Here is a 56,938-nt window from a genome sequence, read left to right on the forward strand (position 1 = left end):
CCTACGCGTACAGCGTCGTGGCCACGCTGGCGCCGGGGATCTTCCCCCACGCGATGCGCCACGGCGGCGCGGTCCCGGTCTACTTCGAGGCGGCCAGCGTCATCGTCTCGCTCGTGCTGCTCGGCCAGGTACTCGAGCTCCGCGCCCGCAGCCGGACGAGCAGCGCGCTCAAGGCGCTCCTCGGCCTCGCCCCCAAGACCGCCAGGCGCATCGGCGCGGACGGCCGCGAAGAGGACGTCTCTCTCGAGCTCGTGCAGCCAGGCGACCGGCTGCGCGTGCGGCCGGGGGAGAAGGTGCCGGTCGACGGCGAGGTCCTCGAGGGGAGCAGCGCGGTCGACGAGTCGATGGTCACGGGCGAGCCCATCCCGGTCGAGAAGACGCCCGGCACCCGCGTGGTCGGCGGCACCGTCAACGGCACGGGCGGCTTCGTGATGCGGGCCGATCGCGTCGGGCGCGACACCCTGCTCGCCCGGATCGTCCAGATGGTGGGCGAGGCCCAGCGCAGCCGCGCCCCCATCCAGCGCCTCGCGGACGCCGTCGCCGCGTACTTCGTGCCCGCCGTGATCGCGATTGCGGCGCTGACCTTCGTGGTCTGGCTGCTCGTCGGGCCGGAGCCCAGGCTCTCCCACGCGCTCGTCAACGCGGTGGCCGTGCTCATCATCGCGTGCCCGTGCGCGCTCGGCCTCGCCACGCCCATCTCGATCATGGTCGGTACGGGGCGCGGCGCGACGGCCGGTATCCTGATCAAGAACGCCGAGGCGCTCGAGACGTTCGAGAAGGTCGACACCCTCGTCGTCGACAAGACCGGCACCCTCACCGAGGGCAAGCCGATGCTCGCCTCCGTGGCGACGCTGGGCGACCTCCCGACGAACGAGATCCTCAGGCTCGCGGCGAGCCTGGAGCGCGGGAGCGAGCACCCGCTCGCGAGCGCGATCGTCGCCGGGGCCCTCGAGCAGAAGCTCGAGCTCCTGCCGGCAGAAGGGTTCCGGTCGATCACGGGCAAGGGCGTGGTGGGCACGGTGGCCGGGCGCTCGGTCGCGCTCGGCAACCTCAAGCTCTTCGAGGAGCTCGGTATCCCGCCGGATGATCTCCCGCGTCGAGCCGAGGAGCGCCGGCAAGAAGGCCAGACGGCGATGCTCGTGGCGGTGGATGGCAAGGCGGCCGGCATCGTCGGCGTGGCCGACCCGGTGCGCGCCTCGACCAGCGAGGCCGTCCGTCTCCTCCGCGAGGAGGGCATTCACCTGATCATGCTCACCGGCGACAGCCGCACGACGGCGGAGGCGGTCGCCCGGAAGCTCGGCATCGAGCACGTCGAGGCCGAGGTGTTGCCCGATCAGAAGGCCGCGGTTGTGAAGCGCCTCCAGGCCGAAGGCCGCATCGTGGCGATGACGGGCGACGGCATCAACGACGCGCCCGCGCTCGCGCAGGCGCACGTCGGCGTCGCCATGGGCACCGGGACTGACGTCGCCATCGAGAGCGCCGGGATCACGCTCGTGCGCGGCGACCTCCGCGGGCTGCTACGCGCGCGGAAGCTCAGCCGGGCGACGATGCGCAACATCCGACAGAACCTGTTCTTTGCGTTCGTCTACAACGCGCTCGGCGTGCCGGTCGCGGCGGGCGTTCTTTACCCGGTCCTCGGGGTGCTGCTCAGCCCGATGCTCGCCAGCGCCGCGATGAGCCTGAGCTCGGTGTCCGTCATCGGCAACGCCCTCCGGCTGCGCCGGGTCGAGCTCTGATCGAACCGCCGACGTCAGCGTTCCCGCACCTCACAGAACCCGGCGTCGGCCGAGCCCTTGCAGAGCAGGCATGCACCCGTGTGACGCGCACCCGCCCGAGTTGCGGCCGGTCGGCGGACGGACAGGGTGTGCGCGGACGCCGCGCTCGCGCCGACTGCGACTCGACCTCCGCCTCCCGCGCTGCGGCACGGGCCGCGCCGAGCTCGCGCTCGATCTGTAATCCGGCGCCGGGACGCTCGATCCACCCGCCCGTCCGGATCGCTGCGTTCATCAAGCCCGCCCAGAACTCGGCTTCATCCTCCGGGAAGCCAAAGAGCTGCTGAATCTGCGCAGCGCCGGGCCTCTCAGCGCCCTGTAATGCCCGCCGACCGGCAACGTCTTCAAGTACAAGATGCCCGCCGCGAGTCGCCCTCAAGAGAGGCGGCGACTGCACGGTGGAAGGGTACGCCTGCAACAAAGAGCCACGATGTTGGCTGTCCCCAGGGGATGCTCGTCCTGAGCTCGCAACCTCCATGGGGATACCTACACAACCGAATCGACGAAGGAGTGATGACCATGTGCAGCGGTGCATGCAATTGTAATCATGGAACCGAGATGAACGCGCAGAGCGGCGGCGGACGAGTTCAAGCGCTCATCGACGCGGCCGAGGGGCAAGCTGGGGCGCAACCCGACGCCTCGCCGGTCAAGGCGGAGTCGCCTGCGGACTGGCACCTCAGAGGCGAGTGGTTTGACATCTGCAGCTGCTCGTTGCCCTGCCCATGCACGTTCGCGCAGACCCCCACGCACGGGGATTGCCTCTTCACGCTCGTCTGGCAGATCCACGAGGGGCGATACGCGGGCGTCGACCTTTCGGGGCTCGGGGTCGTCAGCATCGGCGAGTTCGCGGGAAACATGTGGGTAGGCGACCCGAACGCCATGATGAAGCTGATGTTCTACATCGACGCCAAGGCCGACTCCGACCAGCGGCGTGCGTTGGAACGCATCTTCATCGGCAAGGAAGGCGGCTGGCCCGGGAAGTTCGGCTCCCTGATCAGCGAGGTGCGCAGCATCGAGTACGCACCCATCAGGTTCGAAGCCCCCGCCGACCTGGCACACTGGAGGGCCGAGATCCCGGGGCGGGTCAAGGTGGGGGCGCGAGCGCTCACCGGACCGACCGCGGACCCGAACCGCCGGGTGCAGCTGATCAACGCCCCCGGCGCCGAAGTCGGCCCCGGCCAGGTGGCCACCTGGGGCGTGGTCGAGGACGACCTCGCCACCGGCTTCGACTTCTCCCACGCCTACAAGGGCGGTTCCAGCAAGCACTTCCCCTTCGACTGGCGTCCGTAGTGACGCCTCTGAACGTGGTGTAGAGCGGCGCTCCACTGGATCCGGCGCCGTCGTCGTTGGCCGCGATCGTCGCTCGATACCTGCTACAGCGGCGGTGGGCGAGCGTCGAGAGCTGCCACCTGGGCGCGCAACCGCGCCAGGTGCTGCTTGACCGTCTGGGGCAGGTCGGGGCGCCGCAGCAGCTCGAGCAGACGCGGCATGCTGGAGACTCCCTCGCGCAGGCAGCCGGTCAGCACCAGAACGTCGGTGCCGTCGAGATCGCGGAGAAAGCGCTCGACCTCGGCCCAGTTGGCCTCGTGCAGCGCAGCCGCGGGCGCCACCGCGTGCTCGCGCCGGATCGTCACGAACCCGCGGGACCGCCCGGAGGTGGGGTCGACAGGCAGCATGGCGCGACGAAGCGCTTCGAGCGGGACCCAGTGAGGCGGGTACTTGAAGCGCGCCACGTCGAGCAGGAGCGCGAGGTCGCGGTCCGGGTGCATTCCACCGACCGGCGAGAAGTGGCCGCTCCCGGTTTGGTCCAGCGTCCGGCGGTCATAGGCGACGACCACGTGGTTGTCCTTGGCGCGCGAGGTGGCTTCTCGGACCGCGGCGCGGAGCGCCTCCAGCGAGGAGGTCTCCGCGAAGCTCACGTCGGCCCGGGCGCCATTGCACCGGGCCAAGCACGCAAACTGCGTCAGCGTGATGCCGTCGCGAGCAACGTCGTCGAGGGAGCGGCAACAGTCGAGTTGCTCCTCCGAGAACCAGCGCCAGGGTCCCTTCCAGACGCGCCCCGGATCGATCTCCAGCGCGTTGAGGACCATGACCAGCGTCCCCAGGCCGCAGAAGGCAGGCTCAGCCTGAGTGTGGAACTGCTCGATGAGAGGGAAGAAACTCTCCATCGTCCCCAGGGCGAGCGCTTCGCGAAAGACCGCGCGCCCCTCCTCGGAGGAGAACGCGATGCAGCCCGGTGGTAAGGGGCGCTTGTGATACGAGGGCATGGCGGAGGGGACGCGTTGCATGGTCCAGCGCAGCGTATCAGAGTGCCCCCTCGCCGTGCTGGCCCGCACGGCCTGTTCCATGAGGCATGGTGCGGTCGCCTTCCTGGAACGTGACCGGTCGCCACGCAGGCTGTGGGGTGAAGGCGGCCCCTTCGAACCATAGATAAGTTATCGATAACGTATTAGCTGCGGGCCCCGATCTGTCCCCGGTCCATCCATGCGCGCGCCAGGTTGGCCGCGACGACACCTGCCACGAGTCCACCGATCAGCCCGGCCGCCTCCCCGAACAACAGCGCACTGCATCGAAGCGCGGCGACCGAGCCCACGCCAAGCACCATCCCGATGGCTGTCGTGGCCCGGTGCTCGCCTGGCACGCGCGGTACGAGCAAGGCCAGCGACAGACCGAGCATCGCGCCCACGGCGACGCACGCCCCCGGCATCGTGCAGCATGTCCCCGAGCTCATGTCCGCATCCAGACGGCAGCACGGCCGCAGGACGGAGAGCGGAAGAGCGAGCGTCGCGAGCCCCGCCAGAAGCCCACGCCGCGCGCCGCGCAGAAGCCATGTACCGCGCCACTCCATGAAGACCCAGACCAGCAGGGTGACGGGCACCCATGCGAGCGCTTCCGGCCCGACGGCGACCACCGCGACCGCGGCAGATGCCGCGGCGACCACCGCCGCTCGCGGGGCGGAGCTGCGCAACCGCCCGAGCTCGTACGCGCGTCTTGCCGCGCGGCGCGCTGCATCAAAGTCACTCCCCATCGGACCCTCCTAGCAGGAGTCGAAGGCGCGCATAGGCGCGCGAGACCCGCTTGCGAAACGCCGGTGCATCGATCGCCGGGCGCGCGGTCTGGCCGAGCAGCGCGCCTATCGCCTCGGCCGACGGCGCATCGAGCGAGGCGATCACCTCCTGCCCCTTCTAGCCGCGACGGCGCGAAGCGTGACAGCCGGCGCGTCGATTTTATGGCTGGCGACGCGTTCACATCGCCTCCACGTCGAGCAGCGACATCATGCCGGCCTCGGCGTGCTCCAGGATGTGGCAATGGAGCATCCAGCGCCCCTCGTCGAGCGGAACCAGGCCGACGTCGACGGTCTCACGCGGGTGGACCAGCACGGTGTCGCGGAAGAACGGCTCGTCGGCTGGTCGGCCGTTGCGGCTCAGGACCTTGAAGAACATCCCGTGAAGGTGGATCGGGTGCAGCCGGCCGGATTCATTGACGAACCGGAGCTTGCTCCACTCCCGCCGCGGCAGCACCGACACCTCGCGGACGACTCCGGTCGGTTCCGGTGTCGTTCCAGCGGCCGGTTGCGTAGCACATGATGGGTTCTCCTTTCATCCCTGCTTGGACGACGCGCGAGTCTCCGCCCCATTACATGTCGAGCACCGAGGCTCAGCTCGCCTGCCTCGGGAGCGAGCCCACCACCGCGCGATCCCGCGACAGGCTCGGAGGCCAGCCCGTCCGTGCGCCTTGCCCGTGAGCGGACGGATCGAAGAACGTGGCGGGCATCCGCCTCTGGGCGCCGCGGGCGAAAAAAACGTGTCCGCGCGTCACGCCTGGCCCGCTGGTGCCTAGAACGAGCGGCGGCATCCCGCTGCACCTCGCCGCTGTGACCAAATGGGTTACATTCTGGGGACACCAGGAACCAGCAAGGAGACACAGTCATGGCTTACTCTCGACTCATCGGCCTCGCCGCTGTCAGCCTCGCCCTCGCTGCCTGCGGAAGCTCGGAGACGGGACCCTCTCCTGTCGAGGGGACGGGAGGGGGCGGCGGTGCGGGAGCGGCGGGCGGCGCGGGGGGGCACGGCGGCACTGGAGAGGGCGGCGGGAGCGGCGGCGGGCCTGCGGCGACGGCGCCCGGAGCGCCGGTGCTGTCGTTCGTGATGCCGATGCTCGACGTGCTTCACGTCGAGTGGGTGCCGCAGCCGGAGTGCGATGAGATCGAGGCCGAGCGCAAGGACCCGATGAACGACTACGCCGTCGCCTTCACCGTCGCAGGGTCGAAGAAGGCCTACATGGATTCCGAGGCGACGGAGAACATGGAGTACACGTACCGTCTCCGCTGTAAGGTGGGCGACGTCTACTCGGGGTACTCGAACGAGATGTCCGGCAACCCCACCGACGAGGAGAGCGGGCATTGATACAGCTTTCGCGTGCCCTTTCGGGCGTCGCCTTGCTGTCCCTGCTCGTGGCCGGGTGCGCCGCCGAGCGGACCGACGAGCCGCCTGTGCCCGATGCCTGGGGCGAGCCCACCGCCGCGCCCGACAGGAACCCCGATCCCAGGATCGTCGAGGTCGATCTCGAGGCCAAGGAGGCAGAGAAGACCTACCTGGAGGGCATGACCACCACGGTCTGGTCCTACAACGGTACGGTCCCCGGGCCTCTCATCGAGGCGAACGTGGGCGACACGCTGATCGTCCACTTCAAGAACAGCCTGCCAGAAGAGACGACCATCCACTGGCACGGCATCCGGGTGCCCAACGAGATGGACGGCGTGATGGCCGTGCAGGAGCCGATCGCGCCAGGCGAGACGTTCACGTATGAGTTCACGCTTCGGGACGCGGGGTTTACCTGGTTCCACCCGCACGTGATGGAGCCGGAGCAGATCCAGAAGGGTCTCTTCGGCCTGATCCGCGTGCGCGGACCGAACGAGCCGGAAGCCGATGTCGAGAAGATCGCCGTGCTCGGGGACGTGTTCCTGAACAAGGACGGGACGTTCAATGAAGAGCTCGACGACGACACGATCATGATGGGCCGTGAGGGCAATGTCGTGCTCGTCAACGGCCAAGTGACGCCAGCGCTCGACGTGCAACCGGGCGGGCTCACGCGTCTCCGGATCGTCAATGTGGCGAACGGGCGCTTCTTCAACCTGGCGCTCCCGGGCCACACGTTCCGCGTCATTGGCACCGACGGCGGGCTGATCCCGAAGCCGTACGATACCGAGAGGCTCCTGGTCTCTCCCGGCGAGCGCTACGACGTGCTGCTGATCGCCGCGGGCGAGCCAGGAACGGAGCTCACCCTGATGAACGAGCCCTACGAGCGTGGGCACCACACCGGACTGGCCGAGCCGATGCCGCTCGCCAGGGTGCGGATCGGCGAGGGGCCCGGGCTGTCCGGGCGCACGCTCCCCGAGACGGGCCCCGCCATCGAGCGGCTGCCGGGCGGGCCGGCGGAGGCGACGATCACGTTCGACGAGGGATATGTCGACGGCAAGCTGACGTTCACGATCGACGGCAAGGCGTTTCCGGACGTGCCGCCGATCGACGTCCAGGAGGGATCGGTCCATGTCTATGACCTGAAGAACGACGCGGAGATGGACCACCCGTTCCACCTGCACGGCTTCTTCTTCCAGGTCCTGGCCAGGGACGATGTGCCGGTGGCCGACGAGGAGCTCGCCAACAAGGACACCGTGATCCTGCCGCAGCGGTCCACCGTGCGCATCGTGACGCGCTTCGATGAGCCGGGCATGTGGATGTATCACTGTCACATCCTCGAGCACACCGAGCGCGGCATGATGGGTGAGATCCACGTCGAGCCCTGAGGACCCGCTCACCTCCGGAGGTCGAGCAGGCGTCGCGCGAGCGCCGCGGCGGCGACCCATGCCGGGATGACCTGAAGGACACCCGTGATCTCGAAGATCGCATTGTCCGGCATCACGTAGGTGGGCGGTGGAAAGAGGCGCGGGAGCGCCGGCGACCGAGGTGCGAGGAAGTACAGCGCGTCCTTCAGCACGTGGTTGTAGATACCCTCGTACACCCCGATCCAGGCGATCGGGATGAGCGCCAGCACGGCGACGAGCACGAAGAACGAAGCTCGCCCGGCTGGCCGCTCGCTGGAGACCGGCCGCCGGCGGTCACCCGTCGCGGAGGAGCTCATCAAGGCTCGCCATACAGCGTCGCCGCCCCTGCCTTGTCGAGCCAGGTCAGCACGTAGTCTCCCCCGTTGGTGCCCTCGCACCGGCTCTCCGCGTTGTAGTGCATCACCGACCCCGGATCATAAGGCGTGAGCGCCCGCCAGCCGGGACGCTCTGTGCAGGCGCCGTTGCCCTCCGGCCGGGTGTGCTCGTGCCGGAAGCCGAGGACGTGCCCGAGCTCGTGCCGGAGGACCCCGGTCAGGGTCTTCGAGGCGGAGCGAGCGATGTTCTCCAGATCGATGAAGACCTGGTGATACCCCCGCGCGACCATGCTCGGAAGGAAAGCCCGCCCGTTGTACGTGGTGCCGCTGGCGGGGACGACCTCGAACAGCACGGGATGCTCCTCGGACTCGCAAGCCTCGTCCTGGTCGGGCTCGTAGATGAAGCGCACGGCGGCGGCGCTCGCCCAGCTGGACTCGGCCGACCGCGTCGCGGCGACGACCGCGTCATGATCGTCGCCGAAGCGCGGAGAGACGCAATACGTCAGGTTCATCTTCTGCTCGTCGCTCCACCGGTCATCGCTCCCGTCGTCGCGCTTGTTGACGATGAGCGCCCCCGGTTGCCGGCGCTCGGCGGAGAGCTCCTTCAGGGTCACGTCGTCGTGAACGCCGATGTCGCCGTCGACGAGATAGGCGCCGTCGTTCGGATCACGCGGGAGGCTGGCCTTCCATCCATCGAAGCTCTGGTAAGTATCAGCGACGGGCTCGCCCGCATCGGACGACGGGTCGGCGACGCAGCCCGCCGCGAGGACGGAGGAGGCGGACAAAAGGAGGAGAGAACCTTGAATAGATGGAGGGATGAACATGGTGAGCTCCTTGCTCGGGTCGAGCCGGGCCAAAACCCCATGATTGCGCAAGGACTACGCGAGCGCCATACGAGGGCTTCGAGGCCGCCGGGAGGACGGAAGTCCCCGTGCCAGGTTCGATCGCCCCGGTGGAGGAGCGAAGCGGCCGCCTCGTTGTGCCTTCCACGGTCACGGACGAGCGTCATGCGGCATCAGTCTTCGTCGATCGGAGCGCCGCTCGGCGCTCCTGAGTTGTGACCTGTGGGGTCACAGCGCGCCCGACACCGGCCGCCGGGCGAGGGGCGCCATCTGCGCGCGTCGCGCAGGCCCTGCGCCGGCGCGCTCGCGGGATCGCCGGCGCCGACAGGCGGTGAACGCGCGGCACGACGTGTGCTTTGGGCCCTGGCATGAAGTCGAGATTGCTCGCCGCCATGCTCGCGCTGGCGTCGCTCGGCGGCGCGCAGGCCGCGCAGGCGGAGGAAGCCGGGCTGACGGCGATCGTCGCCGACGTACTCGCCCGGAACCCATCGCTGCGCGCGGGCGCGAAGCGCGTCCGCCCGCTCCTGATGACGGTGCTCACCAACGTGTTCGGCCTCCTCCCCGTGCTGCTCGACGATGGCGTCGGGGCCGACGTGGCCAAGCGCATCGCCGCGCCCATGTGGGGAGGGCTGGTCTCGCTCACGCTGCTGACGCTCCTGGTGATCCCCGTGATGTACGTGGTGTGGAGGAGCTTCGAGCTCCGCCGGGCCACGCCCGCGGCGCCGCCGACTGCGGCTCCAGCGCTGGCCGCCGCGGAGGAAGCCGCTCAGGGCTGAGCGTACTGCGTCAGGTCGTTCCGCTCAGCGCCGCCCCGCGCTGCGCCCTGGCCGGTCTCAGGGCACGCTCTGGTGCCCCGCGCCGGCTGCCCCGCCCGGCCGCAGCTGCGCGACCTGCTGACACGCGGCGGCGCAGCGGCGGCACTCGTCGGCGCAGGCCTTCATCTGCGCGTCACCCGTGAACCTGTCACAGCTCTGGGCGCAGAGCTCGCAGATGCTCGCGCACGCGGCCGTGACCTGGCTGTGTTGCGGCGAGCCGCGCATCAGGAACGTCGCGGTCGTCTCGCAGATCTTGGCGCAATCCTGCATGAGCTGCATGTGGGATGGCTCCGCGTGCGAGCCTCCCCTATAGAGGCAGTGCTGGATCGTCTGTACGCAGATCGACTCGCAGCTCTGGGCGTGGCTGGCCGTGTTCACGAAAGCCGTGCTCAGAGTGAATGCCTTGTGAGCCATGTGTCCCTCCCCTATTTCGATGATGCTTCTCGATGCCTCGCGAGCTCATCTCGCGCGCACAGGATGAGTCCGACTGGCAGGGCGAGAGACTTGTCGAATTCACCAGGTTCGTCATGTCAGAGCGCTCCGCATTCGCGGCTCGGATGGAGGCTGAACCAGCGCCGGCGCCGCGCATGCGTCGTGCCATTCTGCTTGCCCATGCGTCTGGGCTGCTCACAGGGCGATGCTTGGAACAGATCTGGGCGGATGGGATTCGAGAGGGGTGATGGGATCGATGTGACCTGCACGGTCACTTTCATCTATCCGAACGACCAGGCTGTCGCCATCCGCGGCCGGTGCGCTGGCGCGAGCACGCGGCTCGCGCCCGCTGGAGGGCTCACTCGCCGTGAGCCAGGGACCGCTTCCGTCCGCTGCTCACTTCTTCGGTGCGACGGCGATGGTGCCCTTGATCATCCCCATGCCGCACTCGAACTTCAGCTCACCTGCCTTCAGCTCGGGGAGGTCGATGGTCACCGGCTGTCCGGTCGGCAGCTCCTTGCGGATGCCGAGGCTCGGGAAGACGACCTCCCTGGTGCAGCCGCCGCTGTCGTGACGGACGAGCCTGAGCTCCAGCCGCTCCCCCTCGACCGCGGCGATCTTGTCGGGCACGAAGGCGCCGTGGACCATGATCTCGACCACCCGCGGGGCCTTCTGTGGCTCGGCGCTCGCGCGAGGCGAGCCGCCGAGCACGGAGGCGACCGAGGTGATGCCGAGCGCGATCGAGAGAATTGCGTGCGTGAGCTTCATGAGAGGATCTCCTTTGAGGTTCTGGGTGGAAGACGCGCGGGTCTCCGCGGCATTACGGTCGGGCGCGGATTTCAGCTCGCGTGCCGGAACCGGCGGAGCCGGAGGGAGCTGAGGAGCACGGAGACGCTCGAAAGGCTCATGGCCGCGCTCGCCAGGACCGGCGACAGGAGCCAGCCGGTCAGCGGGTAGAGCGCGCCGGCGGCGATCGGGATGCCGACCACGTTGTAGATGAACGCCCAGAAGAGGTTCTGGCGGATGGTCCGCAGCGTCGCGCGCGAGAGCCCGAGCGCCGTGGGCAGGGCGGCGATGCCGCCACGGAGCAGCGCCACGTCGGCCGCGGCGACCGCGATGTCGGTGCCGCTCGCGACCGCGATCCCCACGTGGGCGCCGGCGAGGGCGGGCGCGTCGTTGATGCCGTCGCCGACCATGGCGACGATGCGCCCGCGCTCCCGCTCCTCGCGCACGATGCGCGCCTTGTCCTCGGGGCGGACCTCGGCGAAGACCTCGTCAATCCCCAGCTGCTGCGCCACCGCGCGTGCCGTCGCCTCGCGGTCCCCTGTCACCATGGCGACGCGCACGCCGAGCTGGTGCAGCGCGGCGACGGCCTCCTTGGCTTCGGGGGTCGGCAGGTCGGCGACGGCGACCAGGCCGGCGAGGCGGCCCTCGACGGCGACGAACGAGGGGGTGTTTCCGCACCGGGCGAGGCCCTGGGCGAGCTCCTCGAGCGGCGTGGCGTCGATCCCGAGCTCGGCGAGGTACCGGGCCGTGCCGATGTGTACTTCCCGGCCGTCGATGCGGGCGACCACGCCGCGTCCGGCGTCGGCGCGAAAGTCCTCGGGCGCGGAGAGCGAGAGTTTGCGGGCACGTGCGCCCTCGACCAGCGCCCTCGCGACCGGGTGCTCGCTGCCAAGCTCCGCTGATCCGACGAGGCGCAGGAGCTCGTCCTCGGAGACCTCGGCCAGCGCCTTCACGGCCGCGAGCTGCGGGCGTCCGGCCGTGAGCGTGCCCGTCTTGTCGACGAGGACGGTATCGACGCGGCTGGCGGCCTCGAGCGCCGTACCGCCCTTCACGAGCACGCCGAGCTCGGCGCCGCGCCCGGTGCCCACGGCCACGGCGGCGGGTGTCGCAAGGCCCAGGGCGCAAGGGCAGGCGATCACGAGGACGGCGACGAACCGCTCGACCGCGGCAGCGAACCCCGCCGCGCTCGGATCCATCGCGACCCAGACGACGAACGCGAGCGTGGCGATGCCGAGGACCACCGGGACGAAGATGCCGCTCACGGTGTCAGCGAGGCGCGCGATCGGCGCCTTCGAGCCCTGCGCCTGCTCGACCGCCTCGACGATGTGGGCGAGCGCGGTATCGGCGCCGGTCTTCGTGATCCGCACCGTGAGCTGCCCGCTCTGGTTCAGCGTGCCGCCGAACACAGGCGCTCCGGTGCTCTTGTCGACGGGGAGGCTCTCGCCTGTGAGCATCGACTCATCGACGGCCGAGGTGCCGGAGACGACCTCGCCGTCGCTCGGCATCCGCTCTCCCGGCCGAACGCGGACGATGTCGCCGGGCGAGAGATCCGCGGCCGGGATCTCCTCTTCCAGATCACCGCGCAGGCGCCGCGCCGTCCTGGGCTGGAGCGCGACGAGCCCACGTACCGCGTCGGTGAGGCGCTTGCGGGCGCGTGTTTCGAGGAGCTTGCCGAGCAGAACGAAGCTGATGATGGCCCCGGCGGCCTCGAAGTAGACATGGGGCTGCATGCCGTGCTCGGCGTGCGGAAAGAGCTGCGGGGCGACGACGGCGATCGCGGAGTAGACCCACGCGGCGCCGGTGCCGAGGGCCACGAGCGTGTTCATGTCGGCCGCCCGGTGCAGGAGCGCGGCCCAGGCGAGCCGGAAGAACCTGCGGCCGGGACCGACGACCACCGCGGTCGCGAGGGCGAGCTGGACGAACCGGCCGATCGTGCCGTCCGCTCCCGGGATGCGGCCGTGCGACATCCCCAGGACGAGCAGCGGGACGGACAGGACGAGCGAGATCACGAAGTCCCGCCGGAGGACGCGCCGCTCGCTGTCGAGGCTCTCCTCGGCGGCGGCTGCTCGATCGGCAGGAGCAACGGTGGGGCTGCCCGGCGCGGCGCTGCTCTCCGGGACGCTGTAGCCCGCGCTCTCGATGGCGGCGACGAGGGTCTTGGTGGACGCGGCCGACGGATCGAACGTGACCGTGGCCGTGCGGGTCACAAGGTTGACCTTCGCGTCGCTGACGCCGGGGAGCGCGAGCAAGGCCCGCTCGATGCGCCGGACGCAGGCGGCGCAGGTCATGCCCTCGACAGGCAGATCGATGCGGCAGATGGCGTCCTGGGGGGCGGGAATGGAAACGGATGCGGTCGACATGATCACCTCTTTGTCGACCAGCACAGACGCAGGGGCACTCCGCGGATTACGGCAAGAGCGCTGGAGCTCACCGCGCAAGTGGCTGCACGGCCGGCATGTCCGGGGCACTGGGGGGGCTTCGCCCAGCTCCCCCGACGAACGCGACGGCTCCTGCGCCGTGTAATGAATCCCGATGGCTGCGTCTTCGGGGGTGAGCGGCCCGTGGGTCGCCGAAAGGAAGACGTCATGAAAGAGACCATGCTTCAGGTGGACGGGATGAGCTGCCCGTCCTGCGTCCGCCACATCGACAGCGCGCTTCGCGAGCTCGGCGGCGGCGTGGCCAAGGTCGACGTGCGCCTGCGCGAGGGCACCGTCGTGGTGCAGCACGATCCGGCGAGCGCGTCCGTGGATGCCCTCGTCGAGGCGGTGCGCGGGGCCGGTTACGACGTGCGCCCCCGCGCCGCCTGAACGCCCGCAGCGCCCGGGGCTCGTGGCCTGATGAAGGTCAGGTCACGAGCTCCGGCGCGCCCACCCTCGGAGGAAGTCACCTTGATCGTTCTCATTGGAGGCGGACTCGCTTCCGCGCGTGCCGCCGAGACGCCACGGGCCGAGGGCTATCGCGGACCGCCCTCAGCCTCGGGACGGCTCAGCGCGTGGAGCGCAGCCCCGCCAGCAACCGAGGAGATGCACATGGCTGACCCGTCCCGTTATCCCGACGCCGGCCTGAGGCTGGACGGCGGGTCTACCCCTCCCATGCCGCGCTGGGTGAAGGCGTTCGGGGCCATCGTTGTCGTCGTAGTCGTGCTGTTTATCGTCCTGCACCTCACCGGCATGAGCCTTGGTGGTCCAGGTAGCCACACGCCGGCCGGTCACCACGGCCCCGCGCCTCTGGAAGGCGGCCACGGATGATGACGATGACACCCCCGCTCCGGAAGCTCGCGCTCACCGCGCATGTCACGTCCTCGGTCGGCTGGCTCGGCTCCGTCGCGGCCTTCCTCGCGCTCGCGATTGCCGGTTTGACCTGGCAGGAGGCGCCGACGGTGCGCGCCGCCTACCTCGCGATGGATCTGATCACGTGGCTCGTCATCGTCCCGTTGAGCCTCGCCTCGCTGCTCACCGGGGTCGTCCAGTCGCTCGGCACGCCGTGGGGCTTGCTCCGGCACTACTGGGTCATGTTCAAGCTCCTGCTGACCGTCGTCGCCACGGGCGTCTTGCTGCTGCACACGCGGCCGATCCACTACGTGGCGAGCGTCGCGGCCGAGACGGCGCTGTCCGGTCGAGATCTTCGCCAGGTGCGCATCCAGCTCGTGGCCGATGCTACTGCCGCCCTGGTGACGTTGCTCGTGGCCACGGCGCTCTCGGTGTACAAGCCGCGGGGCGTGACGCGCTACGGGCGGCGTGAGCAGCGCGCGGCGCTCGTCCCGTAGCTGCTGGGACTGCGCCTCGGCCCCGGCAACGGGCCGAGCCCAACGACGCTGGTGTCTCTCTACTGGCTAGGGCCACCCCTCGTCCACGCGCAGAGGTTGCGGTTGGTCTGCGCCGGGGCCATGTCGCGCAACCCCAGCAGCGGCCTCGAGCTGGTCGACTCACACGTCGCCAACCGCATCGATGCTGCACCGGCGAAGGCGCTCGAGGCCGTCTACCTTCTGACCACGACCGCGGCGGACTACTTCCGGGGGCTGGGCTTCGCCTCGGCGTCGCGCGAGGCGGTTCCAGCCGAGCTCGCCGCCTCCCCGGAGTTCGCGGGAGCCTGCCCAGCATCGGCGACCTGCTCCTGGCGGATCCCACGAATCGCATCGGTTCGCCCCCGCAAAGTGGTCCTTCCGGCACTCGTGTCGGTGATGTATCGGGTGATCGAGGCTTCGTTCATCGGAGTCTCCACCGGAGTGTTAGCAGGTGTGTGGGTCGAGGCCGCGCGCCAGGCGCCAAGCGTCGGGCGAAGCCCGTCCGCCTTCATCGCCGTGTCAGACGCCTCTGCCGGCGGCAACGATGGCGGCGTAGTCGTGCGCGCTCTTCGATACTGCCTCGTTCGGATGCACGCACACGAGCCCGCGCCAGTCGGCGGGCGTCTGATCATCGATGAGGATGTCAGGCTTGGGCAGGAATCCCGTGAAGCAACGCTCGATGCCAAGTTCGCGCGCGGAGTTTTGGGCGTAGTCGGCTCCACCCGTGCTCCAGCAATACAGCACGAATCACGAGGCGAGCGAATGGCGATCTGGAGGGTGGGCAACAGCTAAATAGCCGAGCCTGATTCGGCAACGGGTAGAGCCTCGCCAGCCAGGAGAACAGCAGCCGGAGGGCCCAGGACCGGCCTCCCAAAAGCCTGAGCCCGCCTGTCCGTCGCCGAATCGTATTCACCTATTTAGACGCTCGATCGGCGCCCGCTCACTCATAGCCGGCTGCAATGATGTTGTTTTGGAGCGCGTCCTCCGTAGCGTCGGTCGGGTAGCCGGCGGCGATCGCGCCCTCGTAGAACGTACCCGCGCTGTCGTTCGCGCCGCCGTCGGGCTTGCAGCAATCACCGCCGCTGCCGAGCACGATGGCGCCTTGCTTCTTCATCGGGCTATAATTGGGCGGCAGCGAGCCCTCGTAAAGCTTGGTCAGACTGCCGGACTGGGCGTCGCCGCCCTTCAGCGCGAAGCGCGTCGTCCCGTCGTTCTTCAGGATCGCAGTGACGTACTTGTGCGGAAACGCCTTTTGATTCGGGTTCCAGTTGCTGCTGCCGCCAGGAAACAGACCCCACTCCAGGTCGGCCTGCACCCACGGACCGGTGCCGGAGCAGCCTCCAAACCAACACTGCTTGCTGAAGTTGATGGCGTCCATGGCACCAGCTCTGTCGGCCTTGCGGGTGGTCTCGCTGTTGCCGTAGTCGAAGCAGCACCCGCCGTTGACGTGGGTGCCGCTCGTCACCATGTACAGGCCTTCCGGCGCGCTGCCCGTCGGAACGCCGGTGGTATGGCCGTCGCGCCAGTAGCTGTTTCCGGGGTTGATGTAAAGCGAGTAGACCTTGCTCCCGCTGACCTTCAGCGACTCCGTGGTGGCCTTCGCTGGGCTGCTCCTCGGTGAACCGGGCACCACGTCCGAGCCCTGGTACCAGAGGTCATTCCCGTGTCCGGACTGGTCGTAGAGCACCGTGATCACGCACGAGGTCCCGGCGCAGAACGCGTCCTGTGGTGCGGAATCGGCGGGGCCTCCGGCTTTGAGCACGGAGATGTCCTTTGTCGTGTTGTCCGAGGCACGCCGGACCTGGTAGAGCTTTCCGGTGTAGGCCCCGAACAGGGCGCGCACTGTGCTATGGGCGGCAACACACGGCGTGCCGCCGCTCGCGTAAAGATCGCACGGCCCGGTCGATGCGTTCGCGTCACCGGAACCGCCGGTGCCACCAGCTCCCCCGGTCGCTGCGCCGCCGCCTCCACCAGCTCCCCCGGTCGCTGCGCCGCCGCCATCCCCCGCTCCCCCGGTCGCTGCGCCGCCGCCATCCCCCGCTCCCCCGGTCGCTGCGCCGCCGCCGCCGCCACCACCGTCTCCTCCAGTTGCCCCGCCCGCGTCTCCGGTCGCCGTGGGCTTCTCGGCTCCGGGGTTGTCAGCGGTGCAGCTCAAGCCTTGCGCGGCCAATACGACCAATACGAACGTGAGCATCAGCGTCTTTTTCATCTCTTCTCCTGATCGAGCGCTATTGCCGAGGGAATGCAGCTCGCAAAGCCAAGTGGCCACCTGACTTGGCCACTGTGCCACGGGCCCGTGGCGCCCGTAGCGACGCCGGTTTGCCTCGAGCGAACGAAGACAGTAGTCCCAATGGCATCTCTCCTCGATTCGGGTCGCTGGTCGAGCCGGATGGGAACCGAGAGCGCCGAAGCAGAAGGAGGCCCCTACAGGTCAATGTGAACGTTCACATTCCGGATGTCAATTCCAATCGACCGGCCTGCCGCTGTCCTCGAGCCCGGGGGAGGACGAGGCTGGCGGGTCTCCTTCGGAGCACCGCGTCGAGCGAGGGATCGTTCGGAGCGCGGCGTCAGGAGAGATCGGCACAGGATCGCGATCTTCGCCGGCCCGCTCGTCTACCAGGCCTCCAACGGCGTCTGGCTGACCGACCATGTGTCGCCCGCCTTGCGTGTCGTGCTGGCCCGGCCAGGGTCCCGCCCGGCAAGCGGGAAGGCCGCACCTTCCCATGTCGGGATTCCGACATACCCATCGTGCTTCAGGTCCTGCAAATATTCAATCGCTGGATGTCCTCCACGATGAAGGCGAACAACGCCGTTCCGGTCTTGGTCCGCATGCCGCGCTCAACGTTCCTCCTGCCGCGTGCATGGGGCGACCAGCGGTCGACTGGAACGACGACAGCCCCGAGGGCCTCATGGGGTCGGTCATCCTCTGCTCATGGCCGACGGACACCAGGCACCGCCGCGAGCGTCCCGCGGCCGCCTCCTGCTTGCCTTCGCCCCTCCCGCTCGGTAGCGTCGGTCCCGGGTAGACCTCGTGCCGGCCCCGATCGTCGTCGATATCGCATCGGGTCCTGCCGTACAGGGCGAGCTCCCGGCGCTCCTCGTCGAGGCGTGCTCCCGCGCTGCCGGCGGCGGCGGGTGCGCGCTCGGCGATCCGAAGCGCGGCGGGACCCCGCTCCGGGCGCTCGCCGTCGTCTGGCTGGACGGCCCGGACTACCGCCGCCTGCGGGTCGACGTCGCCTCGCTCGGCGCACCCGAGGGCACGCTGTCGTCGCGCGAGATCGAGTTCCGCGAGGAGGATCCGCTGCCCGACCGCTACCGCACCGCGGGGCTCCTGGTCGCGGCCCTGGCGTCGGAGCGCGCCGGCTCCGCGACGCCGCCCGACGCGGCCGCCGCCGACCCAACCGGCGCCGAGCCGGCCGCGGACGCACCACCGCCGCGCCCGCTGGGCTGGTTCCTCGCCGCCGGCGGGCTGGTCGGCAACGGCCTCGATGTCGGCCCTGCCGGCGCCGCCGGCCCCGCCCGCGCCGGCGGCTGGGTCATGGCCACGGCGCTCGACCGGCGCTCGGGGTTCTTCGGGACCGTCTCGGCGTCCTATGCCACGGCCCTGCGCGAGCCGGCCCCGGGGCTGTCCGTCCAGTGGCTCGCGCTCGGGGGCGGCGGCGGCATCGCCGCGCCCATCGCGCCGCTCGACGCGCTCGTCCGGGCGAGGATCGAGGCCGCCGCCGACTGGGTCATGGCCTCCCCGGTCGATCCGAAGAAGCCCGAAGAGACAGGGCACGGGTGGAGCCTCGGGACGCGCACGGCGATCGACCTCGTATGGCCGGCCGAGGGCAGCGTGGCCCTCCTCGGGAGCGCCGAGGCGTTCGTGCGGATCCATCAGACCGACCTCCGCGTCCGCCCGAAGCCCGAGGCGGCGCTGCCGAAGGGCGGCGTCACGGGGATGCTGGGGGTGCAGCTGCGCCTGCGCTGATTCCGCGTGTCAGAAATCCCGCCAGGATTTCTGCGATGACGAGGCGGAGGCGGAAGAAATATCAATAATTTCAACCTGTTCTGTCTGATTCGCGGCCGGCTCGCTCGCCGGCGTGGCCCAACGCGGGCCCAAAGGGCCGCCTGCAGCCACCGGGGCGCCCGCTGCGGGCTGGCCGGCGTGGTCATCGACCGCGGCCGGCGCTCGGTGGTGCAGCGCGCGGACGAAGGACACGCCGTTGCTCGGCGACGGCGAGCCCGCCTCCGGGCCCGTGGACATGGGATCACTTCCACCTAAACGGCCGCCCCTGCCGTTCAGTTCGGGGATCGCCTCGTCCAGAGGCGCGAAATCCCCCAAGCCGAGCTCTGCGACCTTGCGCGCCGCGCGCTTGTAGTGGTGGATCTGACGGCTCGACTTATGCCCGGTCCGATCGGAGATCCACGTCTCCGTGCGGCCGTTCGCGAGCTTGATCGTGATGAAGGTCGCGCGGGTGTCGTGCAAGCGTATATTCAGCCTTGACTGCGTGGTCTCGAACAACTCGGGTCGATCGATGCCAGCACGGCGCAGGTGATTTCGAAAATTGTGCGCCCCACTGCGCCCCGGCAGGGGTCCGCTCGGCCCAATGAAGACACGCTCCTTCGGGGGACATATAGCAAAATAGGTCCGAAGCGCGCGCACGACGTCGGGTGAGAGTGCCCAGGCGCGTGGGTCATCTGTCTTGTTCTCGTCGAGCACCACGGCGCCACGCTCGAGATCCAGGTCGGACGGCTCGAGCCTTCCGGCCTCGTCTGCCCGCATTCCCTCGCGAATCAGGAAGCCATAATAGATCCGATAGGACAGCGGAATATTCACCGCCGACATGAGGCGCCTATCCTCGTCGGGATAGAGGGAGCCTTTGGCCTTGTTGTCCTCCGCCTTGGGGATCCATCCACGCGGCAAAGGATTGCTGGCGATGATGCGCGCCGGATAGGTCGCGAGCGCGAGTATCCGATGAATGACCTTTGCGACTCCTTGACGCGAGGAGTCCTCAAGATGTCCCGGCAGCATGGAGATCGCTCGATCCGCATGATCGAGCGTCAAACGAGAGAGAGGAACGGGACCGAGTACCCCTAGAGGACCGATCAGTTTGATTTTGTGGTAATCCCGAGCGCTTCGACGGAAGCGCTCGACGGTCTCGTCGGACCATGATCTCGTCCGCATCCGGAGGTGCACGGATGGAACGATGGTTGCCACCGGTGGAGCTGTCGCGGCAGGAACAGGCGCTCATGAAGCGGTTGACCCGGGTGCGAGCCCTGTTCGGCTTTCTCAGGCTGCACCGGCACGAGCTATTCGACGAGACGTTCCAGGAGCAGCTCGAGAGCATGTACCGGACCACGGGCGCAGGTGAGCCGCCGCATCCGCCGGCGCTGATGTGCATGGTCACGCTGCTCCAGGGCTACGTCGGTGCATCGGATGCCGAGGCGGTGGAGCTGTCGATCGTCGACCTTCGCTGGCAGATGGTGCTCGGCTGCCTGGGGGCGGCCACGCCCGCGTTCTCGCAGGGCGCGCTGCAGGGGTTCCGAGAGCGGATGGTCGAGCATGAGATGGACCGGGTGCTGCTGGAGCGGACCGTGGCGCTCGTTCGGTCCGGCGCGATGACGGAGGGCGAGAGGCGTGCGGTGTCCAAAGCGCTGCGCGTGGCCGTCGATAGCCGCCCTTTAGCGGGAGCCGGGCGGGTTGAGGACACGATCAACCTGCTCGGCCATGCAGCACGCAGCATCGTTCGCGTCGTGTCGAAGATCATGGAGCGCCCGCCCGAGGAGATCTGCCGCAAGGCGGGCATTCCGCTGCTGCTGGCGCCCAGCATCAAGGCGGGGCTCGACCTCGATTGGAGCGACCCGAAACAGAAGGCGGCGGCGATTCAGATCCTGGAGCGGCAGGTCTCGTCGCTGCATCAGTGGGTGGACCGCCATCTGGACGACGTCGTCGAGCAGCCGCTCCGCTTCTACTTGGATGCGGTCACACAGGTTCGGGACCAAGACCTGGAAACGGGTGAGGATGGGACCGTTCGCATCCGTCAAGGTGTTGCAGCCGACCGCCGTGTATCCATTGAGGACGCCGAGATGCGCCACGGCAGAAAGAGCCGCTCGAAGAGGTTCGATGGCTACAAGGAACACATCGCACGCGACCTGGACCTTCCCGTCATCGTCGCCTGTGCGGTCACGCCAGCGAATCGCCCCGAAGAAGAGGGGGCTGCACCGATCGCCGAGGACATCCGGCGTCAGCGGCTGCACGTCGGCGAGCTCCACATCGATCGCGCCTATGTGAACAGTCCCGTCGTCGGCGATGTGATCCGCGATGGTGGCCAGGTGTTCTCGAAGCCCTGGGGACAGCGTGCTCGCAACCCCAACCTGTTCAGCAAGCGCGACTTCAAGATCGACCTGCGCACCAAGACGATCACCTGTCCGGCAGGACAGGTCGAGGTATTCGAGCCAGGCGACACGGTCCAGTTCGATCCTGAGGAGTGCGGCGCGTGCCCCCTCCGAGCCAGATGCACCCAAGCCGCCTCGGGACGGGGGCGGACCGTGTCCATCGCGAAGGACGAGGCTCTGCAGCGCAAATTCCGGAAGCTGCAGCAAACGGGGGCAGGTCGCGCCGTGCTCCGCCAGCGGGTAGCTGTGGAGCATGCGCTCGCCCACATCGCGGCACGGAAGGGCCACACTGCACGCTACATCGGCGCCAGGCGAAATTTCTTCGACCTCCGGCGCGCAGCAGCGATCCAGAATCTCGAGGCGGCCCAGCGCCTGATACAGCAGGCAGCGTAACCTGACGGAATTAAATGGTTTTCAATGTGTTTGTCGCTCTAGAACATGATTGAGCTTATGCCGGTATTGCTCTGGATGGCGAAGCGCTTTCACATGCAGTGGGTATTGCTCGGCAAGCCTTCCAGAAACAACCAACTCGGCGAACTCAGCGAAGGTTGTTTCCCCGGACGCGCGAGCACGCGCTTCGCCCCTGCAGAGCTGCTCGATGGCAAGCCGGACGTCGCGGAGCGCGCTGCCCTCGCGCGCCGCAGCCCGCTCCAGCAGCGGCAAGCCGAGCACGATCTGGCCGGCCGCGAGCAGACGCCCGGCGAGCTCGGACAGCACCTCCAGGCGCGCGTTGGCTTCCTGCTCGGTCCGGCACGTCGGCAAGCTGAACGTGCATCGACCGGCCTCGCCAAGGCTGAGGCGCGCGGTCCATGTCTTCCCGCGCAGCCGGACGGAGGCCGGAGCCATTGGCGCGCTTGTCGCCTGCGGGCCTGTCGGGCGCGCGGGCCGCCAGCTTCGATAGCGCCGTCGTGCTCACCGAACTCGGCGCGCCTGCGGCGGGCGCAGCTTCCTCCGCTCCCGGAGAGGGCCGCCCGCCAGAGCGGCTCGGACGCGAACGCCGGTCGGTCGACGGTGGTGCAGGGAGGGATGAGGCGGGGGACGACGCCGAGCGCTTGGCGCGCGCCCGTCGCTGGGGTACGTCAGTCATGGGTCGGTCTCCGGTGATGCGGGGGTCGATCAAGGGCCCGTCCGGCGTTCGCTGCGCCGAGCGGGCCCGCTCTACTTCGGCGACAGCCTAGCACGGCTTGTTCCTGCAGGAGGAACGCTCGCCCGGTCGGTGTGCGTACATAGGACAGATTCGAGGCCGGCAGAGGCCAGCACGGCGGCAACCCGCGTGCGCTCATCCACCTCTGCGTCACGGCGCGATGCTGGGTCACCAGCCAGCGCTTGGAGGTAGGCGACGAACGCTTCGCGCTGGACGAGACGCAGCTTGCCAAGCCTCGTGACCGGGAGCGGGAAGCCTGGTCCGCGGATCGTGTCGAGGTAGACGCGTGCCGGGATCCCGGTGACCGACTCAACATTCTTCTGCGAGAGCAGCTCCGGCTGCGGTGCTGTGAGTGTGAGCCCCTCCAGCGGGATCGCGAGCGTCGCCGTTGCTGTGACGGGATGGGCAAGCCCCCTCGAGGGGCACGATCCTCGGGCAGGCACGTCCGGGAATGTCCTCTCCACCACGCGTGTGCCGTGTTCCACCTGACGAGGCGCAAGGGGTGCCGATACACGGGCGAGAGCCGCTCGTGTCATGATGTACCTCCATCCGTGTTGGGTTCGTTCGCAACCGTGACCGACGCCGCCGGAAGGGGCACGAAACGGTAGTTCTGCGCTCCCGGTAGTTCGCCGCGAACTACCGGTGTACGCGCCCGGAAAGAACATCAAGCGATGTCGCGGGGTTAGGTGTTTTTGGAAGCGTCGCTGAGGGGCCGAAAAACTGGGAAAATGAAGGGCTCGATTTGGTAGTTCTGCGCGCCCCTTCCGCCCCGCGCGCGGAGGTGACACCGAGGCGGGCGCCGGGACCGGCTGCGGCGTCGGGCCGCGATGGCGCCCCGAGGAGGTGCGTCCGGCTGAGGAGCCCCGGCACCGGCCGGCGCCTCGTCAGCCGCTACGAGCACATCTTCGCCTGATGTGCGCTGCTCCTATCGGGGGAGGGAATCGCCTCGACGCGGTCGCCGTCTTGCCCTAACACCATGCGGCCATCGTGGTTCCAGCCGATGCCGCCCTTGTCCGGCGGTTCCCGATCATGGCCAACGCCCTCCAGCGTGAGCTGGTCCTCGTCGAGGTAGCCAATGCCGATCGGGTCGCCGCCGTACCTGGGCTGCCGTGGCGCGTCCCGATCACGCCGTCGTGCGAGCTGACCTCCCGTACCAGCGCAATCCACTCAATCTGGGGTCTTGCAAGGCTCAGCCGAAAACCGCGCTCGTGGTCGTCGAGGCAGTGTGCGCGCCGCCATGCACGCGTTCACGCTCGGTTGCCCTCTCCTCGTCGCGACTTCATCGTGGACGGCCAATAGCCCCTCGATGAGCGAAGCTGTGGCGCCCGCCGTGTGTACGCCGAACAGGCACAGAGGCATTCATGAATGCCTCGATCTCGGCATGCACGGGGCGGCTCAGCATGAGCGCAGCGCTTGACGCGCGATGCAGCGTCGTGGCACTGCTGTTCGCCGGGGAGGCTGCGATGTCGCCAGTTCCGCGTTGTGTGCACCGGGCATTGATCCCGCTCTGGATGTTTCTCGCTTGCGTGCTCGGGTCGGGCGGGTGCTATTGCGCCTTCGGCGAGCCGCTTCCGGAGCCGCCTGGCCTCGTTGCCTGCCGGACGCAGCGCGCGCATGCCCCAGCCACGTCCCGTCCCGCGCCGGAGGTCGAGACCGTCGCCGCCGGCACCATCCCCGGGGCGTTTTCCATCACGAGCACCGGTGAGGCCCTGTACACCATGGATCTGGCCTCGCCGCCCTCGCGTGCGGGCATGGGTCCCGGGATCCAGATCGTCTACCGGAGCGACGGCGGCGACGGCGTGCTCGGCAACGGCTTCTCCCTCGCCGGGCTGTCCGCGATCACACGATGTCCGAAGAGCCTCGCGCAAGACGGGGAGATCCGCGGCGTGCGGTACGACGGAGACGACGCGCTCTGCCTCGACGGCCAGCGCCTCGTCGCCGTGGGAGAGGGGCCGGGAACCATCGAGTACCGCACGTTCCCGGATACCTTCGTCAAGGTGGTCGGTCACTACCCTCCGGAACGTAGCGCGCCCACCGAGGCGCTCTTCTTCGAGGCGAATCTGCCCTCCGGCCGTATCGTGGAGTACGGCCGCGCCGACGGCAGCAAGCCGCTCGCGCGAGGCGGCGTCCCGCGCGCGTGGCTCGCGAACGAGGCCCGCGACGGCCGCGGCAACGCCATGACGTACGCATATTGCCTCGCCGAGGCCGAGGACGGCCATACCGCCGAATATGCGGTCGACGAGATCCGCTACACGAGCTTCGAGGGCACGCCGTCGCTCGAGCCTTCCCGGGCGGTGCGCTTCGTGTACGGGACCAAGGACGCGGCCGCGGTTCGCATGGGCTACTCGGGTGGCATGGCGCTCCAGCGCTCGCTTCGCCTGGAGGAGATCCAGATGCTCGGTCCGGGCGACGCGCTGGTCCGGAGCTACGGTTTCCGCTACGAGCTCAGCCCGACGACGAGCCGGACGCTCCTGACCCAGGTCGAGGAGTGCGCGAGTGACGGGGTCTGCAAGCCTCCGACACGGTTTCAGTACAGCCGCGGAAAGCCCGGATTCGAGCAGCTGACGACGGACATCGACAAGCCGGTCTCCGAGAAGGCGAGCCCGATGGTGTTCGACATCGACGCCGACGGCCTCGACGATCTCGTGATTCCGGACATCGTCCCGGGGTCCAGCACGCCGTCGCATCCGATCACCACGTGGCAGGTGGCGCGCAACCTCGGGCCCAGCGCCTCGCCGTCCTTTCTCGCGGCGCCGGAGCGCGCCTTCCTCCAGGATTGGCTGTTCGTCGCCGATGCGGATGGACCGTCCGACCCGGCCCTTCTTCAGCCTGAGCTCGGGACGGTGCTCGATTACAACGACGATGGGCAGATGGACGTCTTTCTCCACGACGTCTTCGACAGCAGGACCACATGGCAGGTGCTCCTGTCCCGGCCGGACCGGACCTTCGCGCTGCATGACACGGGCATCCGCCGGCCGTTCCCGCTCGGGAGCACGCCAAAACCGCCGAGCCTGAGCAGCCCCGTCGCCTCGGTGCACCTCGCCGATCTCGACGGCGACTCGGTGCCGGATCTGATCCAGTGCCAGGACCACGTCGAGGAGCTGGTACCGGATCCGCGGTCCGCCGTGTGGACCGTCCACCTCTGGAGGCCCGCGCGCGGCGCGACGCCCGCGGGGTTCGGCCCCACGGGCGAGTCGATCGAGGTGCTCGCCGCCTATCCATGCGATGTGGAGCTCCACACGCTCGACATCGACGCCGACAGCAAGATCGATCTCGTCGTGCCTTCCCTGATGTTGTGGAATGACGGGACGCCCCTCATCGGAGAAAGCTACGAAGCGATCATGCGCCGGGGCGAGGGGCGCTGGGAGCTCATCGACACCAAGCTCCCTGTCGTGCGGCCCGGGGACCGCGTCGTCTTTCTCGACGTCAACGGCGACGGCCTGCCCGATGCCGTCGAATCGGATGTCCATAGCCACCAGCTCTACACCTACCTCAACACGGGGCCGACGTTCGTGATGTCGCCCTTCCGGACCGTCAACGCGTTCAGCGTCGGCGATCTGCTGGGTATCCCGGATCAGGACGCGCTCTTCCGCCTCGCGGTGCCGCTCGACTTCAACGGCGATGGACGGCAGGATCTGCTCATGCCCGTCCCACCAGGCATGCTGCTGAGTGGCTCCAATGTCCTCCCCTCCTGGGCCGTCCTGCAAGCGACGGGCGACCTGGCGGGGCCGCCGTTCAAGCTCGTCGATGCAGGGGTTCCTTTCGAGGCCAAGCTCGGCGACGCGATCACGCTCGCCGATCCGCGCGGGCCGCGCACCGGCGATCTCGACGGGGACGGGGCCCAGGACGTGATCCTGGCGCTCGGCAATGTTTTCAACGTCTTCCAGAACCTCTCGGCCGACCAGGATCTCCTGGTCGCGGTCTCTGACGGGATGAACGCGCACGAGCCGACCGAGCCGGGCTTCGTGCCCAACGTGAGCCTCTCGTACGGCCACCTGACCGATGCGCCGGTCACGAGCGGAGCCGCGGAGGAGGATCCTGAAAGGAGGAGCGCGCTCTACGTCGCGCGTTCCGGCGCGGCGGACGACTGCGGCTATCCTCGGCGTTGCGTCGTGGGCCCTCGCCGGGTGGTCAGCGCGTACGCGCTCAACAACGGCGCGGATCGAGCGAGGCGCTTCGAGGTCGGCTACCGCGACGGGCGCTATCACCGGTTGGGCCGCGGATTTCTCGGGTTTGGCGAGCGGATCGTCACCGATCTGGATACGGGGGCCGTGACGATCGACGTCTACGACCACGGCACCTTCGACGACGAACTGCAGGTCTTTCCCTTCGCGGGGAGCGTCCAGCGGACGCTGCGCGGGGCTCCGGGGCTCGCGAGCCAGCCCAGGCCGGAGCAGATCGAGCTCTCGTTCCGCGACGTGACGCGGACGCTCGTGCCGACCAACGACGGCGCTACGTACTTCACGCTGCCCACCGAGCGCCGGGTGAGGCGAGCGCAAGGGGTCTATCCGCCCCCGGGCGGGGACGCGACATCGATCGAGGTGTACGTGCGGGAGATCGAGCGCGGCGGCGATGGCGCGACGCTGCTGCGCGACTCGATATCGAAGGTGACGGACTTCGACACGTTCGGCAACGTGCGCGCCGAGGAGGTGTCGACGGAGGGCGTCGACCTGACGCTCGAGGTCACGCGGTCGTTCAAGAACGATACAGGGCGCTGGGTCCTCGGCCAGCTCGAAACGCAGAAGGAGTGCAGCGCGGCGGCGGGGATGTCGCAGTGCAGGACCCTCAAGCGAACGAACACGATCCACGGCGAGGTGGAGACCGAAGCCACCGAGAGCGACGATGGCCTGCCGGACACGAAGCTGAAGCTCACCTATGCGCGCGACGACTTCGGGAACATCACCGGCGTCATGGCGGAGGACGCCTTCGGGCACAAGCGCACATTCAGCACGGGCTTCGACGAGGAGGGCATGTTCCCCGAGAAGTACGTGAATGCGGCCGGGCACACCACGCTCGTGGAGCTCGACGACGCGCTCGGCGTGCTCCTCAAACGGGTCGATCCGAATCAGCTCGTGACGACGTGGGCGCACGACGGCTTCGGGCGGCTCGGCATCGAGAGGCGCCCGGACGGCACGACGACGACCGTCACCCTCGCTCGCAGCAAGGAGGGTGGCCCGGAGCAGGATGCGTGGCGGGTGAGGCAGCGGAGCATCACGACCGGCGGTGCCGACGATACGGTGGAGTTCGACAGCCTCGGCCGCCCGATCCGATGGCTGGGACACGGGCCCGAACCGGAGCCCTCGGAGGGCTCGGGCGATGCGAAGCGCATCATGCAGGAGATCGGGTACGACGCGCTGGGCGAGCACATCGCACGGCGCTCGGTGCCGGTCAGGGAGGACACGCCCGAGAGCGCGATCCTGTACGATCGCTACGAGTACGATGCGGCGGGCCGCGAGGTGCGCCATACGACGCCGTGGAACGCGGTCACGACGACGGCGTACGATGGCCTGCAGGTGCGCGTCACCGACCCGCTCGATCATGTGACGGTGACCGAGCAGGACCCGCTGGGGCGCATCAAGACCATCACCGATGCGGCCGACGGGATCACCCGTTACGCGTACGGTCCCTTCGGCCTGCTGCACACGGTCACCGATCCGGGCGAGGCGGTGATGCGCACGACGCGCGACGCATTCGGCCGCGTCCGGCAGCTCGACGATCCCGATCGGGGCACGACGGTCTCGATCCATGACGGCTTCGGCGAGCTGATTTCACAGGCCGATGCGCTCGAGCGAAAGGTCACGTGGACGTACGACGCGCTCGGTCGACCCCGCTCACGCGTGGACCAGGACGGCGCGGAGAGCCTGACGACCACGTGGACCTGGGACACCGCGGCGCATGGCCTCGGGAAGCTGCACACGCTCGCGAGCCCCGACGGGGAGAAGACGTACGGGTACACGGGCCGTGGCCAGCTCGGCACGATCGCGCTCCGCATCGACGGCGAGCGCTCTCCGCTGGAGGCCAGGCTCGGTTATGACGACTTCGGCCGCGTCGAGACGATCACGTATCCGGCGCTTGCCGGCGCGGCGCCGTTCGTCGTGGCCCACGATCGCGACGCACACGGCCATGTGCTCGCCGTGCGCGACAGCGGAACGAACCTCGCCTACTGGCGCTTGACCGACGTGGACGACGCGGGGCGCTTCCGGGAGGAGGTGTTCGGCAACGGCGCCGTCACGGAGAGGAGCTACTTCGCGGACAAGCAGCGTCTGAGGCACATGGCGACGCAGAGCGGCGCGGGGGAGGTGCAGGACCTGGACTATGGGTTCGACGATCTCCTGAATCTCACGCGCCGCACCGACGCGCTCCAGCCCGAGAACACGACGGAGCGCTTCCGGTACGATCCGATCCAACGGCTGACGTGCGCGTACTTCGGCGCTCTCGAGAGCGCGACGGCGCCCTGCGCGCTCCGCTACGACTACCACCCGAACGGCAATCTCACCTTCAAGTCGGACGTCGGTGACCTCTCGTATGACGACCCGCTGCACCCGCATGCGATCACCGGCGCGGGTACGGACACCTTCGCGCATGACGCTGTCGGTAATCAGACGGCGCGGCCCGGTGGTACAACGGTGCGCTATACTCCGTTCGATCTGCCGGAGCGCATCACGCAGGGCGCGAGCACCATCACGTTCGGCTACGACGGCGACCAGCAGCGGATCCGCAAGACCACGGCGGAAAAGGAGACGCTCTACTTCGGCGATCTGTACGAGCGGGTCACCGAGGCGGCGTCAGGCGCCGTGGAGCACCGGTACCACGTCCACTCGCCGGAGCGCGTGGTGGCGATCGTGACCCGTGGAGGCTCGGACGACGGCACGCGCTACGTGCATGTCGATCACCTCGGCTCAATCGATGCGCTCACCGACGAGGACGGCGACGTGATCGAGCGGCGGAGCTACGACCCGTTCGGGCAGCGCAGGAGCCCCGTGTGGGGGGAGCGCCCGCCTGCCTCGTTCCCGAGCGAGACGACGCAGGGATTCACGGGGCACGAGAGCGACGACGAGCTCGGGCTCGTGAACATGAAGGGCAGGATCTACGATCCCAGGATCGGACGGTTCTTGACGACGGACCCGATCGTTTCGATTCCGTCCTTCGGGCAGAGCTGGAATCCGTACAGCTACGTGCGCAACAGCCCGCTCAATCACGTGGATCCGAGCGGCTTCCAGGAAGAGCCGGTGGAGCCGCCGATCCTGCCGGTCGAGTCGGTGGTGCGCCCGGAACAATACGCCGTGGAGCTCTTCTACTCGCCGCCGAAGGCAAACCAGCCTGAAGAAGGACCGCGCGAGGCCGTGGAGGTCGGCGCCACGACGGCGCCTATCGACATGGGCACGACCGGAAGCTCGTCCGGGTACGTGCCGCAGCCGGTGACGGTCTCGCCGGAGCATTCGGGCGTCGGCGGCCCGGGCACCGTCGTCGGCCAGACCTTGCTGGGCGCCGCGGAGGGGACGCGCGACCTCGGAGCAGGGATCGGGCGGATGCTCGTGCTGAATGCGCTGACGCTCGGGATGTACAGCGGTTACGAGTTCGCCAGCGCGATGTGGGAGGGCTACGACGAAGACGGCCTCGTCGGCGCGCTCAATGCCGTCAACCCGCTCTACCACATCGGCCGCGGCGCGGCGGACACGGCCCTCGCCATCGATCGGGATGACTATCGGACAGCGGGCGCGGCGGGGACCAAGACGATGGTGCTCGCCGCGGCCACCGTCTTCGGGATGGGAAGAGGACTGGGGGCGGCGGAGGAGGCGGCAGCGGCAGGAGCCGCAAGGGCGGGTACCTATGGAGGCTTAAGGGCTGCCGGTGCCAAGGACGCACATCATGTGATTCAGGACGCCGCCGTTCGTGAATTGCCTGGATACAGCCGCACCACAGCGCCCGCCGTTGAGCTTTCTGGACCATCGACGCGTGTCGGTTCTCCACATTACGCCGCGACTCAGGTTCAGCGTCAGCTTGGGGGCGGCACCTACGGCGCAGAACGCCGTATCGGATACAAAGCGCTTCGACGCGCAGGAATGTCGCCGAACGAAGCGCGCGCACTCATCGAACAAGCGGACGTGTACTTTCAGTCGATTGGTGTCACACCAACGACGCCAACCAGGATCCCCGGAAGTCGTTAGCGAATATGATGATGCCATGGACAAAGAACTAAGAACTGAGGTCGCTCGGTTGGTTGCCGAGCTCTGCGCTGGGCGCTACGCTGAGTTAGAGACAGACGGACGCGCGGGCAGGCTGTCCGCCGAGGAGCTGCGGACGGCTGTGGAGCAGTACGGCAAAACATTGCTCCTTCTACCCGATGAATCATGGGCTTTGGTGGATGAGTATCCTCAAATCGGCGATCCGAGCACGGTGGCCGTCGATGTGCCGCTTTGGACGAAGGAAGAGGGTCGTAGCGATCTCACGCTGTCGCTCACCGCAACGAAGCAATCGGACGGATGGGCCCTGTATATCGATGACCTTCACGTGCTATGAAGCTCTGCGCCTGCTCGTGGCCGACTTCGATGTTCTCGGCAACATGCTCGCCGTGGAGATCTCGAAGCATGACGTCGCATGCATGTACAGCACGTATAAAACGACACCGAGCGGTGCGTGCACAGGGGCCTGCATTGGGAGCCAGTGCCGAGGGATGCCCGACGGTACACGCAGCAGGATCATCGTGGAGTGGGACATGGACCCGTTCAGTTTGGAAGTTGCATATTCACAAGTCTCTGTTTTTCAGTCGTGCCTAAAAGATTCCTTCAACGACTGGACCAACATGCACGTGGCACAGGGATTCTCATGGAGGCCTGGCAGCGTGTCTTTCCGTACTCTCGATGTAGATGGGCCGGCCTCGGTCGTTGTGGAAAAGGGACCGACACTTGATGTTTCGCCCTCAGCAATTAGAGCAATCCAGGTTCCATTTCACGTTCCGGCCGGCGTTGATGTCGAGATAGGCACCCTTGCCGGAACGGTCGTGGTGGAACTGGAGCCGGGCGATTATACGGTTCTCTTCGAGCACGGCCGATGCCATGATTCGCGAATGTGGTGCAAGTTCCGTTTCGTGCCGGGAACCACCGCACCCCGGGTTGTTCGTAGGGATGAAGAGCTTTCTCCAGGGGAGGACCTTCTGATGGACGCGCAACCAGCGGCGCCGTAGCACGCGATCCACTCAGGGGGATACCGACGGAGTGGTCCATGCAGGTGGTGAACAGCGCGGAGGACAATGGGCTTCATTCCTGCGACTCGGGGAATCGAAGCGTCTCGACCTGGATACCGTCCTCCCCCGTGATCTCCTCGCCAGACCAATTCCAGCTCGTGCCGCCTGGGCCCGGCAGCCCCAGCTCGAAGGTGACCGCCTCCAGCGTGAGCTGGTCCTCGTCGAGGTAGGCGACGCCGATCGAGTCGCCGCCGCGCCCGGGGCCGCCACGGCCGCCAGGGCCTCCGTCGCCGCCATCGGCACCGCCGCAGGACCACGTGCCGTCCCCCACGGCGCCGCCTGGCAGGCCCCTGCCGCCCTTGCCGCCATCCTCCGGCCCCCCGCCGTCGCCGCCGGGGCCACCGTCGCGCGCGGTGATGGTGCTGTCGCGCACCGTCACCTTGGCGTGGAGCGCCAGGATACCGATGCTCGGCTGGCCGTTCTCGCCCCCTCGGCCGCCTCGACCGCCGCAGCCGCCGGCACCTCCGGAGCCGCCGCCGGCGCCTCCCTTGGAGGCCACGCCGCACACCGCGAGCCCGCCCCGGCGGCCCCCGCCCCCGCCGCCGCCTTGCCCGGGCGTCCCCCGGGTGCCGTCGCCGGCCCTGTCGGGGTGCCATCCGGTCTCATCGATCCGACCGCGGCCCTTTCCCGGCTCACCGGGGATGCCTGGATCGCCGTGGAGCGCCACCTGACCTGGTCGGCAATGGACGCCTGGCGCGTCCCCATCGCCCCCCCGTCCGGCCGTCGGGTCTGACGCCACGCGCGGCTGCCCGTCCCCGCCGTCGCCCGCCCCGTCGGGAAGCCCCTCACCGCCTGCGCCGCCGAAGCTCGGGATTCCTCCTTCGCACGGGTTCACCGCGCGAGCCCCGCCCGGGACCGTGGCGGCGGAGCACGCGTCTTCCCCGTACTGCCCATCCGGTCCCGTCGCTGCCTGGTACGGCCAGGGCCATTCCTCCCCATGGTCGCCCCTCAATCCTGCCATGGCTCGGATCCAGCTTCCGACGATCTCCACCGCGGCGCCCGACCGAACGACCATCCCGACATGCGTTGTACTGTTGACCAACACATGATCGACGATCGAGACCCCGTCCGCTGCCCCCGTGTCACCGGCGCGGGCCGGCTCGACGGTCAGCGCGATGAGCCGGGGATCGGCGGGACCGAGCTTGGCCAGCATGTGCACCGGGTTTTCGAGGTCTCTTTGGCGTTCCCATCCGATGGCGGTTTCGAAGCCTCCGTAGATATCCACGCCGGAGGGGAGCGTGACGGTCTCCTGATACGCATCGTCGGTAAGAAACACGCGACCGCGCCCGGTGCGCGCGAGCTCGATCGCGCGCCGGACGGAACGAACCGGCCTGTCCTTCGTGCCCGGATTCGCGTCGTCACCGCCGAAAAACGGATGGATGACGAACACACCGCAGCCGTCCGTCGCCCGACGCGCCGCAAGATGCTCCAGGCAGACCGACTCGGGGACGGGATCGCTCGCACAGGTCGATGGACCGTCACACGGCGGCGCGCCGCCAGGGCCGTCCACCGCCGGCGCGGTCCCGCAACCGGCCCCGGCGAGCGGAAGAACGAAGAACAGGAGGACCGCGGAATTCAGGCTCATGGGCATCCCTCGTTGGCGACGTCTCGCAAGGCACGAGTCAATGGGGCGGCTCGTTCCCCACGCTGAACGCATGAATTTCACCGGTGGGGCCTAGCTGCCCTTCGCCCACCTCGTCACTGGCACCGGCGTTCCCCGCATAGCCGCCATGACCGGGGTCTCCGACCTGGATGTAGGTCCCGGGTCGAATGGCGAAGTTGGGCGCCACATAGGCGATGCCGATGGTTGCGCCCCCGAGCCCGCCGCCGGCGTCACCTCCGCGACCGCCGTTGCCTCCCAGGCCCCCCGAGCACGCGCCCGGCATGTCGGCACCAAATCCCTTTCCGCCGTTGCCGCCATATCGCCCGACGCCCCCCTCTTGGCCCCTACCGCCCACTCCGCCCTGGCCGCCTTTGCCCGTGATCACGTCGCTGGTCCCAATCGTCAGCTCCGCGCCGTCCAGCACGATAATGCCGATGGCCGCCCCGCCATAGCCACCTCCATAGCCGCCCCGACCGCCACAGCCGCCGCTCCCTCCCGAGCCGCCGGCGGCGCCCCCCTGGGGCAGGCCTGCCCGACACGCGACCATCTCCCCACGCGACTTGCTGCCGCCACCGCCGCCGCCCCCCTGGCCGGTGCCGCCGGGCTTCCCGTCCTTGCCCCGGACGCCGATCCATCCGTCCTTGCCAAGGTGGCCCACCCCCACCGCGCCGTCCGCGCGACCGGCGTCGGCGCCGTGTGCGCCCCTGCGCCCGTCGTCGCATAACGTGACGTCTGCGCCGACACCAGCGCTGCCGAGGCCCTCCGGATTGTCCGCCGGCACCGGCTGTCCCGGAGCGCCATCGCTCCCCGACTCGAGCCCGCCGTCGCCCCCGTAGCCGCCGATGGACTCGATGCCATCGTCGCACACCGTCACGACCGGGAGGGCGCCTGTCGGGGAGTCCGTGGTGCAGGCGGACACCCCGTCGTTCCCCTCAAGGCCGTCCGCTGCCCGCTCGGTGTCGGCGTCCTCTCCCGGCTCCCCGTCCTTGCCGTTGCCGGCGACAATCACGCTGTCCTGCACGAACGCCGTGGCCCCCGTGCTCAAAATCATCGCGATCGACGACTTTCCATCTGGCGCCGATGCGTCCGCCGCCACGACGCGCACGCCGGCAATCACCGACGTCGCGTCGTCCCCCGCGAGCGCCATACCCTCCTCCCCGAGGACCCGCAGCGGGATCCCCCCCGGCGGAGCGATGATCGTCGGGTGATCCGGCCCGCCGAATGACCCCTCATACGACCAATCCCCGCCGTCACACAGGCGCCCGCCCCAGACGTCAACCCCCGAGGGCAGCGTGATCTTCTCCTCGAACGACCCGCCGCACGCGTACACGCGCCGGGTCGGCTCCTCGCCGTGGCTTCGCCCATGCGCGGCGAGCCCAATAGCGTGTTGCAGGGTCCTCACCGGTGCGTCCTTCGTGCCAGGGCTCCTGTCGTCACCCGACAACGGGCTGACGAATACGCCGCACTCGTCAAGCGCCATTGCCGTCGCTGGGTTGCCGTCACAGAGAGTCGGCTCAGGCGCAGGGGCGCACTCCATCACTTCCCAGCAATCGTCACGGTACGAAGTGCAAGCTAGCAGCGTGCTGCTCGCTCCCCACGCACAGACCACGACAGCAACGGCGGCGGCGAACGCTCTTCGGTCTTCCCGTGGCCGCATCCCCTCGGTACCCGGCATGGTCACCACACCCCCTCAATGCTCACGCCCGTCTCGTGCCCGGTCACGACGGGCGATATCTGGACCCGATCCTGAACTGACGTGCGGCCCAGGAAGGAGAAGTCCGTGAAGAAGGACGCGGCGGTGGCCGCGCCGATCACGCCGCCCGTGATGACCAGGGCCATGCCCACCCGGTCGGACAGGTTGCGCGCGTCGCGCAGGCGCCGCAGCTCGCCGCACGGCGAGCGCTCCGGCGCTTGCCAGCACATGGACGAGCTCGATCTCGGGTCGCTCGTGAGCTGGTCACGCCGCGCGCTCATGTCCTGATCGAGCTTGCTGGCGCTGATCATGAGGATGGCGCCTGCCGATACGGTGCCCGTCGCGAGCGAGATTCCCACGACACGCAGCGTGCCCGGCCACGAGGCCCACGGGCTGGGGGCCTGCGCGCGCGGCGCGGGCAAAGCACGCACGGGAGTCGGCGTCGCGGTCGCGGTCCCCTTGGCGCCGCTCGCCTCCTTGGTGCCGCTCGCCGCCGCACACAGCAACGGCATCGTGAACTCGTGCTCCGCGCCCGCCACGGCGCGCAAGTAATGAAGAGCGTCCTTACAGCCCGGTGCACGGCCCCGCACCATGTGTTGGCCTGGCTCGAAGAACAGCGTGTAGGTCCGCGCGGTTCGGCCGATGCGCTTGCCGTCGACGAGCACCTCGGCGTCGGGCGGATCGACGCCGAGCACGAGCCGCGCGACGTGCGGCGCTGCCTTGCGCTGCCCTGCCTCGAATCGCTGCTGGAGCGCTTCCGGCAACGCTTCGCGCTGTTCTAGGCTCCTGGCCAGGTGCTCGGCCGCGTCGCGGTACCTGTGCAGCGCGAGCTCGCAAAGGCCGAGCTCGCCGGCGAGCTCCGCGCGCTCCACCTCGGTGCTGGTCGCCGCGTCCGCGGCCTCCAAAGCTGCCTTGTATTCAGCGGTTGCCTCGGTCCACAGCCCGGCCTTGCGCGCTTTCTGACCACGGCGAACATGCTCCTTCACCGTCGCTCGGTCGCTCGGTCCCGCCTTCGGATGGATATCGTCCGCGCTGGCCAAGTTCGGGAAGCCTGTTGCGGCCCCGAGCGCAAGAAGAATCGAGAGTGAATGCGCAATGCAACGCATGCCGCGACGGTACCGACGCCGGCTACTTGGCGTCAACCGGCAGAAACCGCCACGTCTCGGCGGCTTCGGTGGGAATCGGCGGTCGGATAAGGGAATGCGTTCAACCATCCGTCAGACATGGCCAACCGTGGCCTAAGCGACTACATGGCGGCACACTATCCGACCGAAGTTGCTCCTCGACTCATTTCTCTGAACCTTTTGGGCCGCCTCGCGTGTGCTGCTTACCGTGGCCAAGCCAGCGACCGACTCCCCCGGCTTCGAGCTCTTCCGGCGCCTGGCCAGGCGCCACGGTGTACCGGCGCGAAACGCCGAGGATATCGCCCAGGAAGCGCTGCTGCGGGGGCTCGACGCCGACCAACGGATCGAGCCGGGCGGAGATCCGGGGCCCTACCGCGTCACGATCGCCGTCAACCAGGCGCGCAATCACGTCCGGGACGCGCGCTGCCGCGGCGAGGTGCTCACGTCGTTCGATGAGCGCGAGGTCCGAGATGAGCTCCCCACGCCGGAAGAGCTGCTCCGCAGACGGCAGCGGGAAAAGCTCACCCGGCAGCTGATCGACCAACTCGAGCCCAAGTACCGAGATCTCGTGATCAAGCACGACCTCGAGGAGGTCCCGCTCGCCGAGATCGCCGCCGAGCAGGGGCTCCCGCTGGACACGGTGAAGACGCGACACCGGCGGGCGCACAAGGAGCTCGAGGTGCAGGGGGGACGGTGGCAGGCGCAGGAGCGCTCTCAGGGCAGGGACGGGAGCATCTGCGTGCCGCTTGCACTGGGGTTCGGCCGTCGCGCGTGGTGGGTGGCCTCGCTGCGCCGGCTGGGCCTGAGGATCGTCGTTCAGGCCGCGCTCGTCCTGCTGACCGGCGCGCTCGTCTCCGCCGTGCCACCGTTGCCCGACCGGGAATCGTGGATCAGGGCGGTGGCGGTCCGCGCCCCTGCCACCGCGCCCGCGGAGCAGGACGCCGTGGCGCCCCCCGCGCGAGATGGCGCCCAGAGCGCCGCGGGGCCCGCCAGCGGAGATGGGGCCCCCGACGCAGCGGCGCCCGCCGCGGCGACCGCGCACGAGATCTCGTCGCGCACAGAACACGGAAGCACGCACGGCGAGGCGATGGCGACCGGCACGCCTGCTCCCTCGAACGCGACGACGAGAAGTCACCGGGCCGCGCCTCCGGCGAGCGCCGTTCGACCGACCGCCGGCGAGGTCGAGAGGAGCCTGGTCAACCAGGCGCGGAGGGCCATCGAGGCCAACGACGTCATGGCCGACGTCGAGGCTCGCCGGCTGCTCGAGGCCCACGCGCGGCAGTTCCCGCGAGGGCGGCTCGCCGCGGAGCGCGAAGCGCTGCTCAGGCAGCTTCGCTGAATCGTCGGCTATCCATCAACAGCTAGGCAGGCGGGGATAGCGGTGCTGCTTTCGCGCAGCGCAAGGCCGAGATCCGCGTTGTGTCGGACAAGAACGCTCACGTCCAGGAGGCGAAAGTTCATGGAAGACATGCTGGGTGCGATGTGGCTCGTGTCGCCGCTCGGGCTCGCGATGATCGCGTGCGTCGCGATCGGCTTCGCGGTCACCGCGCGCGAAGCGCTGGGACGAGAGCGCGGGCTTCGCGAGGCGCGCGAGCACGCGCATGATGACGAGGCAGCAGCCCTCACCGATGCGAAGGATCAGGCCGCGGGGGAGCGGGACCGATATCGGCGCCTTCTGGACTGTCACGTCGACGCGGCGCTCGCCGAGCTGACAGACGTCCGAGCGTGCCCCGCTCCCCGGCCGGGGAGGGTCCTCGAGTCGTTCTGCGCGACGACGCCTTCGTGGAGGAGAAAGCTGGCCGAGAGCACGGGGTTGGAACCGAGGGAGGTGGAGCGGTTGCTGAGGAGCGACCTGCCGATGACGCCCGGCCTTGCCCGGCAGCTGGAGTCCTTCACCGGCACGCGTGCGCGATACTGGGAGCGCCTGTGGCGGCTACACGACGACCACCGAACGGACGCGGAGACGACAGCGGTAATGCAGATCGGTGCGCCCAGCACCAAGCGTGAGAGCTCGGCGCTTCCCGCGGAGTCGGTGGCGCCGAGCTCGGCGCCACCGACTCCGCCGACGATACCGCCCCGCGCGCTCGACGTTCCTCCGCCCGTGGTGCCGTCTCCCGAGCTTGCGGCCAGGAGCCCGCGCGCGAAGCTCCCGCCGCCTCCGCTGCCGCGGCTTCGGTCGCCGCTCCCTGTCCGCACCGCCGCGGGGGCGGAGCTCGTCCAGCGCGCCGCCACGCTGACGAGCTTTCCGCTACAGCGTGACGAAGGGGGGAAGGGCTCTGCCAACGCGTCCGATTGGGAGGACGTAGAGCGCTCGCCGCTGAACACGACCCTTCCGGGAGTAGGGAGCCATGGATGAGCGCCGCCGCGCTTCGCAGCTACACGCCATCAGGAGTCCGCTGGCGAGCATGCCGCCGCTACGGGAACTGAGCAGCTACGGCTGACGTCTTCCTCTGGCAGCGGACGGGGAAGACAGCGAACCGGTGCCGCATGAGGCGGACGCGCGGCATCACCCGCTTACGGGCGATTGCCCGCGAGGGAGGGTAACGCCATGGATCGTCTGTCGAATGAAGACGAGCGCGCCGCCGCGCACGCGCGCTTGTTTTGCCCGGCGCAGGTTCGTGCCGTGCTGCGCTGGCTGGGGAGGCTGGGGGTCCGCCGGTGCCATCGTCCCGACGTCGCAGGCCAGGTCTGGCTCAACGCCTGGGAGAGCTGGCCCAGGTTCGATCCGAAGCGGGGCAGGCCGGAACGCTGGTTGAACGCGATCACCGTACACGTTGCGTCGCATTATCACCAGCGTATGCAGCACCGCAGGGAGGAGCTCGTCGACTTGATTGATGTGACCGATCCAGCGCCGGATGCCGCTGCCAAGATGGAATCCGACAGCATCAGGACGGGCATTATCGACGCGGTGAACGAGCTCGATCCGAAGCTGCGCTTTGTTCTCGTTGCACATGATCTCAAGGGAGTCTCGATGGCCCAGATCGCCGAAGACGCAGGGCTACCTCTCTCTGTGATTTACAAGCGGCGCGCCAAGGCATTCGGTGCGCTGCGTGACATCATCGGGTTTCGGGAAAACACGGAGGACTTCGCCCGGAGAGTGGGACCGCTATGACGATCAAAGGCCTGGTTGTTCACTTCCGGCGCGACTTGGACGATCACGAGGCCGAGCGAACAATCGACGCTCTCATGATGATCAAAGGGGTTAGCAAGGTGTCACCTATCGCAGCCGGTTACGAGGACGACCTGAACCGGCAGCGGGTCAAGCGGGAGTTGCGCGAGAAGCTGCTCGCGCTTCTGGACGACGAATAGACGTCGAACCCGGCGCTGGCGAACCCGCGCCCGAGGAAGTCAGGGCCAGGGGCGTCACCGAGCCCGCCGCCCCGTGTCTCGGCTTTTGTCAAGCGACAGTAACTTTTGCCCCCCTCACGACAGTAAAACTGACCCCCCTCCCGCGCCCCTGGATCACCTGGCCGGCGCGGCGTTCCCGCCGAGCAGCCCCGCCTTCTTCTTCTGCTTCAGCCTGTAGCTGTCTCCCGAGACCATCAGGGTGTGGCTGTGGTGGAGCAGACGGTCGAGGATGGCGGCAGCGAGGACTTCGTCCCCGAAGACCGTGCCCCACTGCGTCACCACCTGGTTTGTCGTGATCAGGGTGCTGCTCTTCTCGTATCTCCTGGCAACGAGCTGGAAGAAGAGGTGGGCGCTCTGCCTCTCGAAGGGCAGGTAGCCCAGCTCATCGACAACCAGCAACTTCGGCTTCGTGTAGAAGAGGAGCCTCTCCGCGAGCTGCCCCTCGGTTTCGGCCTTCGAGAGCGCCGCCAGCAGCGCGGTCGCGCTCGTGAAGAGCACCGAGTGCCCCGCCTCGACGGCGGCCCGCCCCAGCGCGATGGCCAGGTGCGTCTTGCCCACGCCGGGAGGGCCGAAGACCAGCACGTTCTCGGCCTCGGCGATGAAGCGTCCGGTGGCGAGTTCGCGGACGAGCTTCTGGTCGATCGAGGGCTGAAACTTGAAGTCGAAGTCCTCGAGCGTCTTGATCGTCGGAAAGTGTGCGATCTGGATCCCCATCGCCACCCGCTTGCGCTGCTTGGATCCGATCTCCTCGGAAAGCAGCTTGTCCAGGAAATCGAGGTAGGTCGGCTCGGTCCTGGCCGCCTCGGAGAGCAGGGCGTCGAGCCGCTCGGCGATGGAGCGCATTCTGAGCCGGCTCAGGCTCTCAACAACGCGCGCATGCACCAGTTCGCGGCTCACGAGGCCACCTCCCCGATGACGGCCGCGTAGTCCGACAGGCTACGCCCCATGGCCTCCAAGGCGCTCAGGGGCGCCTCCGGCTGCGTTGGCGCGGTAGGCCTGCGCCACAGCCCATCAACGTGGGTGGGGTCGGTGACGCGAGCATGAGGCTCGAAGGAGCGCTCGTGCCGCGCCACCAGCTCCGTTCCCCGGTAGATGCGGACCTCGCGCTCACCGACGACGACGTCCACGGTGTCGCGCACAAGCCGGTGCGGTACGCTGTAGCGGACCGTGTCCACGTCGACGAGGGCGTCGTTGGCGACGCGTCGGCGAAGCCGCTGCTCTCGCACTGGCAGGGGCCGTGCCGGCAACGGTCGGAGCGCGTGCCGCTCATCGCGCTCGAAGCGCACAAGCGGCGCCTCGTGGGTCGTGCCGTGGATGCGCTGGTCGGCCTCGACCATCCACCGGCTGAGATGTGCTTCCAGCGCGGGAAAGGACTCGAACTCGCGCCCCGCGAGCCCGTTGCGCTTGACGTACTTCACGCCCGACTCCGTCTTGCCCTTGGTGCGCGCCCGGTACGGCCCGCAGGCGCGCGGGGTGACATCCCAATCGCGGCAGAAGGCGAGGTAAGCCGGGTTGAATGTCACGGTGCCTGTCTCACGCTCGCGGCCGAGCACCAGCGAGCGCGCGTTGTCCCCGAGCACGGTGCGAGTGACGCCGCCGAAGTGGCGGAACGCTTCTGCAATCCCTTCGCGCCAGTCGTCCTGTCGCTCGCTCAGAAATGCCTTGACGAAGAGCCTTCGTGAGTGGCTCAATACGGCGACCAACAGGTGCACCCGGACGAATGTGCCGGCGATGCGGACCTGCTTCTGACCAAAATCGATCTGCATCTGGTGACCAGGGGCAGTTTCGAACCGTACGCTGGCCACATCGGCAGCCCTCTCCTCGCGGCGAAGATCGGCAACGATGCGCTGCACGGTCCTCGGGCTCACCGTGATGCCGCGGTTGACGAGCTCGCCTGCGACGACCACGGCGTTGCCCTCCGCCAGGCCGGTGAACAGCTGCTTGGCCTCAGCGCGGCCGTCCTCGTCCAAGCAGCGGCCAGCAGGGCGCACCTGTGCCTCCGCAGCGAGTCCACCGCGCAAATAGCGGCGGACCGTGTTGCGAGCCACGCCGAGCTCCGCGGCGATCCGTTTGGAACCCCACCCGCGACCCGCCAATTCGCGAATCTGCCGGATAATGTCCGGCTCGATCATCTGCAGCACCTCCGAACGGAGAGGTGCCACGTCCAAGTCCCTGTTTTCCAAACCGTTTCCTCCGCTCTGGCGCGAAGGAGGGGGGTCAGTTTTACTGTCGCCAGGGGGTCATTATTACTGTCGCTCTACAGCTTTCGCTTCTCCGTCACGGCAGAGGCGCCGAACTCGCGCTCGAGCGCCACGTTCGCCAGCGCAACGCGCCCATGCGTGGCCAGGCGCACAATGTAACGATACGGCACATACTGTCGCACCGGATCGCCTGAACGGGCCGACAGGATCGAGCTCGTGCGATCCCGTGGCGTGCGCCCGCGTGCATCGACGCTCGGATCTACCTCCGCGGTCACCGAGCTCACTCCCGGGCGAGCTCGACCATGGCTACTGGCCAACGCCAGATGCCAGCGGTGGACCGAGCAGCCGGCCGATCGCCTCGTGGACCACCCGGGCCGCAGTCTCGTCGCCGCACGGGTGAGCGCTGCTGCGAGCGAGGCGACCACAGCGGCCCGGGGTGACGGCTCAGCCGACGCGAGCTCCGCGAGTCCGAGGCCTGCCGGTCGGGCCTGGGTTTGATCCATGCCTTCCGTGGGGGTACGATCCGGGGCCATGATCCCAGGAACTTCGAGCAAAGCGACGGAGCGCGACGGTTTGCCTCCGCGGAATCGTCCCGCCGGTGTTAGACGGATTTCTGGTGTTGAACACCATTGGGGCCTTGCGGCGAAGAGCCGTAAGATTTTCGTGGGGAAACTACAGAAGGCAATGATCTAGACATATCTGGTCCGGCGGCTTCGGTTGACCAATCGACTGATACTTGGGCGGACGTGGCCCCGTGCATCGCGGGGCAACCTGAATTCGAGCCAGCCAGTCAGCCGACCTTTGGGCCACAAAGGCAACAGCTATGCCTAGTCCTAATGACGGAAAATACCTTGAGACGCTCGTGGCGTTCGTTGAACGAAACCTCCTTCCGGTCGGCTTTGAAGTGCGCGCAAACGAGCGTGTTTACAACGACGACGGAGCCCAGATCGCTGAACTTGATCTTGTGATCTCTGGAAAGGTTGGGACAACTGACTTCACCTGGCTCATCGAGTGCCGCGACCGCCCCAGTGACGGACCAGCGCCTGGCTCGTGGATCGAGCAACTCGTCGGGCGTCGAGATCGCTTCGGGTTCAACAAAGTCACGGCCGTTTCAACCACATCGTTCTCACCTGGCGCACTGCAGTACGGTCGGGAGGCCAAGATTGAGCTGCGCGCGGTCCGTTCACTGGCACCTGAGGAGCTCAGCTGGCTGGCAATTCGTCACATCACGCAGCGGCAATACCAGGTTCACCTTGAGCAAACGCAGCTCCATTTCGATCGCGAAACTGACGAAAATCTTAGCGATGCGCTTGCAGAGGCCCTCCGAACGCGACAGCCTGAGGAAAATCTCCTCAAGAGTTCAAAGAACGGCGCATACATTCCGGCGTCGACAGCGTTCGCCCATGCCGTTCGTGCCAGCGACTTACTTGAGGCCCTTGCTCCTGGCGAAGAGAAGCCGGTTCGCCTGCGGGTGGTCTACACGAACGATGACGCGCATTTCGTTGTCGAAACGCATCTCGGCGACATTCGTGTGCAGGCGTTTACATTTATAGGCCGCCTGAAGCTCATTGAACAATTTGTTCCGCTCGAGACGACAAGCAGCTACTTCGACGTCGACGCCTGTGCGGCCATTTCATGGGTTGCATCATTCGCACCGCAAGATATCATGGGTGCGAAGTTCTCACTTGAGTTTCACAAGTTGGCCGCGACAGGAGAGACGCACATGTTGATGCGTCGCGCGACGGACGATGATGGCGTCTAATTTGCCCATCTGCTGCGGGCGGGCGCCCGAGCCGAAGGCGAGGAAGCCCGGCCGCAGCAGATGGGCAAATTAGCGGACCGCGCCGACGTGGCTCGGCCTCTGCGGAGCTGCGCATCTGTCCTAGCCGGGCACCTCGCCAATGTGGCCTCCTACCGTCGGCGCGACCTTGCTCGCCCCTCCAATGTTGGCGCCAGGCCGAGCAGCCGACCGATCGCCTCGTGAACGACCCGGGCCGCCTCCTCATCCCCGAGGGCAACGGCGCGGCTGTATGCGTTCTGTAGACCCCATCCTCGCGTGGTGCGCGCCGTCGCCGTAGATTCGCGGCGCGATGCGAGAGCAAGAGCGGCCTGCGAGGAAGGGTGGCTGGACCCAGCAGCGAGCGGAGGAAGCGGCGGTCGACGCCGAGGTCGCCGCCCGCGTGCACGTCGCCCGCAAGCGCGCCGCGGCGAAGCCACGTGCCACCGATGCCTCGGCCGAGTCGTCGACAAGGCGCCGGAAGCCACGCGTCGACCGCGCGAGCATCGACGAGGCGTCGCCAGCGCGCCAAAGCCGGCGAGCGGCGCGCCCGGCGGGCGGCAAGGTGGCGTCCGTGCCCGCCACATCGGACGGCGACGCTGAGCTGCGATCAGCTGGGCGCCGCGGCCGGCGCCCGGGGCCACGGACTGGCCGCGAGCCGCTGCCGAGCGTCGGCGTTCTCGAGGGTCTGCTTCCAGGACTTGGGAGCGAGCTCGATGATCCGCTCAGGCGGCCAGGTGGGCAGCAGGATCAGCACGTCGCGCAAGTAGGCCCAGGGCTCGATACCGTGCAGCGCACAGGAGGCGATGAGCGACACGATGGTGGCGTTCCACTCGGCACCGTCCTTGCTGCCCACGAAGATCCAGTTCTTCCTGCCCACGGCCTCACGGCGGAGCTCAAGCTCGCTCCGGTTGTTGTCCAGGCGGAGCCGACCATCCTCGAGGAAGCGATTGAGCGCGGTCCATTGGTTGAGCGCATAGCCGATGGCGCCAGCGATGGGGCTCCTCGGCAGGACGAGCAGGTCCTCTGTCTCAAGCCACACGCGGAAGGCCACGAGCACGGGCTCGGCATCCGTTCGGCGCTGCTCGGTTCGACGGCTCGGAGGCAGCTCCTTCGTCGCCTTGTCGATCGCGTAGAGCTTGCGAATGAAGCCGATGGCTACCGTCGCGCGCTCCCGGTCGGAGGTCATCGCCTCGAAGAACTTCCGCCGGCAATGCGCCCAGCAACCGACCTCGGTCACCTGCTCGGTGCGGAAGAGCTGCTCGTAGACATTCGAGGCGTCGGCCTGGACATAGCCCTTGTAGCCGCGAAGGAACTCCTTCGGGCCATCCTGGTTGTGGTGCGGCGTGAATCGGAACAGGACGTGCTCTCGGTCCGCCACCAAGACCCAGAAGTGGCCCCGCCGGCACTTGTCCTTTGCTTGCACGAGCACGCCGGTGGCATCGATGGCGATACAGTGCGCGTTCAGGGCGTCCTTGGCCATCGCCCCGACAAGGATCGCGAGCTTGTTGGCGCACGATTCGACCCAGCCGCACAGCGTCGAGCGCGAGAGGTGAAGGCCCCAGCGCTCGAACATCTTCTCCAGCCGGTGAAGCGGCAAGTGATCCGCGTACTTGCTCACCAGCACGTGCGCGAGCAAACCCGGACCGGCGAGGCTGCGCGGAACAGGGCTGTCGGGGACGTCGGCGATCGTGATGCCTTGCTCGGGCTCACCTTTGACCGCGAACTTCGGCCTCACGATCTGCAGCCGCACGAAGCTCGCGGGCCGCCACTCGAGCGTCTCCGATACCTCCTCGCCGATGCGGACAAGCGCGGTTGCGCGCTCGTCCTGCGCCTCCGGCGGCAACAGCTCGATCCGCTCGACCGGCAGATGCTCGGGCAGGCGTTGCCGCCCGTGCGGGCGGGCTTGACGCCCCTTGTCCCCGCTTCCGGAGGAGCCGTTCGGCGCCGCGCCATCGCGCCCGTCTGGCGAGCCGGTCGCGCCCGCGTCCGGCTGCGCACCGGCGCCCGCGAGCATCTGCAAGATCGCGTCGAAGGCGAGCTGCATCTGCGCTGGGTCGACGTGCTCGGCCTTCTGGCCGAAGATGTGCCGGCGAAACCGCTCCAGCTCGATGCTGGCGAGCTCGTAGAGCTTGCGGTACTCGTCCCGCTCGTGGGCAGCGCGTGCGAGCTTGTCCTTGAGCTCGCGAATCTGCTCTTCGACCGGCTTGCTCACGGCGCTGTAAGTACTCGTGAGCTCCTGCTTTTTGAAGGGGCTTGTTGAGGAAAATTTCCGCCGCTCGATGCAATGCAACCGTGGGTGCTACCCGGGAGCGTGCGAAGCTGTCAGGTGGGATCAGAGCGCCGGAGGCGATGCGGTCTCGGCGAACGGGACCGCTCTCCGCAACTTCGAAGGCGCAAGGGCGATGCCTTCAAGGATCTTCGCGAGCTCGGCGGCGTCGATGATGACGCTCGTGGCTCCCGGAGTGACGGCACGCGGGGCTCGGAATGCCCCGCGCTCAAGCCTTTTGTAAAGTAGACAGTACCCGCTGCGGTCCCACCAAAGGGCCTTGCAGCGGTCGGCCGCCCGGTTGAAAAAGAGGAACAGGGCTCCGGAGAGCGGGTCCTGTCGCAGCACCTCGCGCACGACGGCAGCGAGACCATCGAACGAGCGCCGCAGATCGAGCGGCTCGGTGGCAACGTAGATCGAGACGCGGCCAGGGATCATCGCGCCCCCCCGAGCGCACGAACAACGCGCGCCAGCGTAACCTCGTCGAACGACGGCGGGACGCGGACGACCGCGCCGTCGGGCAGGACGACCTCAAGCGGTGCGCCCGAGGAGAGCGCCGTCGCCTCCGGGGAGGCTACCACCACCGGGAGGAATGAAGGCAGCTTCGCCGCGTCTGGGCGCTGCCGGCACTCGCTCCGCTTCATCCCCAGTCGGCGGCTCCAGGAGTAGAGCGTCCCGGCGTTGACGCCCTCCTGCTCCGCGAACACGCGGGCTGAGTGCCCGCTCTTGTGCCAGCGCGTCACTCGATCGCGCCAGGTGCTTCTGCTTTCGTCCATCGACACCTCCGGCGCAGGGTTTTACGCAGCGTTTGGGCCTCAGGACAGCATGCAGGTCGCCGAACGGATACGCGCGGCTCAGGGTGCTGGCGAGCGAGGCGACCACGGCCGCCCGAGGCGACGGATGGGTCACGGCGAGCTCCCCAGGCCCGGCGCTTGGCAGCTGGGCCCGCGTTGGGCCCATGCCTCCCGAGGGGGAGCGATCCGTCGTCACGCCCTCCCAAAATCCCGGGGCATCCGACGGATCGCGACGGTTCGCCCTCGCGGAATCGTCCCGCCAGAAACACCGGTCGATGACGAACGATCGCCGGAAATAGTAGCGATTTTGATAGCTTCCGCCTGTTTCTCCGCCGAGGGCGGCTTCGGTGTGGCCCAACGGGGCGCCCCCTGCTGCCGCCTTGCCCGGAGCCGCCACCGCCACCGAGACCTCCCGTCGACGAGCCTGGGCGTGGTGACGCGCCTTTTTCCTCATCGCCTTTTCAGAGTCGACGCCTCGCTCTGGTTGGCGGTGACTTCAGAGAAGTTTTACGAAGAGCGTCTGGCGACCGTAGCAGTCGCCGCGCCCCTTTCGGTGTGGTTCGAGCCCGGTCGCGTCGGCTATCTGGGCTTGATCCAAAATCTCCGCCACGACTTCGCGACTCGCTACACGAGCGGCGTCACGCGCTGGCAGCTGGGCGCCGGCCTCGGCACGCGCTTCGGCGCCCTCCGCGCTATTCTGCCCGCGCGCTCTCTTGCTCTTCCTCCTCCAGCTCTTCGAGCAAGGTTTGCATCTCGGCGTCCCGTGCGGGATCCGCCGCGGCTTCGAGCGCGACGCGGAGCTTCGGTGCGACCGTCGCTTCGGCAGCGACGCGCAGGCGCGCGCGGGTGTCCTCTTCGCCGCGCGACGCGAGCGCGAGCGCCGCGGCCGCGCGCACCGGGGGCGGCTGCCCGCCGTCCTCTAGCACGCGGAAGAGCTGCGCGGGCTCGATCGGCGCGCGACGGTGATTCACGTTCGCGCCCACGCCGATCGCGCGGAGATGCGCGATCCACTGGGACGTCGGCCGGCTCCCGCGCACGAGCGCGGCCGCCGTGACGCTGCCATCGGCGGAGCACTCCGATGCGTCGCGGATCCGCTCGATGATCATCGCGATGGTCGACTCCGCCGGGCCCGAGGTCACATGGAGACGACCTCGCCGGTCACGAGCGCGAGCTCGACGCCGACCATCGTGCGCTTATTGTAGGCGCGCTCGAACCGCGAAGCGCGCGCGAGACTCGAATACGGGATGAAGCGGCGCTTCCAGTGCCAGGTGAGCAGCACGCCATCGGCGCCGACGTGGAGCTTCGCGGGCCACGCGGCGAAGGTGGTCGCGGCGACCATCGCGAGCGGGATGGGGGCGAGCAGCACGGCCGACTGCAAAGCGGCCGCGAGGATGCCGCCTGCGATCGTCGTCACGAATATCTCGATGGCTTCGGCGCGTAGGCAAATCAAGCCGGATCGCAGCGCGAGGAAGTGTAGCGCGGCAGAGCGAGAGGGTGGGACCGCGAGCGTCGTGATGGCTCGGTCCTGGGTCGAGATAGCCGCCACGCTTGCGTTTCGGAGCGGCGTCATCGTCCGCCTTCGTAGACTCTTCTGGCTTCGCAGGGCGCGGTCCGATGCGCTTGCGCCATGGACTGCTCCGCCGGGTTGGGACAAGCAAACGCGTTCCGCAACGTCAAGATTCCCGGAGCCGTTCCTGGCTCGTGCAGTCCGACTGTACGAGATCATTGACAGAACGGGCCTTGTGCGATCAGGCAGGTCTTCCACGCCTGAAACACCTGGGATTACCGCGACGTCGCACCAAGCGGAAGGCATGTTACCGTACGACTGTACCCTACTGGCTCGACAAAGTACCCGAATTTCTGGGAAGATAGACCCTATGGGGAAGAACCTGACCTGGAAGACTCAGGACCGTCTCTCCGTGGTCGTGCACAACGAGTGTGCGCCCACGGATCTTGAGTGGAACATCTATCTCAATCACGTGCGTGAGAACGTGAACATTCCCAATCTGAGGGTCTTGGTGTGGACCGATGGTGGATCCCCTGATGGGCGGCAGCGTAAGGCCATGGAGGTGGTGGCACGTCAGGGCTATCCCAACCCTCCGCCGCTCGCGGTGGTGACTCAGAGCATTGTCGTGCGGGCGGTGATGAAGCTCGCGTCCATCTTCAATCCGCATATCCGCTGCTACTCCCCCGAGCAGATCTCCTTGGCGTATATGTATCTGGGGCTCACTCCGGCCGAGCGCGACCTCGCCTCCCAGCTCATGAGGGAGCTCAGAGGGGAATTACGCAGCACGAGGATCGCGTCATGAGTCCTCGTACTGCCAACGAGCCATGTTGCCGCGGCAGGCGCGGGAGCCATGGCGCTCCGACGCCACCTCTTGCCTCGACACCCACACGCTCGAAGTGATCGAGGCCGTTGAGCAGCACCTCCGGTGGTATCGACTCGATGCGAGGCGCTGGGGGGCTCGGCCTGCGACGGAGCTGGCGCCTGAGCGCGGGTCAGCGCCGACGCAGGGCGTCGGCGACGCCCTGCTGCAGGGTGCCGCACGTCGTGATCCCGGTCAGATCCATGCCGGCGCGGACGATGTGCTGGGCGACCTCCGGGCGGATCCCGGTGAGGATCGCCCGCGCCCCGAGGAGGCGGACGGCCCGCGTGGCGCGCAGCAAGGCGTCGGCGACCTGCTCGTCCACGTCGGGCACGCCCGTGATGTCCAGGATGGCGACCCGCGCGCGCCTCTCGGCGACGCCGCGCGAGAGGACCTCGATCACGGCGCTCGCCCGCTCCGGGCTCACCGCGCCGATGAGCGGGAGGATCAGCGTGTCGTCGGTGATCGGCAGCAGCGGCGTCGAGAGCTGCGCCACCATCGCCTGCTGGGCGAGGAGCGCTTCCCGCTGCACGAGCGCGACGCGGGTCGCCTCCTCCGCCCGCCTCCGGTCGGTGATGTCCCGGATGATCGAGACCCTCACCGACCGGCCCTGATAGGGGACCTTCCGGCCGCGGACCTCCGCGAAGAACCGGGAGCCGTCTTTCCGGAGGATGTGGTGCTCGTACGTCACCTCGCTCCCGGAGCGGACGTGATCGATCACGATGTGCCGGTCCTCGGGCGCCGCGAAATCCAGGGCGCTCCGGCCGATCATCTCGTGGGCCTGATACCCCATGAGATCCTCGACGCGAGCGTTCACCTCGACGAGGATCCCCTGCTCGCTGATGGCGATGACGTCCGGCGAGGCGTCCACGAAGCGGGACAGCCGCTGCTCGGTCTCCGCCAGCCGCGCCACCGTCTGCTGGTGCTCCGCGAGCGACCGCGTCAGCTCGTCGACGCGACGCCGCAGCTCCTCCGCGTTCTCCCGTGCATCGTGTTCCATCGTCTTCGTAACCCGGACTGTCCCGCCGCCTCTCGCTCCGGCCTCGCGCGCTCGGCGAGCAGGCGCCGGCGACCACGCAGCCCGGCGCTGGCCACGGGAGGGGCGAGCGGATCGAGGCTACAGGCAGCGCAGGACGTTGTCGCGCACGAGCTGCCAGATGGTCTCGGGGATGTGGCCCAGCCCGCAGACGTCGCGCTCGACCGGCGCCTCGGCGTCGTCGAGCGGGTCGTCGGGGCTGTAGGCGAGCCGCCACAGCCGCTCCCTCACCGAGCCGTTCCGCTCGATCACGAAGCGCTGGACGAGCTTCGTCGCCAGCTCCTCGCCCTCGACGTCGAGCAGCAACGAGGGCGGCGCCACCTCGATCTCGCCCGCGCCGCGCAGCGGCTGGAGCCGCGCGTACGCCCCCTTCGTGAGCTCTCCTTCGTCCGGCGGCTCGAACCCCGCCGCGCGGTCATGCGCTGCCGGGCCCCGATCCTGGACTTGCGATGAAGCTGTCCTGGTAGCCCGGGTCCTCCACCTCGATGGCGTCTGCGGTGGCCGAGAGCGGGCGGATCGTGTCGAGCATGACCGCGAGCTCGCTCGTCCCGCGGCTCCCCAGGCTCGCCTCGTACGCGCCCGGGGTGCGGCCCGTGTGGAACGCCCGCGGGGTGGTGGGAGATGCTGCCGGGGCCGACGCCGCGCCGCGAGGTGAAGTCACCGCTGCAATACAGGATGACCTTGTCGCAGTCGACGGACAGGTGGTGCTTGCGCGTAGGTAAAAGAAGCCGGATCGCAGCGCGAAGCAGTGGTGCGCAGCAAACCGAAAGGGTGGGACCGCGAGCGTCGTGATGGCTCGGTCCTGGGTCGAAAGAGCGTGGTCCGGGCGGCGCCGAGCGCGCTAGGGGCGCATCGGCGTGCCGTGGGCACACGTGTCCGTCCGGGCGTTGGTCTGGCCCGGGAGGCGCGTCGCGAGACGCTATGCGGCGTCCCCGGGCGCCTTGCGGCGCACAACGGTGCTCTGCAACGCTCGGGGCTCCGGGTCGCCTGCGGCGCCCTGCGCCCCGAACCCCCAGTACGGCGGCCGCCGCGTCGGCGCTGGGAGAGCGAGCTGGGACGTCGGTCGGTTCGCCGAGCGCGGAGAGGAAGCGGGCGATGTTCCTTGGCTCGGTCACCGGTGGGTGTCAAGGTAGTTGTCCGTTGATTCGGTCACATCCTCGTGAGTGCTTGGACCTCGTGCGTGTGGGGGTTGAGGGTCACGGGGCCGATAGGCGTCCAGTTGCGTGTCTGGCCGGTCCAGCGCCGAGGCGTCCTGCGGCGGGCGCGCTGGTAGAGGGCGTGCCGGGCGGCGAGGAGCGCGCCATCGCGGCCCCGGTGGCGCTCGTCGGGCGTGACGAAGCGGATGCTGCTGTGCAGGTGCTCGCCGTTGTACCAGGCGACGAAGCGCTCGACCCACTGGCGCGCCTGCTCCACGGTGGCGAACGGGCGGCGGGGGTACTCGGGCCGGTACTTGAGAGTGCGGAAGAGGGCCTCGGCGTAGGGGTTGTCGTCGCTGACACGAGGGCGGCTGAAGGAGGGCACCACGCCCAGGCGCTGGAGCGTGGCGAGCATGGTCGAGCCCTTCATCGGCCCGCCGTTGTCCGCATGCAGCACCAGGCAGCCGGAGCCCACGGCTTCGCGGCCGCAGGTCTGCTCGACGAGCCGAGCAGCAGCGAGCATCGACTCCTCGGCCTCGACCGACCAGCCGACGATCTTGCGGCTGTAGACGCCCACGATCAGGTACAGGAAGTAGAACGCTCCGCGCACCGAGCTCTTGAGGTAGGTGATGTCCCAGCACCACACCTGATTGGGCTTGTTGGCGACGAGCGCGCGAGGACGATGGGCGCGTGCCGGTCGCGCCGGATTGCGGTGCGCCAGCAGCCCCTGCTCGCGAAGGACGCGATAGAAGCTCGACTCAGAAGCGACATACACGCCGCGGTCGGCCAGGCGCGGCACGATCTGCTTGGGCGAGAGGTTGCGGAACTCGGGGCTGTTGGCCGTCTCGACGATGCGCCGGCGCTCGGCCTCGGTCAGCTTGTGCACCGGGGCGTTGTGCGGGCCGGCGCGGCCGTCCTCGCCACCGGCCTCAGCTCGCCAGCGGGCCACGGTGCGTGCGCTGAGCCCCTACGAGCATCGCGAAGCCAGCGCGAGAGCGTCGTCTGATGCACCCCGGTCTCCGCAGACAGCGCCACCGCCGTCGGTCCTCCTGGTGCGAGGAGCCGTTGGATGATTTTTCGTTTGAAGGATTCTGAGTACTCTCTCACCTCAAAGCCTGTCTCCGCTCCCCGAAACCGGTGATCTGATCCTGCGTAAGCGGATCAGAGGGGGCGACAACTTCTCTGACACGGGGGGGGACTGTGGCGGTGGACATGGATCCGCTCTCGCTCCTGTGCCGCCTCGCGGCCAGCGTCCCGCCGCCGCGCTTTCACACCGTCAATTACGCTGGCGTGCTCGCCTCGGCAAGTCGCCCACGTTGGCGCGCAAGCGCATCGGACCGCGCCCTGCGAAGCCAGAAGAGCCTACGAAGGCGGACGAAGACGCCGCTTCGAAACGCAAGCGTGGCGGCTATCGGGCGGTCGACAAACCGCGCCGAGCTCTTGCGCCGCACATGTGCGATCGACGTCCTCGAGTGCCCAGCTTGCAAGGGGCGGATGAAGCTCGTCGCCATGGTGACCGAGCCAAGGAACATCGCCCGCTTCCTCTCCGCGCTCGGCGAACCGACCGACGTCCCAGCTCGCTCTCCCAGCGCCGACGCGGCGGCCGCCGTACTGGGGGTTCGGGGCGCAGGGCGCCGCAGGCGACCCGGAGCCCCGAGCGTTGCAGCGCACCGTTGTGCGCCGCAAGGCGCCCGGTGACGCCGCATAGCGTCTCGCGATGCGCCTCCCGGGCCAGACCAACGCCCGGACGGACACGTGTGCCCACGGCACGCCGATGCGCCCCTAGCGCGCTCGGCGCCGCCCGGACCACGCTCTTTCGACCCAGGACCGAGCCATCACGACGCTCGCGGTCCCACCCTTTCGGTTTGCTGCGCACCACTTCTTCGCGCTGCGATCCGGCTTCTTTTACCTACGCGCTCCGCTCCTCGCGGCGTGCCTCGCAGGCCAAGGGATCGCGCAGGTGATCGAGCTCTACGTGCGCGAGCACCTGGCCGACGGACGGCTGGTTCAAGTGCTCCCGGAGTGGGCCGAGGAGACGTATCCCCTCTACGCGTACCATCACTCCGCGCAGCTCATGTCGGTCAAGGTCCGCGCGTTCCTGGAGTTCGTCGTCGCGCTGACACGCGCGTAGCGTTCAGTGCGTCGTCGCGCCGCCGAGCGTGGGGACCGCCTCGTCGCTCTCCACCGCGAGCGCGGCCGAGGTCGTCGGCGTGGAGCACGTGTTCCCGTCCGCGTGCGCCGCGAGGAAATCCTCGAGCACGCCCTCGCGGTGCGGGAGGAAGAAATCGGTGAGCGCCGTCGAGAGCTCCCCGTCCTCCTTGACATGGACGAACCGGAGCGGCGTATCCTCCACGGGCCACGTCACGTTGTTGCCGAGCGAGTCGCCGGCGCTCAGCTGGTGGCACCCGGCGCACGACTGGGTGGTGGCGCGGTTGGCCACGTCCGCGGGCGTGAAGACGCTGTCCCGCCCGAGGCGCACGAGCTCGGCCTGGATCCGGTCGCGCAGATCGAGGTTCGGCAGCGAATTGAACTCCGGCAGCAGCTGATTCAGGTAGTCGTTGCTGTTGTCGACGGTGCTCTGGCCCGCGTTGTAGAGGGCCTCCCTCGAGTTCTTGAGCTGGATGTCGTTGATGTCGCCGCTGAGGGTCGTGAGCTTGTCGACCGACTCGAGAAAGTCGTCCATGAACCACGTGTAGCGGAAGTCGCTCTGGTCGAAGTTCGTGCTGAACAGCTCGCCGAAGGGGTTCTCCTTCACCGTGACCGGCTTGAAGGTGAGCCGATCCCCGCCGTTCGGCCCGTCGGGGGTCTTCGCGATCTTGAACTCACGGAGCTGCCAGATCTGGCCGGGCTGGACCTGCCCGGGGGCGCCGGGGTTGCCCATGAACTGGTTGGTGCGGATCTGGCCCGTGCCGCGGCGGCCTCCGGGGCCGTGGACCGCGTCGGCGAAGTTGTCCGGGTGGAGCACCGGACCGAAGCCGGCGTCGAGCAGGCCGACGGTGAAGAACGTCTCGAGCTCGTTGGCGCGCTCGGCCGCGTCCAGGGTCGAGAGGCGCGCCCAGAACTCGGCCACCGGGAGGCATGCGGCGAGGCCGCATTCGGGGTGGGGGTTCGGGAGCTGGGCCTCGAAGATGAACAGGTTGCGGTCGGCGATGCCGGCCGTCTTCTTGGCGTAGACGATCCGGTACTCGCCGCAGTGCGAACCGTCCAGCGGCGCCAGATCGAAGCGGTTCACGACCGCGATCGGCTCCACGAAGTGCGGCGAATCCGGGTCGAACGGATCGCTCGTGGCGAGGCGGCCCTCCCTCCGGCCGCACGAGATCCGGTAGCCGTTGAGCGCGGGAAAACCTTCGCTGTTGGTCTGGTCGTCGCAATGGATGGCGTCGGGGAACTGAGCTCCAACGGAGAGGTTGAAGAAGTCCCACCAGCGGCGGTAGAGATCGAGGGGGGTCTGTTCATCGAAGGTCCCCGCCCTGATGATGAGCTGATTGAGGACGAACTGGAGCGGGAACCGGGTCATGGCTTGCGGGTCGGTGACCTTCGTGAGGATCAGCGATCGCAGCGGCTCGATATCCAGCGGGGCCGACAGCGCCTGCCGGCGCTCCGCGGCGCGCTCCTCGGCGTCGATGCCGGCGACCTCGCCGGGCGCGCCCGCGTCGCCGCACGCGGCCAGAGAGGCGGACGCCGCGGCGCACATGACCGTCGTGGCAAACGGGAACCTGGAGGCATAACGAAGGTGCATGAACACTCCTGTGGAGTAGGGTGGACCGGGGTCGAGTCGCTCGCGCCGAGCTCGGCCACCGCCGGGGCATGCGCGAGCGCATGCCCCGGCGTATCGCTTCACGGATTGTAGTCAGGATTGTAGTCGCAGAGGCAAACTGACCATTCATTCTCCGGGGGGGTCCACCAGGTCCCCGTCCAGCTCGACTCGGTCCAGGGGACGTTACTCCAGATGTCGCACACCTGCCGGCACACCTGCGTCGCGTTATGCGGGGGCCAGATCGGCGCAACTTTCTTCTCGACGGCGCCGTCGGCGGGTATCTTGATCTGAGCCGAGGTATACCCAGGGACATCCCAGGCCTCGCTCAGGCGACCTTCCTTGAACTCGCACGTCGTGCCGAAGTGAACGAAGGAGCTGCAGTCAGGGTCGCTCAGGCAGGAGAGCGCGCACCCCTCGAGGTCGAGCCCGAGCTGGGTCTTCCAGATCTCTCCGGCGAGGACCTTCCCCTGGCCGACGTCGAACAGATCAGATGGAGTCTCTTCGAAATAGGCACTGCTCTCAGCGCTGAACAGGTAGGGGTAGTCGAGGTGGTTCAGCCGGTTGTGCGGGTAGTAGTCGCCATTGCACATGATGTTTTTCGTAGGCCATTGCGACGCGCAGTCGGAATGCGGCATGCCGAACGTATGCCCGAGCTCGTGGCCGATGCTTCCGACCCTGCGCAGGTCCCCCTGCTCGGCTCCATCGATGATCCACTTGGGCATGACGGCTGCGCCGAAGTTGGCGGCCGCCCCGTTGCCGTTCACGCTCGAGATGTCGGCCTCCAGGAAGATGATGTACTTGTGGTTGGCGTCTCCCGTGCAGGCGTCAGGGTACACGTCCCTGGCCGCGTTGCAGGCGTTTCCGAGCCAGTACCACTCTGCCAGGCCGCCGTGAAAGCCGTCGGGGTTGGTCAGGAACCAGTTCGCGTCATGATGGCTTTGAACCGTCACGACGTCGTCCGTGGTCATCGTGGCGCCGTAGTTATGCCATGTCTGACGGTTGTGCTCGACGGCGTTCGCGACGAGAGCGGCGCGGTCACTTCGCTGCGCGTCGCTCGGCACGACGTAGAGGACACGAACACTCTTTGTGCTCGCTTGGGCACTCGCCGTGGCGGCGAGAAGCGTGGCTCCGAACATGGCGAAGGCGAATGTATTTCTCATGGTGTCTCCTTTACGAGGCGTGTGATCTCGCACGATGTGAGGGCTCGCGTGGGCAATCACGGCTGGCCGAGAGGCGAGAGCTTCCATCGTCATTGCTTGGCGCTGCCTGGCGCTGTCCAACGGTGTTCAACGCTGTTCAAATCCATTTCAGCGACGTTTCTGTCTAGCGGATCGTATTCAGCGACCGCCGTGCGCAGGTATTTGTTGCCAGGGTAGTTCTCGGCGGCTTGCGTGTGCGAAGTGCCCCACCACCAGGCGAGGCCGGCGCTCACGAGGCCTCCGCCGGACTGCATGAAGGCGCCGCGCTCGCGGCGTCCGAGCTATCTGATCCTGTCGCATCGTGGGCGGGCGAGCACGCGAGCGGCGCCGACGCGAGGAGGGCGGCGGTGGCGAGGAAGGAGGCGAAGCGAGGGCGAGCAGGTCGTGAAGGCGTGCCCATCGGTACCCAGCGAGGAGAACGCGGCGCGCGGGTGATTGCGTCGTTCTTGATGCTCTTCGATTGCATGATGCTTCTCGTTGTTTTTTTTTTTTTTTTTTTCTCGGCGATTTCGCCGATTCGTCTACAGCGCTCCCCCCCGCGGTGTGGCCAGATCCCTCCCCTCGGGAGGAGGACCGGGGCCCACATCGCTTTGCCCACTTGAAGGTCACTGCGACGTGGACGAAGTCTCAAAAATAGTTTGGCGAGGGCATGGCTACCCCGACGGCCGCAAACGTCCTTCGCGCGCGCGGGGCTAGCTTTTGTCTCCCGAGACAAGGCGGCACCCCACGTGCGCTACGCGAAGCGCAGCCCTCCCGCCCGGCGACGTGCGACGTCGCCGAACGATCCACGGCGTTTCGCGGTGGTGCCAGACCCTTCCTTCGCCAGGAGGGCCGGGGGCTCACACCCGCGTGCCTACCGGGAAGTCACCGTGAGGCGGACGAAGTCTCAAAAATAGTCTGGCGAGGTGTGCCTACTCACGGAGGAGCGAGGCGACGCTCACGTCGAGCCGGCCCCGGATCAACCTGGCCAGGCTCGCGTACTGCGACTCGGTGAGGCCGAGCTTGGCGACGAGCTCCGCGCGCGTGCCCTCGCGCAGCGCCTCGCGCGCGGCCGCAAGCCAGCGCGCCGCCGTGGCGCGCCCGACCTGGTAATGCGCGCCCAGGACGTCGATGCTCAGGCCGTCGAGCAGGTGGAGGCGAAGCAGCGCGCGTTGCTTCGGCGAGAGGCGCCCCATCGCGACGCGCACGGCCTCTTCGAACTCGGCCTTGTAGCGCGCCTCGAGGTAGGCGGCCTCCACGTCGACGGAGGCGGCGATCTCCCGCTCCTCGTCGAGCGGGG

At 68.3% G+C, this 56,938-nt stretch carries 50 protein-coding genes and 4 pseudogenes (2 of these 54 running past the window's edge); 21 read left to right on the forward strand and 33 right to left on the reverse strand.

Annotated features, from left to right (window positions below):
- Both WMF45_RS11965 and WMF45_RS11970 read left to right on the forward strand, forming a co-directional pair.
- Positions 1–1,736: the 3' portion of a copper-transporting P-type ATPase gene (locus WMF45_RS11965; RefSeq protein WP_437717041.1), read on the forward strand. The gene continues 514 nt to the left of window position 1, outside the view; the window shows 1,736 of its 2,250 coding nt (coding positions 515–2,250); the start codon falls outside the window, past its left edge; its stop codon occupies positions 1,734–1,736.
- A gap of 549 nt (positions 1,737–2,285) precedes the next feature.
- Entirely contained in the window at positions 2,286–3,062 is a 777-nt protein-coding gene (locus WMF45_RS11970) for a DUF1326 domain-containing protein (protein WP_437717042.1), read from the forward strand.
- Between the two features lie 83 nt (positions 3,063–3,145).
- Here the strand turns inward: WMF45_RS11970 and WMF45_RS11975 are convergent, their stop codons facing one another.
- From WMF45_RS11975 to WMF45_RS11990, 4 genes and pseudogenes are all read right to left on the reverse strand, one after another.
- The gene (locus WMF45_RS11975) at positions 3,146–4,060 is read right to left on the reverse strand and encodes a phytochelatin synthase family protein (protein WP_437717043.1); all 915 of its coding nucleotides are present in this window, start codon (positions 4,058–4,060) and stop codon (positions 3,146–3,148) included.
- 161 nt (positions 4,061–4,221) lie between these two features.
- Positions 4,222–4,800: a hypothetical protein gene (locus WMF45_RS11980; protein WP_437717044.1), complete on the reverse strand. Its 579-nt coding sequence runs from the start codon at positions 4,798–4,800 to the stop codon at positions 4,222–4,224.
- Positions 4,790–4,945, reverse strand: coding sequence for a hypothetical protein (locus WMF45_RS11985; protein ID WP_437717045.1), 156 nt, complete (start codon positions 4,943–4,945; stop codon positions 4,790–4,792). Before WMF45_RS11985 ends, WMF45_RS11980 begins: the two co-directional genes overlap by 11 nt.
- A gap of 72 nt (positions 4,946–5,017) precedes the next feature.
- Positions 5,018–5,317: pseudogene (locus tag WMF45_RS11990) on the reverse strand (multicopper oxidase domain-containing protein); the annotation flags it as partial.
- A 384-nt stretch (positions 5,318–5,701) separates the two neighbouring features.
- Between WMF45_RS11990 and WMF45_RS11995 the strand changes: the two are divergent.
- Both WMF45_RS11995 and WMF45_RS12000 read left to right on the forward strand, forming a co-directional pair.
- Positions 5,702–6,178, forward strand: coding sequence for a hypothetical protein (locus tag WMF45_RS11995; RefSeq protein WP_437717046.1), 477 nt, complete (start codon positions 5,702–5,704; stop codon positions 6,176–6,178).
- A gap of 32 nt (positions 6,179–6,210) precedes the next feature.
- On the forward strand, positions 6,211–7,578 hold the full coding sequence (locus tag WMF45_RS12000) for a multicopper oxidase family protein (RefSeq protein WP_437717047.1): 1,368 nt from the start codon (positions 6,211–6,213) through the stop codon (positions 7,576–7,578).
- Positions 7,579–7,586: 8 nt separating this feature from the next.
- Here the strand turns inward: WMF45_RS12000 and WMF45_RS12005 are convergent, their stop codons facing one another.
- Together WMF45_RS12005 and WMF45_RS12010 are read right to left on the reverse strand one after the other, a co-directional pair.
- Complete coding sequence (locus WMF45_RS12005) at positions 7,587–7,913, reverse strand: hypothetical protein (protein WP_437717048.1); 327 nt, start codon at positions 7,911–7,913, stop codon at positions 7,587–7,589.
- Entirely contained in the window at positions 7,913–8,716 is an 804-nt protein-coding gene (locus tag WMF45_RS12010) for a hypothetical protein (RefSeq protein ID WP_437717049.1), read from the reverse strand. Before WMF45_RS12010 ends, WMF45_RS12005 begins: the two co-directional genes overlap by 1 nt.
- A gap of 425 nt (positions 8,717–9,141) precedes the next feature.
- Here WMF45_RS12010 and WMF45_RS12015 point away from each other — a divergent pair, with 425 nt between their 5' ends.
- On the forward strand, positions 9,142–9,549 hold the full coding sequence (locus WMF45_RS12015) for an efflux RND transporter permease subunit (protein ID WP_437717050.1): 408 nt from the start codon (positions 9,142–9,144) through the stop codon (positions 9,547–9,549).
- Positions 9,550–9,606: 57 nt separating this feature from the next.
- On the opposite strand, the gene WMF45_RS12020 is transcribed toward WMF45_RS12015, so the two are convergent.
- The 3 genes from WMF45_RS12020 to WMF45_RS12030 all read right to left on the reverse strand — a co-directional run bounded on the left by WMF45_RS12020 (position 9,607) and on the right by WMF45_RS12030 (position 13,166).
- Positions 9,607–10,002, reverse strand: a complete 396-nt coding sequence (locus WMF45_RS12020; protein WP_437717051.1) for a four-helix bundle copper-binding protein — start codon at positions 10,000–10,002, stop codon at positions 9,607–9,609.
- A 414-nt stretch (positions 10,003–10,416) separates the two neighbouring features.
- Positions 10,417–10,788 carry a cupredoxin domain-containing protein gene (locus WMF45_RS12025; protein WP_437717052.1) on the reverse strand — a complete coding sequence of 124 codons (372 nt, stop codon included), beginning with the start codon at positions 10,786–10,788 and terminating at the stop codon, positions 10,417–10,419.
- Between the two features lie 71 nt (positions 10,789–10,859).
- Positions 10,860–13,166, reverse strand: a complete 2,307-nt coding sequence (locus WMF45_RS12030; RefSeq protein ID WP_437717053.1) for a heavy metal translocating P-type ATPase — start codon at positions 13,164–13,166, stop codon at positions 10,860–10,862.
- A 225-nt stretch (positions 13,167–13,391) separates the two neighbouring features.
- On the opposite strand from WMF45_RS12030, the gene WMF45_RS12035 reads away from it, so the two are divergent.
- From WMF45_RS12035 to WMF45_RS12050, 4 genes are all read left to right on the forward strand, one after another.
- Positions 13,392–13,613 (forward strand): heavy-metal-associated domain-containing protein, encoded by a 222-nt coding sequence (locus WMF45_RS12035; RefSeq protein WP_437717054.1) that lies wholly within the window; start codon positions 13,392–13,394, stop codon positions 13,611–13,613.
- Positions 13,614–13,835: 222 nt separating this feature from the next.
- Entirely contained in the window at positions 13,836–14,054 is a 219-nt protein-coding gene (locus WMF45_RS12040; protein ID WP_437717055.1) for a hypothetical protein, read from the forward strand.
- Positions 14,054–14,572, forward strand: coding sequence for a hypothetical protein (locus WMF45_RS12045; protein WP_437719525.1), 519 nt, complete (start codon positions 14,054–14,056; stop codon positions 14,570–14,572). The genes WMF45_RS12040 and WMF45_RS12045 overlap by 1 nt, the downstream gene beginning before the upstream one ends.
- Positions 14,573–14,692: 120 nt before the next feature.
- On the forward strand, positions 14,693–15,382 hold the full coding sequence (locus tag WMF45_RS12050; protein WP_437717056.1) for a hypothetical protein: 690 nt from the start codon (positions 14,693–14,695) through the stop codon (positions 15,380–15,382).
- Positions 15,383–15,530: 148 nt separating this feature from the next.
- Here WMF45_RS12050 and WMF45_RS12055 read toward each other — a convergent pair whose 3' ends face one another.
- Positions 15,531–16,799 carry an arabinofuranosidase catalytic domain-containing protein gene (locus WMF45_RS12055; protein WP_437717057.1) on the reverse strand — a complete coding sequence of 423 codons (1,269 nt, stop codon included), beginning with the start codon at positions 16,797–16,799 and terminating at the stop codon, positions 15,531–15,533.
- An 822-nt stretch (positions 16,800–17,621) separates the two neighbouring features.
- Between WMF45_RS12055 and WMF45_RS12060 the strand changes: the two genes are divergently transcribed.
- Positions 17,622–18,560 carry a hypothetical protein gene (locus WMF45_RS12060; RefSeq protein WP_437717058.1) on the forward strand — a complete coding sequence of 313 codons (939 nt, stop codon included), beginning with the start codon at positions 17,622–17,624 and terminating at the stop codon, positions 18,558–18,560.
- Positions 18,561–18,569: 9 nt separating this feature from the next.
- Here the strand turns inward: WMF45_RS12060 and WMF45_RS12065 are convergent, their stop codons facing one another.
- Positions 18,570–19,790: a tyrosine-type recombinase/integrase gene (locus WMF45_RS12065; protein WP_437717059.1), complete on the reverse strand. Its 1,221-nt coding sequence runs from the start codon at positions 19,788–19,790 to the stop codon at positions 18,570–18,572.
- Here WMF45_RS12065 and WMF45_RS12070 point away from each other — a divergent pair.
- Positions 19,772–21,361 carry an IS1182 family transposase gene (locus tag WMF45_RS12070; protein WP_437717060.1) on the forward strand — a complete coding sequence of 530 codons (1,590 nt, stop codon included), beginning with the start codon at positions 19,772–19,774 and terminating at the stop codon, positions 21,359–21,361. The two genes, WMF45_RS12065 and WMF45_RS12070, sit on opposite strands and share 19 nt — an antisense overlap.
- A 21-nt stretch (positions 21,362–21,382) precedes the next feature.
- Here WMF45_RS12070 and WMF45_RS12075 read toward each other — a convergent pair whose 3' ends face one another.
- Together WMF45_RS12075 and WMF45_RS12080 are read right to left on the reverse strand one after the other, a co-directional pair.
- Entirely contained in the window at positions 21,383–21,814 is a 432-nt protein-coding gene (locus WMF45_RS12075) for a hypothetical protein (RefSeq protein WP_437717061.1), read from the reverse strand.
- A gap of 312 nt (positions 21,815–22,126) precedes the next feature.
- Positions 22,127–22,648, reverse strand: coding sequence for a hypothetical protein (locus WMF45_RS12080; RefSeq protein ID WP_437717062.1), 522 nt, complete (start codon positions 22,646–22,648; stop codon positions 22,127–22,129).
- A gap of 927 nt (positions 22,649–23,575) precedes the next feature.
- On the opposite strand from WMF45_RS12080, the gene WMF45_RS12085 reads away from it, so the two are divergent.
- From WMF45_RS12085 to comJ, 3 genes are read left to right on the forward strand one after another with little or no spacing between them, the layout of a single operon-like run.
- Positions 23,576–30,280: an RHS repeat-associated core domain-containing protein gene (locus WMF45_RS12085; protein WP_437719526.1), complete on the forward strand. Its 6,705-nt coding sequence runs from the start codon at positions 23,576–23,578 to the stop codon at positions 30,278–30,280.
- Positions 30,281–30,296: 16 nt separating this feature from the next.
- The gene (locus WMF45_RS12090) at positions 30,297–30,632 is read left to right on the forward strand and encodes a DUF7668 domain-containing protein (protein ID WP_437717063.1); all 336 of its coding nucleotides are present in this window, start codon (positions 30,297–30,299) and stop codon (positions 30,630–30,632) included.
- Positions 30,613–31,296 (forward strand): competence protein ComJ, encoded by a 684-nt coding sequence (gene comJ, locus WMF45_RS12095; RefSeq protein WP_437717064.1) that lies wholly within the window; start codon positions 30,613–30,615, stop codon positions 31,294–31,296. Before WMF45_RS12090 ends, comJ begins: the two co-directional genes overlap by 20 nt.
- Before the next feature lie 73 nt (positions 31,297–31,369).
- On the opposite strand, the gene WMF45_RS12100 is transcribed toward comJ, so the two are convergent.
- From WMF45_RS12100 to WMF45_RS12110, 3 genes are read right to left on the reverse strand one after another with little or no spacing between them, the layout of a single operon-like run.
- The gene (locus WMF45_RS12100; protein ID WP_437717065.1) at positions 31,370–32,941 is read right to left on the reverse strand and encodes a hypothetical protein; all 1,572 of its coding nucleotides are present in this window, start codon (positions 32,939–32,941) and stop codon (positions 31,370–31,372) included.
- Positions 32,942–32,978: 37 nt separating this feature from the next.
- Complete coding sequence (locus WMF45_RS12105; RefSeq protein WP_437719527.1) at positions 32,979–34,616, reverse strand: hypothetical protein; 1,638 nt, start codon at positions 34,614–34,616, stop codon at positions 32,979–32,981.
- Between the two features lie 20 nt (positions 34,617–34,636).
- Positions 34,637–35,638, reverse strand: coding sequence for a hypothetical protein (locus WMF45_RS12110; RefSeq protein ID WP_437717066.1), 1,002 nt, complete (start codon positions 35,636–35,638; stop codon positions 34,637–34,639).
- A gap of 346 nt (positions 35,639–35,984) precedes the next feature.
- Here WMF45_RS12110 and WMF45_RS12115 point away from each other — a divergent pair, with 346 nt between their 5' ends.
- From WMF45_RS12115 to WMF45_RS12130, 4 genes are all read left to right on the forward strand, one after another.
- A complete protein-coding gene (locus WMF45_RS12115) occupies positions 35,985–37,115 on the forward strand; it encodes a sigma-70 family RNA polymerase sigma factor (RefSeq protein ID WP_437717067.1) in 1,131 nt (376 codons plus the stop codon).
- A 120-nt stretch (positions 37,116–37,235) separates the two neighbouring features.
- Positions 37,236–38,132: a helix-turn-helix transcriptional regulator gene (locus WMF45_RS12120; RefSeq protein ID WP_437717068.1), complete on the forward strand. Its 897-nt coding sequence runs from the start codon at positions 37,236–37,238 to the stop codon at positions 38,130–38,132.
- 192 nt (positions 38,133–38,324) lie between these two features.
- The gene (locus tag WMF45_RS12125) at positions 38,325–38,888 is read left to right on the forward strand and encodes a sigma-70 family RNA polymerase sigma factor (protein ID WP_437717069.1); all 564 of its coding nucleotides are present in this window, start codon (positions 38,325–38,327) and stop codon (positions 38,886–38,888) included.
- Positions 38,885–39,085, forward strand: coding sequence for a hypothetical protein (locus WMF45_RS12130; protein WP_437717070.1), 201 nt, complete (start codon positions 38,885–38,887; stop codon positions 39,083–39,085). The genes WMF45_RS12125 and WMF45_RS12130 overlap by 4 nt, the downstream gene beginning before the upstream one ends.
- Before the next feature lie 153 nt (positions 39,086–39,238).
- Here WMF45_RS12130 and istB read toward each other — a convergent pair whose 3' ends face one another.
- The 3 genes from istB to WMF45_RS12145 form a co-directional block, all read right to left on the reverse strand.
- The gene (gene istB / locus WMF45_RS12135) at positions 39,239–40,021 is read right to left on the reverse strand and encodes an IS21-like element helper ATPase IstB (RefSeq protein WP_437717071.1); all 783 of its coding nucleotides are present in this window, start codon (positions 40,019–40,021) and stop codon (positions 39,239–39,241) included.
- A complete protein-coding gene (istA, locus tag WMF45_RS12140; protein ID WP_437717072.1) occupies positions 40,018–41,256 on the reverse strand; it encodes an IS21 family transposase in 1,239 nt (412 codons plus the stop codon). The genes istB and istA overlap by 4 nt, the downstream gene beginning before the upstream one ends.
- A gap of 125 nt (positions 41,257–41,381) precedes the next feature.
- The gene (locus WMF45_RS12145) at positions 41,382–41,600 is read right to left on the reverse strand and encodes a hypothetical protein (protein ID WP_437717073.1); all 219 of its coding nucleotides are present in this window, start codon (positions 41,598–41,600) and stop codon (positions 41,382–41,384) included.
- A 587-nt stretch (positions 41,601–42,187) separates the two neighbouring features.
- Between WMF45_RS12145 and WMF45_RS12150 the strand changes: the two genes are divergently transcribed.
- Complete coding sequence (locus WMF45_RS12150; RefSeq protein WP_437717074.1) at positions 42,188–43,087, forward strand: hypothetical protein; 900 nt, start codon at positions 42,188–42,190, stop codon at positions 43,085–43,087.
- Positions 43,088–43,712: 625 nt separating this feature from the next.
- Here WMF45_RS12150 and tnpC read toward each other — a convergent pair.
- From tnpC to WMF45_RS12175, 5 genes are all read right to left on the reverse strand, one after another.
- Positions 43,713–45,395, reverse strand: a complete 1,683-nt coding sequence (tnpC, locus tag WMF45_RS12155) for an IS66 family transposase (RefSeq protein ID WP_437709625.1) — start codon at positions 45,393–45,395, stop codon at positions 43,713–43,715.
- A 42-nt stretch (positions 45,396–45,437) separates the two neighbouring features.
- Complete coding sequence (gene tnpB, locus WMF45_RS12160) at positions 45,438–45,809, reverse strand: IS66 family insertion sequence element accessory protein TnpB (RefSeq protein WP_437709627.1); 372 nt, start codon at positions 45,807–45,809, stop codon at positions 45,438–45,440.
- Complete coding sequence (gene tnpA, locus WMF45_RS12165) at positions 45,806–46,147, reverse strand: IS66 family insertion sequence element accessory protein TnpA (protein ID WP_437709629.1); 342 nt, start codon at positions 46,145–46,147, stop codon at positions 45,806–45,808. The genes tnpB and tnpA overlap by 4 nt, the downstream gene beginning before the upstream one ends.
- Positions 46,148–46,857: 710 nt before the next feature.
- Positions 46,858–47,304 carry a hypothetical protein gene (locus tag WMF45_RS12170; protein WP_437717075.1) on the reverse strand — a complete coding sequence of 149 codons (447 nt, stop codon included), beginning with the start codon at positions 47,302–47,304 and terminating at the stop codon, positions 46,858–46,860.
- Entirely contained in the window at positions 47,301–47,579 is a 279-nt protein-coding gene (locus tag WMF45_RS12175) for a hypothetical protein (RefSeq protein WP_437717076.1), read from the reverse strand. Before WMF45_RS12175 ends, WMF45_RS12170 begins: the two co-directional genes overlap by 4 nt.
- Positions 47,580–48,042: 463 nt before the next feature.
- Here WMF45_RS12175 and WMF45_RS12180 point away from each other — a divergent pair, with 463 nt between their 5' ends.
- Positions 48,043–48,474, forward strand: a complete 432-nt coding sequence (locus WMF45_RS12180; RefSeq protein WP_437717077.1) for a hypothetical protein — start codon at positions 48,043–48,045, stop codon at positions 48,472–48,474.
- Between the two features lie 190 nt (positions 48,475–48,664).
- Here WMF45_RS12180 and WMF45_RS12185 read toward each other — a convergent pair whose 3' ends face one another.
- The 5 genes and pseudogenes from WMF45_RS12185 to WMF45_RS12205 all read right to left on the reverse strand — a co-directional run bounded on the left by WMF45_RS12185 (position 48,665) and on the right by WMF45_RS12205 (position 51,810).
- The gene (locus WMF45_RS12185; protein WP_437717078.1) at positions 48,665–49,531 is read right to left on the reverse strand and encodes a PAS domain S-box protein; all 867 of its coding nucleotides are present in this window, start codon (positions 49,529–49,531) and stop codon (positions 48,665–48,667) included.
- 117 nt (positions 49,532–49,648) lie between these two features.
- On the reverse strand, positions 49,649–49,888 hold the full coding sequence (locus WMF45_RS12190) for a hypothetical protein (protein ID WP_437717079.1): 240 nt from the start codon (positions 49,886–49,888) through the stop codon (positions 49,649–49,651).
- 94 nt (positions 49,889–49,982) lie between these two features.
- A pseudogene (locus WMF45_RS12195) lies at positions 49,983–50,271 on the reverse strand (homogentisate 1,2-dioxygenase); the annotation flags it as partial.
- 445 nt (positions 50,272–50,716) lie between these two features.
- Positions 50,717–51,655, reverse strand: a pseudogene (locus WMF45_RS12200) (IS3 family transposase); the annotation flags it as partial.
- A complete protein-coding gene (locus WMF45_RS12205) occupies positions 51,577–51,810 on the reverse strand; it encodes a transposase (protein ID WP_437717080.1) in 234 nt (77 codons plus the stop codon). The gene WMF45_RS12205 and the pseudogene WMF45_RS12200, both read right to left, overlap by 79 nt.
- A gap of 814 nt (positions 51,811–52,624) precedes the next feature.
- Between WMF45_RS12205 and WMF45_RS12210 the strand changes: the two are divergent.
- Positions 52,625–52,834 (forward strand): annotated as a pseudogene (locus WMF45_RS12210) (LysR substrate-binding domain-containing protein); the annotation flags it as partial.
- Positions 52,835–52,837: 3 nt separating this feature from the next.
- On the opposite strand, the gene WMF45_RS12215 reads toward WMF45_RS12210, so the two are convergent.
- The 4 genes from WMF45_RS12215 to WMF45_RS12230 form a co-directional block, all read right to left on the reverse strand.
- Positions 52,838–54,442, reverse strand: coding sequence for a hypothetical protein (locus tag WMF45_RS12215; protein ID WP_437717081.1), 1,605 nt, complete (start codon positions 54,440–54,442; stop codon positions 52,838–52,840).
- Positions 54,443–54,540: 98 nt separating this feature from the next.
- A complete protein-coding gene (locus tag WMF45_RS12220) occupies positions 54,541–55,620 on the reverse strand; it encodes a hypothetical protein (RefSeq protein WP_437717082.1) in 1,080 nt (359 codons plus the stop codon).
- A gap of 89 nt (positions 55,621–55,709) precedes the next feature.
- The gene (locus WMF45_RS12225) at positions 55,710–55,892 is read right to left on the reverse strand and encodes a hypothetical protein (RefSeq protein ID WP_159397735.1); all 183 of its coding nucleotides are present in this window, start codon (positions 55,890–55,892) and stop codon (positions 55,710–55,712) included.
- A 678-nt stretch (positions 55,893–56,570) separates the two neighbouring features.
- Positions 56,571–56,938, reverse strand: partial view of a sigma-70 family RNA polymerase sigma factor gene (locus tag WMF45_RS12230; protein ID WP_437284702.1) — the final stretch only. The gene runs 508 nt beyond the window's last position; 368 of the gene's 876 nt are visible here — the last part of the coding sequence; its start codon lies off the right edge, out of view; its stop codon occupies positions 56,571–56,573.

Source organism: Sorangium sp. So ce448 (assembly GCF_051520915.1).
Taxonomy (GTDB): domain Bacteria; phylum Myxococcota_A; class Polyangia; order Polyangiales; family Polyangiaceae; genus Sorangium; species Sorangium cellulosum_B.

Bases quoted from the DNA above. Each gene is read 5' to 3' on its own strand.
- WMF45_RS11970 (WP_437717042.1), top strand. From the start codon at position 2,286: ATGACCATGTGCAGCGGTGCATGCAATTGTAATCATGGAACCGAGATG.
- WMF45_RS11975 (WP_437717043.1), bottom strand. From the start codon at position 4,060: ATGCAACGCGTCCCCTCCGCCATGCCCTCGTATCACAAGCGCCCCTTA.
- WMF45_RS11980 (WP_437717044.1), bottom strand. From the start codon at position 4,800: ATGGGGAGTGACTTTGATGCAGCGCGCCGCGCGGCAAGACGCGCGTAC.
- WMF45_RS11995 (WP_437717046.1), top strand. From the start codon at position 5,702: ATGGCTTACTCTCGACTCATCGGCCTCGCCGCTGTCAGCCTCGCCCTC.
- WMF45_RS12005 (WP_437717048.1), bottom strand. From the start codon at position 7,913: ATGAGCTCCTCCGCGACGGGTGACCGCCGGCGGCCGGTCTCCAGCGAG.
- WMF45_RS12015 (WP_437717050.1), top strand. From the start codon at position 9,142: ATGAAGTCGAGATTGCTCGCCGCCATGCTCGCGCTGGCGTCGCTCGGC.
- WMF45_RS12020 (WP_437717051.1), bottom strand. From the start codon at position 10,002: ATGGCTCACAAGGCATTCACTCTGAGCACGGCTTTCGTGAACACGGCC.
- WMF45_RS12025 (WP_437717052.1), bottom strand. From the start codon at position 10,788: ATGAAGCTCACGCACGCAATTCTCTCGATCGCGCTCGGCATCACCTCG.
- WMF45_RS12030 (WP_437717053.1), bottom strand. From the start codon at position 13,166: ATGTCGACCGCATCCGTTTCCATTCCCGCCCCCCAGGACGCCATCTGC.
- WMF45_RS12035 (WP_437717054.1), top strand. From the start codon at position 13,392: ATGAAAGAGACCATGCTTCAGGTGGACGGGATGAGCTGCCCGTCCTGC.
- WMF45_RS12040 (WP_437717055.1), top strand. From the start codon at position 13,836: ATGGCTGACCCGTCCCGTTATCCCGACGCCGGCCTGAGGCTGGACGGC.
- WMF45_RS12045 (WP_437719525.1), top strand. From the start codon at position 14,054: ATGACGATGACACCCCCGCTCCGGAAGCTCGCGCTCACCGCGCATGTC.
- WMF45_RS12050 (WP_437717056.1), top strand. From the start codon at position 14,693: ATGTCGCGCAACCCCAGCAGCGGCCTCGAGCTGGTCGACTCACACGTC.
- WMF45_RS12055 (WP_437717057.1), bottom strand. From the start codon at position 16,799: ATGAAAAAGACGCTGATGCTCACGTTCGTATTGGTCGTATTGGCCGCG.
- WMF45_RS12070 (WP_437717060.1), top strand. From the start codon at position 19,772: ATGGAACGATGGTTGCCACCGGTGGAGCTGTCGCGGCAGGAACAGGCG.
- WMF45_RS12075 (WP_437717061.1), bottom strand. From the start codon at position 21,814: ATGGCTCCGGCCTCCGTCCGGCTGCGCGGGAAGACATGGACCGCGCGC.
- WMF45_RS12080 (WP_437717062.1), bottom strand. From the start codon at position 22,648: ATGACACGAGCGGCTCTCGCCCGTGTATCGGCACCCCTTGCGCCTCGT.
- WMF45_RS12085 (WP_437719526.1), top strand. From the start codon at position 23,576: ATGTCGCCAGTTCCGCGTTGTGTGCACCGGGCATTGATCCCGCTCTGG.
- WMF45_RS12090 (WP_437717063.1), top strand. From the start codon at position 30,297: ATGGACAAAGAACTAAGAACTGAGGTCGCTCGGTTGGTTGCCGAGCTC.
- comJ (WP_437717064.1), top strand. From the start codon at position 30,613: ATGACCTTCACGTGCTATGAAGCTCTGCGCCTGCTCGTGGCCGACTTC.
- WMF45_RS12100 (WP_437717065.1), bottom strand. From the start codon at position 32,941: ATGAGCCTGAATTCCGCGGTCCTCCTGTTCTTCGTTCTTCCGCTCGCC.
- WMF45_RS12105 (WP_437719527.1), bottom strand. From the start codon at position 34,616: ATGCGGCCACGGGAAGACCGAAGAGCGTTCGCCGCCGCCGTTGCTGTC.
- WMF45_RS12120 (WP_437717068.1), top strand. From the start codon at position 37,236: ATGGAAGACATGCTGGGTGCGATGTGGCTCGTGTCGCCGCTCGGGCTC.
- WMF45_RS12125 (WP_437717069.1), top strand. From the start codon at position 38,325: ATGGATCGTCTGTCGAATGAAGACGAGCGCGCCGCCGCGCACGCGCGC.
- WMF45_RS12130 (WP_437717070.1), top strand. From the start codon at position 38,885: ATGACGATCAAAGGCCTGGTTGTTCACTTCCGGCGCGACTTGGACGAT.
- istA (WP_437717072.1), bottom strand. From the start codon at position 41,256: ATGATCGAGCCGGACATTATCCGGCAGATTCGCGAATTGGCGGGTCGC.
- tnpB (WP_437709627.1), bottom strand. From the start codon at position 45,809: ATGATCCCTGGCCGCGTCTCGATCTACGTTGCCACCGAGCCGCTCGAT.
- tnpA (WP_437709629.1), bottom strand. From the start codon at position 46,147: ATGGACGAAAGCAGAAGCACCTGGCGCGATCGAGTGACGCGCTGGCAC.
- WMF45_RS12180 (WP_437717077.1), top strand. From the start codon at position 48,043: ATGGGGAAGAACCTGACCTGGAAGACTCAGGACCGTCTCTCCGTGGTC.
- WMF45_RS12185 (WP_437717078.1), bottom strand. From the start codon at position 49,531: ATGGAACACGATGCACGGGAGAACGCGGAGGAGCTGCGGCGTCGCGTC.
- WMF45_RS12215 (WP_437717081.1), bottom strand. From the start codon at position 54,442: ATGCACCTTCGTTATGCCTCCAGGTTCCCGTTTGCCACGACGGTCATG.
- WMF45_RS12220 (WP_437717082.1), bottom strand. From the start codon at position 55,620: ATGAGAAATACATTCGCCTTCGCCATGTTCGGAGCCACGCTTCTCGCC.